General features: G+C 65.1%; 52 protein-coding genes (1 of these 52 running past the window's edge). 20 read left to right on the plus strand and 32 right to left on the minus strand.

Annotated elements, in window-relative coordinates; all coding sequences use genetic code 11:
- Positions 1–123 precede the first annotated feature (123 nt).
- Positions 124–546, minus strand: coding sequence for a homoprotocatechuate degradation operon regulator HpaR (hpaR, locus tag ACIOVF_RS01555; RefSeq protein WP_093381688.1), 423 nt, complete (start codon positions 544–546; stop codon positions 124–126).
- A gap of 164 nt (positions 547–710) precedes the next feature.
- Between hpaR and ACIOVF_RS01560 the strand changes: the two genes are divergently transcribed.
- Together ACIOVF_RS01560 and ACIOVF_RS01565 are read left to right on the plus strand one after the other, a co-directional pair.
- Positions 711–2009: an FAD-binding oxidoreductase gene (locus ACIOVF_RS01560; protein ID WP_093381685.1), complete on the plus strand. Its 1299-nt coding sequence runs from the start codon at positions 711–713 to the stop codon at positions 2007–2009.
- 34 nt (positions 2010–2043) lie between these two features.
- Complete coding sequence (locus tag ACIOVF_RS01565) at positions 2044–2409, plus strand: cupin domain-containing protein (protein ID WP_045194047.1); 366 nt, start codon at positions 2044–2046, stop codon at positions 2407–2409.
- A gap of 83 nt (positions 2410–2492) precedes the next feature.
- Here ACIOVF_RS01565 and ACIOVF_RS01570 read toward each other — a convergent pair whose 3' ends face one another.
- The 6 genes from ACIOVF_RS01570 to ACIOVF_RS01595 all read right to left on the minus strand — a co-directional run bounded on the left by ACIOVF_RS01570 (position 2493) and on the right by ACIOVF_RS01595 (position 8123).
- Positions 2493–3077 (minus strand): TetR/AcrR family transcriptional regulator, encoded by a 585-nt coding sequence (locus ACIOVF_RS01570; protein WP_093381681.1) that lies wholly within the window; start codon positions 3075–3077, stop codon positions 2493–2495.
- Between the two features lie 27 nt (positions 3078–3104).
- A complete protein-coding gene (locus ACIOVF_RS01575; protein ID WP_401286915.1) occupies positions 3105–4328 on the minus strand; it encodes a multidrug effflux MFS transporter in 1224 nt (407 codons plus the stop codon).
- A gap of 131 nt (positions 4329–4459) precedes the next feature.
- Positions 4460–5404, minus strand: a complete 945-nt coding sequence (gene feaR / locus ACIOVF_RS01580; RefSeq protein ID WP_195884416.1) for a transcriptional regulator FeaR — start codon at positions 5402–5404, stop codon at positions 4460–4462.
- Positions 5405–5521: 117 nt separating this feature from the next.
- Positions 5522–6106 (minus strand): DUF3156 family protein, encoded by a 585-nt coding sequence (locus ACIOVF_RS01585; protein ID WP_401286918.1) that lies wholly within the window; start codon positions 6104–6106, stop codon positions 5522–5524.
- Complete coding sequence (locus tag ACIOVF_RS01590; protein WP_045194052.1) at positions 6066–7568, minus strand: APC family permease; 1503 nt, start codon at positions 7566–7568, stop codon at positions 6066–6068. The genes ACIOVF_RS01585 and ACIOVF_RS01590 overlap by 41 nt, the downstream gene beginning before the upstream one ends.
- 105 nt (positions 7569–7673) lie before the next feature.
- Complete coding sequence (locus ACIOVF_RS01595; protein ID WP_213604068.1) at positions 7674–8123, minus strand: helix-turn-helix domain-containing protein; 450 nt, start codon at positions 8121–8123, stop codon at positions 7674–7676.
- Positions 8124–8214: 91 nt separating this feature from the next.
- Here ACIOVF_RS01595 and ACIOVF_RS01600 point away from each other — a divergent pair, with 91 nt between their 5' ends.
- Positions 8215–9423 carry an MFS transporter gene (locus tag ACIOVF_RS01600; protein WP_401286922.1) on the plus strand — a complete coding sequence of 403 codons (1209 nt, stop codon included), beginning with the start codon at positions 8215–8217 and terminating at the stop codon, positions 9421–9423.
- Here the strand turns inward: ACIOVF_RS01600 and ACIOVF_RS01605 are convergent.
- From ACIOVF_RS01605 to ACIOVF_RS01635, 7 genes are all read right to left on the minus strand, one after another.
- Positions 9387–10352, minus strand: coding sequence for a spore coat protein U domain-containing protein (locus ACIOVF_RS01605; RefSeq protein WP_401286925.1), 966 nt, complete (start codon positions 10350–10352; stop codon positions 9387–9389). The genes ACIOVF_RS01600 and ACIOVF_RS01605 overlap by 37 nt on opposite strands.
- A complete protein-coding gene (locus ACIOVF_RS01610) occupies positions 10349–12676 on the minus strand; it encodes a fimbria/pilus outer membrane usher protein (protein ID WP_401287570.1) in 2328 nt (775 codons plus the stop codon). The genes ACIOVF_RS01605 and ACIOVF_RS01610 overlap by 4 nt, the downstream gene beginning before the upstream one ends.
- A gap of 65 nt (positions 12677–12741) precedes the next feature.
- Entirely contained in the window at positions 12742–13533 is a 792-nt protein-coding gene (locus ACIOVF_RS01615) for a molecular chaperone (protein ID WP_401286928.1), read from the minus strand.
- 40 nt (positions 13534–13573) lie between these two features.
- Entirely contained in the window at positions 13574–14047 is a 474-nt protein-coding gene (locus ACIOVF_RS01620; RefSeq protein ID WP_258717200.1) for a spore coat U domain-containing protein, read from the minus strand.
- A gap of 33 nt (positions 14048–14080) precedes the next feature.
- The gene (locus ACIOVF_RS01625) at positions 14081–14614 is read right to left on the minus strand and encodes a spore coat U domain-containing protein (protein ID WP_123566347.1); all 534 of its coding nucleotides are present in this window, start codon (positions 14612–14614) and stop codon (positions 14081–14083) included.
- 17 nt (positions 14615–14631) lie between these two features.
- Positions 14632–15159: a spore coat U domain-containing protein gene (locus ACIOVF_RS01630; protein ID WP_195884420.1), complete on the minus strand. Its 528-nt coding sequence runs from the start codon at positions 15157–15159 to the stop codon at positions 14632–14634.
- A gap of 32 nt (positions 15160–15191) precedes the next feature.
- Positions 15192–15719: a spore coat U domain-containing protein gene (locus ACIOVF_RS01635; protein WP_401286932.1), complete on the minus strand. Its 528-nt coding sequence runs from the start codon at positions 15717–15719 to the stop codon at positions 15192–15194.
- 242 nt (positions 15720–15961) lie between these two features.
- Between ACIOVF_RS01635 and zapE the strand changes: the two genes are divergently transcribed.
- Positions 15962–17059, plus strand: a complete 1098-nt coding sequence (gene zapE / locus ACIOVF_RS01640) for a cell division protein ZapE (protein WP_401286935.1) — start codon at positions 15962–15964, stop codon at positions 17057–17059.
- Between the two features lie 36 nt (positions 17060–17095).
- Here the strand turns inward: zapE and ACIOVF_RS01645 are convergent, their stop codons facing one another.
- On the minus strand, positions 17096–18985 hold the full coding sequence (locus ACIOVF_RS01645) for a propionyl-CoA synthetase (protein WP_195884421.1): 1890 nt from the start codon (positions 18983–18985) through the stop codon (positions 17096–17098).
- 142 nt (positions 18986–19127) lie between these two features.
- Between ACIOVF_RS01645 and ACIOVF_RS01650 the strand changes: the two genes are divergently transcribed.
- Positions 19128–20420 (plus strand): leucine-rich repeat-containing protein kinase family protein, encoded by a 1293-nt coding sequence (locus tag ACIOVF_RS01650; protein ID WP_401286940.1) that lies wholly within the window; start codon positions 19128–19130, stop codon positions 20418–20420.
- A 65-nt stretch (positions 20421–20485) separates the two neighbouring features.
- Here ACIOVF_RS01650 and ACIOVF_RS01655 read toward each other — a convergent pair whose 3' ends face one another.
- The 3 genes from ACIOVF_RS01655 to ACIOVF_RS01665 all read right to left on the minus strand — a co-directional run bounded on the left by ACIOVF_RS01655 (position 20486) and on the right by ACIOVF_RS01665 (position 24020).
- Positions 20486–21199 (minus strand): YebC/PmpR family DNA-binding transcriptional regulator, encoded by a 714-nt coding sequence (locus ACIOVF_RS01655; RefSeq protein WP_401286943.1) that lies wholly within the window; start codon positions 21197–21199, stop codon positions 20486–20488.
- Between the two features lie 94 nt (positions 21200–21293).
- Positions 21294–22685 (minus strand): FAD-dependent oxidoreductase, encoded by a 1392-nt coding sequence (locus ACIOVF_RS01660; RefSeq protein ID WP_401286946.1) that lies wholly within the window; start codon positions 22683–22685, stop codon positions 21294–21296.
- Between the two features lie 18 nt (positions 22686–22703).
- Positions 22704–24020: an MFS transporter gene (locus tag ACIOVF_RS01665; RefSeq protein ID WP_093381636.1), complete on the minus strand. Its 1317-nt coding sequence runs from the start codon at positions 24018–24020 to the stop codon at positions 22704–22706.
- 191 nt (positions 24021–24211) lie between these two features.
- Between ACIOVF_RS01665 and ACIOVF_RS01670 the strand changes: the two genes are divergently transcribed.
- Positions 24212–25081 carry a LysR family transcriptional regulator gene (locus tag ACIOVF_RS01670; protein ID WP_045194066.1) on the plus strand — a complete coding sequence of 290 codons (870 nt, stop codon included), beginning with the start codon at positions 24212–24214 and terminating at the stop codon, positions 25079–25081.
- Positions 25082–25406: 325 nt separating this feature from the next.
- Here ACIOVF_RS01670 and ACIOVF_RS01675 read toward each other — a convergent pair whose 3' ends face one another.
- The 3 genes from ACIOVF_RS01675 to ACIOVF_RS01685 all read right to left on the minus strand — a co-directional run bounded on the left by ACIOVF_RS01675 (position 25407) and on the right by ACIOVF_RS01685 (position 28861).
- Positions 25407–25628: a cold-shock protein gene (locus tag ACIOVF_RS01675; RefSeq protein ID WP_401286951.1), complete on the minus strand. Its 222-nt coding sequence runs from the start codon at positions 25626–25628 to the stop codon at positions 25407–25409.
- A gap of 417 nt (positions 25629–26045) precedes the next feature.
- Entirely contained in the window at positions 26046–27329 is a 1284-nt protein-coding gene (locus ACIOVF_RS01680; protein ID WP_401286954.1) for a Zn-dependent hydrolase, read from the minus strand.
- A gap of 44 nt (positions 27330–27373) precedes the next feature.
- Positions 27374–28861: an NCS1 family nucleobase:cation symporter-1 gene (locus ACIOVF_RS01685; protein WP_195884425.1), complete on the minus strand. Its 1488-nt coding sequence runs from the start codon at positions 28859–28861 to the stop codon at positions 27374–27376.
- 331 nt (positions 28862–29192) lie between these two features.
- Between ACIOVF_RS01685 and hydA the strand changes: the two genes are divergently transcribed.
- The 4 genes from hydA (at position 29193) to ACIOVF_RS01705 (ending at position 33882) form a co-directional block, all read left to right on the plus strand.
- Positions 29193–30638, plus strand: a complete 1446-nt coding sequence (gene hydA, locus ACIOVF_RS01690; RefSeq protein WP_258593854.1) for a dihydropyrimidinase — start codon at positions 29193–29195, stop codon at positions 30636–30638.
- Positions 30639–30734: 96 nt separating this feature from the next.
- A complete protein-coding gene (locus ACIOVF_RS01695; RefSeq protein WP_258593856.1) occupies positions 30735–32102 on the plus strand; it encodes an NAD(P)-dependent oxidoreductase in 1368 nt (455 codons plus the stop codon).
- Entirely contained in the window at positions 32099–33376 is a 1278-nt protein-coding gene (gene preA / locus ACIOVF_RS01700; protein ID WP_401287574.1) for an NAD-dependent dihydropyrimidine dehydrogenase subunit PreA, read from the plus strand. The genes ACIOVF_RS01695 and preA overlap by 4 nt, the downstream gene beginning before the upstream one ends.
- Positions 33377–33498: 122 nt before the next feature.
- Entirely contained in the window at positions 33499–33882 is a 384-nt protein-coding gene (locus tag ACIOVF_RS01705; protein ID WP_093381611.1) for a DUF2784 domain-containing protein, read from the plus strand.
- On the opposite strand, the gene tam is transcribed toward ACIOVF_RS01705, so the two are convergent.
- Positions 33879–34643: a trans-aconitate 2-methyltransferase gene (gene tam / locus ACIOVF_RS01710; RefSeq protein WP_401286959.1), complete on the minus strand. Its 765-nt coding sequence runs from the start codon at positions 34641–34643 to the stop codon at positions 33879–33881. The two genes, ACIOVF_RS01705 and tam, sit on opposite strands and share 4 nt — an antisense overlap.
- A 204-nt stretch (positions 34644–34847) precedes the next feature.
- Positions 34848–36302 (minus strand): PLP-dependent aminotransferase family protein, encoded by a 1455-nt coding sequence (locus tag ACIOVF_RS01715; protein WP_401286962.1) that lies wholly within the window; start codon positions 36300–36302, stop codon positions 34848–34850.
- A 90-nt stretch (positions 36303–36392) separates the two neighbouring features.
- Between ACIOVF_RS01715 and ACIOVF_RS01720 the strand changes: the two genes are divergently transcribed.
- The 5 genes from ACIOVF_RS01720 (at position 36393) to ACIOVF_RS01740 (ending at position 42078) form a co-directional block, all read left to right on the plus strand.
- Entirely contained in the window at positions 36393–37604 is a 1212-nt protein-coding gene (locus tag ACIOVF_RS01720) for a multidrug effflux MFS transporter (RefSeq protein ID WP_401286965.1), read from the plus strand.
- Positions 37605–37638: 34 nt separating this feature from the next.
- Positions 37639–38118, plus strand: a complete 480-nt coding sequence (locus ACIOVF_RS01725; protein ID WP_401286968.1) for a GNAT family N-acetyltransferase — start codon at positions 37639–37641, stop codon at positions 38116–38118.
- A gap of 77 nt (positions 38119–38195) precedes the next feature.
- Positions 38196–39017 carry a WG repeat-containing protein gene (locus ACIOVF_RS01730; RefSeq protein WP_176794246.1) on the plus strand — a complete coding sequence of 274 codons (822 nt, stop codon included), beginning with the start codon at positions 38196–38198 and terminating at the stop codon, positions 39015–39017.
- Between the two features lie 44 nt (positions 39018–39061).
- Positions 39062–40795, plus strand: a complete 1734-nt coding sequence (locus tag ACIOVF_RS01735) for a hypothetical protein (protein ID WP_401286971.1) — start codon at positions 39062–39064, stop codon at positions 40793–40795.
- Positions 40792–42078 (plus strand): hypothetical protein, encoded by a 1287-nt coding sequence (locus tag ACIOVF_RS01740; RefSeq protein ID WP_401286974.1) that lies wholly within the window; start codon positions 40792–40794, stop codon positions 42076–42078. Before ACIOVF_RS01735 ends, ACIOVF_RS01740 begins: the two co-directional genes overlap by 4 nt.
- An 89-nt stretch (positions 42079–42167) precedes the next feature.
- Here the strand turns inward: ACIOVF_RS01740 and ACIOVF_RS01745 are convergent, their stop codons facing one another.
- Positions 42168–42788 (minus strand): TetR/AcrR family transcriptional regulator, encoded by a 621-nt coding sequence (locus ACIOVF_RS01745; RefSeq protein WP_045194080.1) that lies wholly within the window; start codon positions 42786–42788, stop codon positions 42168–42170.
- Positions 42789–42947: 159 nt separating this feature from the next.
- On the opposite strand from ACIOVF_RS01745, the gene dkgB reads away from it, so the two are divergent.
- A complete protein-coding gene (gene dkgB / locus ACIOVF_RS01750; protein WP_401286977.1) occupies positions 42948–43751 on the plus strand; it encodes a 2,5-didehydrogluconate reductase DkgB in 804 nt (267 codons plus the stop codon).
- Here the strand turns inward: dkgB and ACIOVF_RS01755 are convergent.
- Positions 43748–43990 carry a DUF2790 domain-containing protein gene (locus ACIOVF_RS01755; RefSeq protein ID WP_045194082.1) on the minus strand — a complete coding sequence of 81 codons (243 nt, stop codon included), beginning with the start codon at positions 43988–43990 and terminating at the stop codon, positions 43748–43750. The genes dkgB and ACIOVF_RS01755 overlap by 4 nt on opposite strands.
- A gap of 160 nt (positions 43991–44150) precedes the next feature.
- On the opposite strand from ACIOVF_RS01755, the gene ACIOVF_RS01760 reads away from it, so the two are divergent.
- Positions 44151–45581, plus strand: coding sequence for a PLP-dependent aminotransferase family protein (locus ACIOVF_RS01760; protein WP_401286982.1), 1431 nt, complete (start codon positions 44151–44153; stop codon positions 45579–45581).
- Between the two features lie 102 nt (positions 45582–45683).
- Positions 45684–46121: a carboxymuconolactone decarboxylase family protein gene (locus tag ACIOVF_RS01765; protein WP_045194084.1), complete on the plus strand. Its 438-nt coding sequence runs from the start codon at positions 45684–45686 to the stop codon at positions 46119–46121.
- Here ACIOVF_RS01765 and ACIOVF_RS01770 read toward each other — a convergent pair whose 3' ends face one another.
- From ACIOVF_RS01770 to ACIOVF_RS01780, 3 genes are all read right to left on the minus strand, one after another.
- Positions 46122–47552: a short-chain fatty acid transporter gene (locus ACIOVF_RS01770; protein ID WP_195884437.1), complete on the minus strand. Its 1431-nt coding sequence runs from the start codon at positions 47550–47552 to the stop codon at positions 46122–46124. It abuts the gene before it with no gap.
- A gap of 133 nt (positions 47553–47685) precedes the next feature.
- Positions 47686–48342, minus strand: a complete 657-nt coding sequence (locus ACIOVF_RS01775) for a CoA transferase subunit B (protein WP_045194086.1) — start codon at positions 48340–48342, stop codon at positions 47686–47688.
- 32 nt (positions 48343–48374) lie between these two features.
- Positions 48375–49073 carry a CoA transferase subunit A gene (locus tag ACIOVF_RS01780; RefSeq protein WP_038994784.1) on the minus strand — a complete coding sequence of 233 codons (699 nt, stop codon included), beginning with the start codon at positions 49071–49073 and terminating at the stop codon, positions 48375–48377.
- A 137-nt stretch (positions 49074–49210) separates the two neighbouring features.
- On the opposite strand from ACIOVF_RS01780, the gene ACIOVF_RS01785 reads away from it, so the two are divergent.
- Both ACIOVF_RS01785 and ACIOVF_RS01790 read left to right on the plus strand, forming a co-directional pair.
- Positions 49211–50116 (plus strand): LysR family transcriptional regulator, encoded by a 906-nt coding sequence (locus ACIOVF_RS01785; protein WP_123566324.1) that lies wholly within the window; start codon positions 49211–49213, stop codon positions 50114–50116.
- Positions 50104–50931 carry an aldo/keto reductase gene (locus tag ACIOVF_RS01790; protein ID WP_401286989.1) on the plus strand — a complete coding sequence of 276 codons (828 nt, stop codon included), beginning with the start codon at positions 50104–50106 and terminating at the stop codon, positions 50929–50931. The genes ACIOVF_RS01785 and ACIOVF_RS01790 overlap by 13 nt, the downstream gene beginning before the upstream one ends.
- 95 nt (positions 50932–51026) lie before the next feature.
- Here the strand turns inward: ACIOVF_RS01790 and ACIOVF_RS01795 are convergent, their stop codons facing one another.
- The 4 genes in view from ACIOVF_RS01795 to lexA are tightly spaced (at most 6 nt apart) and all read right to left on the minus strand, a layout consistent with a single transcriptional unit that may run on beyond the window.
- Positions 51027–54131, minus strand: a complete 3105-nt coding sequence (locus ACIOVF_RS01795) for an error-prone DNA polymerase (RefSeq protein WP_401286992.1) — start codon at positions 54129–54131, stop codon at positions 51027–51029.
- The gene (locus ACIOVF_RS01800) at positions 54107–55522 is read right to left on the minus strand and encodes a DNA polymerase Y family protein (protein WP_045194091.1); all 1416 of its coding nucleotides are present in this window, start codon (positions 55520–55522) and stop codon (positions 54107–54109) included. The genes ACIOVF_RS01795 and ACIOVF_RS01800 overlap by 25 nt, the downstream gene beginning before the upstream one ends.
- 6 nt (positions 55523–55528) lie before the next feature.
- On the minus strand, positions 55529–56146 hold the full coding sequence (imuA, locus tag ACIOVF_RS01805; protein WP_093381566.1) for a translesion DNA synthesis-associated protein ImuA: 618 nt from the start codon (positions 56144–56146) through the stop codon (positions 55529–55531).
- Positions 56146–56251, minus strand: partial view of a transcriptional repressor LexA gene (lexA, locus tag ACIOVF_RS01810; RefSeq protein WP_401286996.1) — the 3' end only. It continues 512 nt past the right edge of the window; the window shows 106 of its 618 coding nt (coding positions 513–618); its start codon lies off the right edge, out of view; its stop codon occupies positions 56146–56148. The genes imuA and lexA overlap by 1 nt, the downstream gene beginning before the upstream one ends.

Genomic DNA, 56251 nt, shown 5'->3' on the forward strand with positions numbered 1-56251 from the left:
ATGTTCATGGGGTTTGTGGTTGTGGGGTCGTGTGGGCCTTCGGTTTTTTGACTTTCCGGGCCTCAGCGGGGGTCAAGCCCGCTCCTGCACATCCCGTAGGAGCGGGCTTGACCCGCGATGCAGTCACCGCCCCACCTGCTTCAACTCCTCCAGCAAGCCCAGCAACGCCTGCAGCTTCTGCTCGCCGAACTGCTCCTGAATGCGCCGGTAATTGCTCTCCATGCACTGGCTCATCGAAGCAAAAATCTCCTCGCCCTTTTGCGCCAGGTTGACCAGCACCCGGCGCTGGTCCTGTTCGGCCTTGCGCCGGCTGACCAGGCCGGCCGCCTCCATGCGTACCAGCACGCCGGTCATGCTCGGCTTGAGGATGCAGGCCAGTTCCGCCAGGCGGTAGATCTCCATTTCGCCCTGTTGGCGCAGGATACGGATCACCCGCCACTGCTGCTCGGTGAGCCCGTGCTGGTTGAGCGAGGGGCGAAAAAAACGCATGGCCGCTTCGCGGGCTTGCAACAAGGTCAGGGTCAACGACGGGCGCGGCTGGGGCATGGGAAGGCTAATCATCAGGCTACTTTGTTAACACTTTAACAAAATCAACGCCTTGCCACAGCCCTGGCACCGGCAGTCAAGGCCGGCGGCACGCAGGGTCAAGACGCAGGCGCCGGGCAAGGCCTTAATAGAGCCCATCAGTACTTCACTTTTCAGGCTGCGCCATGATCAACATCGAAACGCCGACCTACTACACCGCCACCAAAAAATACAACCTGAGCTTCCCGACCCTGGAACAGGACGTGGACGCCGACGTGGTCATCATCGGCGGCGGCTTTTCCGGGATCAACACGGCCCTGGAGCTGGCGGAAAAAGGCATCACCAACATCGTCGTGCTCGAAGCCCGCTACCTGGGCTTTGGTGGCACCGGGCGCAATGGCGGGCAGATCATGGCCGGCATCGGCCATGACCTGGAGAAGATCAAGCAGCACGTCGGCGACGATGGCCTGCGGCAGATCTTCGAGATCAGCGACCTGGGCGCCGACATCATCAAGAACCGCATCGCCAAGTACGCCATCGACGCCGACTTCTGCCACGGCTATGGCTACATGGGCTTCAACGCCCGCCAGGAAAAAACCCTGCGCGCCTGGGAAAAGGACTTCAAGTCGGTCAACTCCCAGCATGAGATCCGATTTCTCGGTGGCAGCGAGGTCAAGCAGATCATCGGCTCCGACGCCTACAGCAGCGCCTTGCTGCACATGGGCGGTGGCCATGTGCACTCGCTGAACCTGTTGCTCGGTGAAGCCAAGGCGCTCAGCGAACACGGCGTGCGCATTTTCGAGAACAGCCCGGCGCTGCAGGTGCAGTACGGCGAGCGCATCCGCGTGCGCACCGGGCGCGGTTCGGTGACCGCCAGCAAGCTGCTGTGGGCTTGCGACAGTTTCCTCAACAAGCTGGAGCCGGAGCTGCACCGCTCGACCATCAACACCTACGCCTTCCAGATGATGACCGAGCCATTGCCGGACGAGCTGATCCAGCGCATCAGCCCGATTCGCGGGGCCTACAGCGACATCCGCCCGGTGATCGATTACTACCGGGTGACCAACGAGAACCGCCTGCTGTTTGGTGCCGCCACGCCGCTGGTCGAACACATCCCGGGCGATCTCAAGGCCTGGAACCGCAACCTGATGCTGAAGATTTTCCCCTACCTCAAGGACGTCAAGATCGACCTGGCCTGGGGCGGGCCGATGGCCTGCAGCCCCAACCTGTTCCCGCAGATCGGCACCCTGCCCGGTCGGCGCAACGCTTTCTACGTGCAAGGTTATTCCGGTTTTGGCGTCACCCCCAGCCACATCATCTGCAAGGTCCTGGCCGAAGGCATGAGCGAAGGCTCGGCGCGCTATGACCTGATCAGCTCGGTGCCACGCCCGACCATCCCGGCCAAAGATCAACTGCGCTCGGTGCTGCTGACCGCCGGCAAATCCTGGCACCAGCTGTCCGGCTACTGGAATGGCCGGCGCTAAGCCCCAACTCTTTCAACCCTCAAGGAACACTGCCATGACCCTGACTGCCGTCACCCCGAACCTCCAGCTCAGCCAACTCGACGCCTGGGGCACCGTTGCCGACCTGGGCTCGGAGATACTCGAAGGCGAAGTACGCGCCTTCGGCAAAATGACCTTCGGCGCACCGACCGACCCGGTCAGCAGCGCCTACTTTGGCACCACCACCGGCAAGTTCCGCATGGTCTACCCGTTCAACGAACAAGCCGTGGTAGTCACCGGCCAGGTGCGCCTGACCGACGAAGCCACGGGTGTGAGCCGCACCTACAACGTGGGTGACAGCTGGTTCGTGACCAAGGGCACGCCGGTGCTCTGGGAGATTCTCAGCGAGAGCTTTGTGAAGCATTACTTTGCGGTGGTCTGACTGAAAGCATCGCTGGCAAGCCAGCTCCCACAAGTACTGCATGCACCGAACCTGTGGGAGCGGGCTTGCCCCGCGATGAGGCCCTAAAGCTTTGCCAACGACATCCCGAACATCCACCAAAGCGCCGCCAACCGCCGCTCGAACGCCTCCGCCCCCGCATAGATCAACTCGACATTCAAACTGTCGACGATCCCCAGGTAGGCATCGCCATACAAGCGCTGCTGCCCCTCCTCCAGCCCCGGCGCGAACGTGCGCAACGCCTGGGCAAACAACTCGCCCAACCTTGCCAGGTAGGCCTCGAAGCCGGCACAGATCACCGGCCGCAGTTCACTGGGCGGGAAGAACGCCGTGCGCAGCATGAAGCGCAAATGCGCCGAGGCCTGGTAGCGCGCGTTCAAGCGCTCGGCAAAACGTTGCCCCGGCAGCTCGCCGGTCGGCACCTGCTCGGCAAAGCACGCCTCCAGGTACTCGTGCTCGGCGTGCAGGGCCCGGGCATAGACCACCTGGAACAGGTCGTCCTTGCCGGCAAAATGCGCATACAACGACGGCTTGCGCATGCCCGCCGCGGCGGCGATATCGTTGAGCGACGAGGCGTCATAACCCAGCTCGGCAAACTGCTCGACGGCAATCGCGCAGATCTTTTCCGCCGACGGCGTCAGGCTTCTCATAGCGGTGTCTCCCACAACAAATACGGATCAATGCCCAGCCAGGCCCTGCACATGCGGCTCGGCATGGCGGGTGCTGATGTGCACCAGCAGCGCCACGCACAGCGCCGAAAGGCCGAGCAGCAACGCCCAGTGCGCCGCGCCCAAAGGCGCCATGATGCCCGACAATGGCGTGGCGAACGACGAAATGATCAACTGGAAGGCACCGAGCAACGCCGCAGTCGAGCCCAGCGCGGTGCTCTGCGAAGACATCACCAGCGACATCAGCGTGGCCTCGGCAATGCCCAGGCCGAACATGGCAACCGCCATGCCGGCAACGATACCCACCAGCCCCGCCGCACTCAGCGCCCCGGCCAGCACCAGCACGGCGCCGACCAGCATGCACGCCGCGCCCCAGCGGGCCAGGCGCACCAGGCCCTTGCGCGCCACCAGGCGGCCCGCGGTGATGGCGCCGAGCAGAATGGCCACGCCGGTGGCGCCGAACAGGGTGCCGAACGCCTCGACCGACAGCCCGAAGTGATGCTGGTAAACGAAAGCGGCCCCGCCGATGTAGGCAAACAGGAAGAAGAACACCGCCGACAAGGCCAGGGCCGGGCGCAGGAACTGGCGGTCGCGGGCGATCCGTACGTAGGTGCGCAAGAACTCCCGAGGCTGCCAGGCCATGCGTTTGTCCTCGGGTAAGGTTTCCTTGAGCATCAGCGCCGAGTTGATCAGCACCAGCACGCCCAATGCCGCCAGCACCAGCATGATCGCCCGCCAGCCAAAGTGCGCACCGACAAAGCCGCCCAATGCCGGGGCGATCACCGGCGCCAGGCCTTCGATGGTCATCAGCAAGGCGAAGATCTGCGCCGCCCGCGCGCCTTCGGCAACGTCGCGGACCATGCTCATGATCACCACCAGGGTCAGGGCGCTACCCAGGCCCTGGATGAAACGCGCCAGCAGCAGGCTGTTGAGGTCGGGCGCGGCAGCGGCGGCCAGCGAGCTCAAGACGAATACCAGCAAACCGGCAAGCAACGGCCGGCGCCGACCGAGGGTGTCAACCAACGGCCCGAACAACAACTGCCCGGCGCCCATGGCCAGGAGGAACACGGTCAGGGTCAGTTGCACCCCGGCATAAGAGGTGGCGAACTCGCTGGCGATGCTTGGCATGCTGGCCAGGTACATGTCGACCGCCGAGGGCCCGAGGGCGCCGATCAGGGCCAGGGAAATGGCGAAGCCGACCCGGGCGGTCGGCGTGGAGGCTGCACTGTGCATAGGCTTGATTCCAGATAAAAACGGGACCTGGCTGGCGCTTGGCGCTCTACCTACCTATCGGTAGGTAGCTAGGTCGGACGAGCCTATACAGACCGCATCCTGCGGTCAAGCCAGCAACGATCAAACGCTGATCAGGCCAGGCTGCTGGCGCGGTAGTCCTTGGGCGACTGCTCGAACTGCTTCTTGAACGAGCGGCTGAAGTGCGCCGAGTCGGTGAAGCCCCATTTGTAGGCAATGGTGGTGATCGACTCGCGCTTGAGCACCGGGTTGGCGAGGTCGGCGGCGCTGCGTTTGAGGCGCGCGCGCTGGATGTAGCGGCAGACGCTGTCGCCCTGCTCTTCGAACAGGCGGTAGAGGTGGCGCACGGAAATGTTCAGGCGGTTGGCGAGGTTGACCGGGGTCAGGTTGGCCTGGCCGAGGGAGTCATCGATGACTTTTTGCACATAACTGCGCAGGTTGGCGCCCTGTATTGAGGCCGGCAACGCGCAGAGGTCGTCGCTGCCTTCAAGGGCCGAACCGAGCAGCGACAGGAAGGCGCTGTGCAGCGCCTGACCTTCGCCCTGCTCGTCTTCGCCGGCGCTTTGCTCTTTGCACAGCTGGTCCATCAGCAGGTGCAGCATGCGCCCGCAGGCGCGGGTCTGGGAGATCTTGCCGAAGGTGCGGCTGTCGCTGCCCAGCTGCTTGCACACCTCGGCTCGCGACAGCGACAGCGAAGCGTGCTCGATCAGGCCGAAGGGCATGATTTCGCAGGCACCGGCGGCGTCCATCAGGAGCATTTCGCCGGGCGCCAGCTGGATGCTGACGCCGTTCTGGGTGATCTGCGAGAAGCCGGTGCGCTGGCTGACCAGAAAGCAATGCTGGTCGTTGTCGCGGTCGCTGTTCAGGCCCTTGCGGCGGATCAGCCCGGCGTTGGTACGCAGGTTGGCCAGGGCCAGGCCGCCGCGCGACCAGGTGGAAATCTCGCCGATGAACAGCGAGGGGTTGAACGCCAGTTCCGTCTCGTACACCCCGCAGATGTTCTGCATCGTTGCGTTCCAGCGTTCCAGCGCAGGGCTGCTGGCGTGATGGATACTCATGGGTACCTCCACAATGGCATCTTGTTTTTGTTGGGCAATAGTTAACATGTTATCTATGTGCGCGCAACTTGCGTGAAGCAGCCAGAGTGAAAGCAGGTTTGATGCCAGATGGCCGGGTCAGAGCCCGGCCAATAGCGCCGGCACGCCTTGCAGGGTGGCCAGCAGGTGCTGGCGTTGCTCGGGGCTCAGGCGAATGTAGCGACGAAAGGCCGGCAGGCGGTTGACCACCTCGCTGGCGCCGATGTGTTCGAGGGTCAGGGTCCATTGGCCGTCGCTTCTGTGCAGGCGCAGGCGCTTGAAGTCCAGCGGCATCAGCGCCTGCAGCAACGCGCTATCCGCCAGCAGGCGCCGTTGCAGTTCGGCCTGCAACGCCGGCTCGCCCTGACGCAGCTGAACCCGCAGGCCGCTGCGGCGCAACGACCCGCTGTGGTGCAGTTCAAGGTGGGCGCTGCCCTGCCCTGTGGCAGGCAGGCTCAGGCTGAATTCGCTCAGCACCAGGTGCATGAGCAACTGCGCTTCGCAGCGCTCGCGCACCTGCACCGCCTGCCCGGCCCAGTTGAAGCGACCAAAGCCCGGGCCGAGCACCTCGAAGCTGTCCAGACCGAGGTTGCGTTGCAGCTTTTCAAGGGTCAGCCCCGGCCGATAGCCGGCCGGCGCCCGATCAGACAGCCTTTGCCACAGTTGGCGCAGGGCAGTAGCCATGTGCAGTCCCCGGTTGATGAGCGAATTCGCGCGCCAGCACCTCTTCCACCGAAGCCGGCTTGAACGGGTTGACCTTCTGCACCAGTAGCGTCCAGAACAGCGCATACACCGCGGTGCCGGCCAGCATCAGGCCAAAGGGCACGTAGATGTCGGCCGGGTCCATGCCCGGCGGGGTGATGAACCACATGCCCAGGACAATACCGACGCTCGAGAGGATTTGCGGCAGCGGGAACCATGGCGAGCGATAGGCCCGTGGCAGGTCCGGGCGACGGATGCGCAGGATCACCACCGACAGGGTCACCAGCAGGTACGCGGTGCTCCAGGCGCACACCGCCGCCAGCACCAGGTGCATGATGCGGTCGGTGTTGCCGCCCAGCCACAGGGCGTGCAGGCATGGAATCAAGGCGGCGACGAGGATACACAGCAGCGGCGTTTTAAAGCGCGGGTGCAGGTAGGTGAAGACCTTGGGCAAGGCGCCGTCCACGGCCATGCCGTAGAGGATCCGCGGCACCCCGGCCATCAGCGTGTTGATGGTCGCCGCACCGGCGAACAGAAAGCCGATGCCCAGCCACAGCGGGCCGATATCGCCCATCACCTGTTCGGCAAAGCGCGGGATGGCCATGGGCGTGTCGAGCAAGTGCACGCCGCTGGCGGCATCGAGCAGCACGTTGTCGACCTGGCGCTTCATCGCCGCGCCATAGATGAACATGCACGTCGCCACCCCCAGCAGACCCAGGGCCATGGCCCGCGGCATGCTTTTCGCCGACTGGCGCAAATCCGGCGCCAGCGGCGTAACGAACTCGCAGCCGACGAACATGAACATGGCCATGCCCACCAGCGAGAGAATGGTCACCAGGTCCGTGCCGACCAGCGACACGCCGAACCAGCCCTCCAGCTCCACCGCCGGCGCGGCCATCAGGCCGAGCACGCCGAAGACCATCAGCGTGGTCCACATGCCGAAGGTAAGGATGATCTCGGCCTTGCCGAAGGCGCTGACGCCAAAGGCATTGAGGATGGCGAAGATGATCACGAAGCCGACACCCAGCAGCCACGAACCACCGGCCGATTCGGCCAGGGTGTTGAGGTGCTCGAAGTTCACCAGGGCCATGACCCCGGCCAGCATGGTCTCGGCGGTGCCGGCAAAGACGTGGACGATCAGGTAGGCCGAGAGCGTGCCGGTGATGGCGAAAAAGCGCCCCATGCCGCAGTTGATGTAGTCGTACACCGCGCCGGTGGTCGGCAGGATCGACGCCGCCTCGGCAAAGGTGGTCGCCTGCGCCAGCATCATCACCACAGCGATCAGCATGGCCACGGCGAAGGCACTGCCGCCGATACCGAAGCCCATGGTCGCGGTGAGGATCACCGGGCTTGCCATGATCAGGCCGATGGTACTGGCAAGGGCGGTGGGAAAGCCGACCGTGCCGCGATTCAGGTGCGCACTGAGCGTGTCGTTGAGCGACATGGCAAAAGACCTCGAGCAGAAGGATGACAGTGGTCCTACTCTGCGCGCGCTGGCAATGGCCGTCTTGCCCGTGGCTGCCGTGAAGGTTGTAGCTGGCTGCCAGGCTCAGCCCCGGGCCGGCAGGCGCACGCAGTCGTGCGGGCCGAGCAGGCGGCCGTCGGCGGCGCGCAACTGCAGGGCCTTGACCGGTTTGCCGTGCTCGCGGTCGACCAGTTGCGAATGGGCCTCGCCCTCGGCGAAGTAGAACGCCTCGCCCCATTGGCGCAAGCCGACGATCAACGGGAACAGTCCCAGGCCTTTCTCGGTGAGCACGTATTCCTGGTAGGCGCTGCCCTCGGACACCGGCACCAGCTCGAAGATCTGGTGCTCGACCAGTTGCCGCAGGCGGGTGCTGAGGATGTTCTTGGCCATGCCCAGGTTGCGCTGGAACTCACTGAAGCGCTTCAGGCCATCGAAGGCGTCACGCACGATCAGCAGCGACCACCAGTCACCAATGGCATCGAGGGAACGCGCCACCGGGCATTCGGCGTCTTGCAGGCGGGTACGTTGGACCATGGGAAATCTCGCCAGTGAAAGTGGTTGCAATATAAAACCAGTTTCTCTAGCGTACAACTGGTTTCATTATGCAACCAGAAGGATCGAGCCCATGCAGCCCCAACACCGAATGTCATCCGCCGTCATCTTGCTGTTCTCCGTGGCCTGCGCCCTGGCGGTGGGCAATGTCTACTACGCGCAACCCTTGCTCGAAGCCATGGCCCGGGAATTTGCCATCGACCCCGGCCTGGTCGGCCTGGTGGTGACCCTGACCCAGGTCGGCTATGGCCTGGGCCTGTTGTTGCTGGTGCCGTTGGGCGATCGCCTCAACCGCCGGCGACTGATCGTCGGCCAGTCGCTGCTCTCGGCCCTGGCCCTGGTGCTGATCGCCTGGGCGCCGAGCACGCCCTGGCTGCTGCTGGGCATGGGCCTGACCGGCCTGCTGGCGGTGGTCACCCAGGTGCTGGTGGCCTATGCCGCGACGCTGTCGGCGGCCAGCGAGCGCGGTCATGTGGTGGGGGTGATTACCAGCGGCATCGTCATCGGCATCCTGCTGGCGCGTACCTTGTCCGGGGCCATGGCTGACCTCGCCGGCTGGCGCTCGATCTACTGGCTGTCGGCGGCCTTGACCCTGGTGATTGCCGCCTTGCTCTGGCGCGTGCTGCCTCGGCAACAACCGGTGCAAGCGGCGGGCAGTTACCGCGAGCTGCTGCATTCACTGGCGTTGCTGCTGCGCGATGAACCGCTGCTGCGCCGGCGCTCAGTGCTGGCCCTGCTCAGCTTCGCCTCGGCGATGGTGCTGTGGACGCCGCTGGTGTTGCCCCTGAGCGCCCCGCCGCTGTCGTTGTCGACCAGCGAAGTGGGCCTGTTCGGCCTGGCGGGCGCGGCAGGCGCGCTGGCGGCGGCGCGGGCCGGGGCGCTGGTGGATCGCGGCCTGGGCCAGTGGGTCAGTGGTGGCTCGCTGGTGTTGATGCTGGCGTCCTGGGCGGCCATCGCCCTGACTGAATATTCGCTGTGGGCGCTGCTGCTCGGCGTGGTGGTCTTCGACCTGGGCCTACAGGCCGTGCACGTCGCCAGCCAGAGCCTGATCTACCGCCTGCCTGAAGCCACCCACAGCCGGCTGACCGCTGCCTACATGCTGTTCTACTCGGTGGGCAGTGCCTTCGGCGCGCTGACCTCGACCCTGGCCTATGCCTGGGGCGGCTGGCTGCTGGTGTGTGCCTATGGCGCGCTGCTCAATGCCGTGGCCCTGGGTTACTGGTGGCTGAGCGAAGGCGCGCGGGCTCAGAACTGCACGTCGAGTATCACGTTGTCCAGGTAGGTACCGGCGGGCGGTGTGCTCTGGTCGGTGTAGACCTTGGCGTTGTAGTTGAAGATCTGGCTGCCGGTGCCGGTGCCCACACCGGGGTTGATATCGGCGTCGCTGCTGGCCCGCCGGGCCGTGGTGACGCTGCCCCAGCGCACGCTGCCGGCGCTCTTGAAGATGTCATAGGCCATATAGTTGTTGGCCGCCGACTTCATCCGCCGGCGCCCGGCGGAGACATTCTGGCCATCGTCCAGGCCCACGGTGTAGTTGCTGCCCTTGGTGCAGGAGACATTGACGTTGCTGTTGACCGTGCTGAAGCCGCCGACCACCGGCGCGCTGCCGAAGCTGATGTTGGGGCTGGTGATCTGGCAGTCATTGGTGACCGTCAGGCTCACGGTCAGGCTGGTGGTGCCGGTGAGGTTCTGCCGGCCCAGGCAGATGCTGCCGATGCCGATGCCCCAGCAGTAGCTGATGTTCCAGTACACCGTCAGGACTTCCTGATAAAGGCCGGCGGCGACGTTGCTGCCGCTCAGGCTCTTGAGGTAGAGCGGCACCGACTTGGGCGTGGTGCCGTTGAGCAGGCCCAAGGCATCGAGGATGCCGTTGCGGGCAAAGTCGTAAGGCAGGCTGCGGGCGATCGGGTAGTTGGTGGTGTTGTTGGCGTACAGGGTGTAGCCGATCACATCGCCCGTGGGGCCGAGCAGGCCGGTACTGCCGGCCGGTGGGGTGAAAGTGGCGTAGAAGTGATCGTCGCTGGCCAGCAGGCTGACCAGCGAGCCGGTGCATTGCAGCCCGCCATTGAGGGTCGAGGCCGACTGCACGGTGGTGCGCACCAGGGTCGAGCTGACACTGCCAAAGCTTGCCGGCGCGGTATCGATCACCGAGCACAACGCGTGCACCTGGGGGCTGGCGAGCAAGGCCAGGAGCATCAGCAGGCGCTTCATTGGCACACCAGCGGGCCGATCAGCGGCACCTGGTCCTGCTCGGGCGCCAGCTTGAACTGCACCCGGCAACTGCCGCCGTTGGCGATCTGCACCTGCAGGCTGTTGTCCGCGGCCAGCCCTTCCAGGTACACCAGCCCGTCCCAGCCGACCACCGCCAGCGCCCCGCTCTGCTCATGGCGCACCTGGCTACCCAGGGGCAGTTCCTTATGGTTGCCATCGACCAGGACGATGCTCGCCGCCACCACCCGTTGCAGCGGGAATTCCAGCAGGTAGCCGCTGCCCCGGCGCACCGCCACCCGTTGCTCGACCTGCGGGCTCTGGACGTTGGCCGGCAGCTCCATGGGGTCGATCTCGTACTTGGCGCGGTAGTAGGCGCTGCTCCAGGGCACCAGCAGGTGGCCGTTCTTGTCGGTGCGCCCAACCAGCTGGTTTTCGTAGCGTACCGGCACCTCGGCAAATCCCTCGGTACTGACCACCACGAAGGCATCGTCGATGCGGTTGGCGGCGAACACCCCGGCGTCCATCCACACCAGTGAACCGCTGGCATCGGCCCAGCGGGTCATGCTGTCGCTGCTGCCATAGGCGCCGGCCTGCAGTTGCACCGACTGCAGGCGCCAGGTGACGTCGGCCTGGCGGTAAGCCTCACGGTCGCCGTCGGCGTAACCGAGGTTGAAGCCCAAACCACCTTCGCTGGGCACCGCGCGGCTGTAGTTGACCCGTTGCTGGTTCTGGCCTTCCTTGTTGCGCTCGACGCTAAAACTCAGGGTGCCGCGCAGGTCGAACGGAATCACCAGTTGCGCCTGCACCGCCCACTGGCTGTCGCCGATTTCGCGGTTGGCCGACAGGTACAGGCTGCTGTTGCGCCAAAGCGGCTTGCTCCAGCTGAGGTTGAGCAAACGGGTGCGCGAGTTGTCGCCGGCGCGCACATCGAAGTAACCGGCGCCGAGGCTGCCGTAGCGTTCGAGGTTGACGCTCATGGTCACCTGTTCGCTGCGCTGGCTCAGGCGCGTGTAGGGGCTGTCGACCAGCGACAGGTCGGCGTAGTCGCCGCGCCGTTGCAGGCGCTGGTAGTTGAAGCCCAGGCGCTGGCTGTTGTACTGGTAGCCGACGCTCAGTTGCTGGCCGCTGCGGCTGTCGAAGCTGCTCTGGCTCAGCGCCGCATTGACCACGCCCCAGTTGCCCACCTGCCAGTTGCCGCCCAGCCCGCCGAGGGCCAGGGACTCGGCCGCCTCGGCGTGGCTTTCGAGGGTGAAACTGTCGCTCAGGCCGTAGCGCAGGCTGGCGGCGGCCACCCCCGGGCCATAGGCAAAGTCGCGAAGCGCGTAGTCCCGGCGCAGGCTGCCGGCGGCCAGCGAGAAATCCGCCAGGCCCTTCTGCAACAAGCTGCTGGTGACGTAGAACGGCAAGGTGGTCGACACCTGCCGGCCGAGGGCATCGGTGGTCACCACCACCGCCTCGCCGGCGCCGTTGATGAACGGCACGTTGGTCAAGGTGTAGGGGCCCGGCTGCAAATCGGCGCTGGAGCTCTTGTAGCCGTTGATGAACAGGTCTACCGAGGACGGCACCGCCGCTTCCCCGGCGAAGGCCGGCAATGGGTAGGTGACCAGGTCCGGGCGCACGGCAAAGTCGCGCGACAGTTGCAGGCCGCCCAGGCGCACCGAACTGGTCCAGGGCAAGGCGCCGCTGAGCACGTCGCCGACTTCCAGGGTCAGCAGGCGCGCTTCGTCGGTGTAGCGCCAGGTGGTGTCGTAGCGGCGAAAGCCCTCCTGGCTGTCGGCGTAGTCGTTGCCGCCCAAGGACTGACGCCACTGGCCGGTGGTCGACAGCGTGCCCCAGCTGTCGAACAGGCGCAGCTCGTTCCAGGCCGCCAGGTAGCGGCCACCGTCGTCGGTATCGTTGAAGTACAGGTCATAGTTGAGCAAGGCGCCAAAACTGCTGCGCGCTTCGCTGGCCGGGTACAACTGGCGGCTGCCGATGCGCTGGGTCGGCAACCAGGCCGGTGGTACCTGCAGCATCAGGCGCTGACCCTGGCTGTCGTAGTCGCTGTGCAGGCCGGGAATGCTGTCCAGCGCCACTTCGTCGCCATACTCGCCGGGCAGCTCGATGCCAGCCGCCTGCAGGTCGGCGGTGGCCATGTACAGGCGCCCGGCGCGCTGCTGCACCGCCACCAGTTCAGGGCTGCTCATCTGGTTGACCAGCAGTTCCAGGAACAACGGCGCATCGGCGACCGCCTCGAGGCTGGCCGGGGGCGGCGGCAGCTCGCCAGCCAGCAGCGAACCACAGCCCAGCACGGTCAGGCCACAGGCCCGCAGCGCCGAAGAGATGCTCACACACAGTATCCGACCATTACCGGGTCCTCCCTGGCCCCTGTAGTGCTGCTAGCTGTTGTTCATTGCCCCTGGCTCAGGGTTTGCGCAGGCTCCTGGCCATTGACCCGGCCCTTGAGCACTGAAGCGGCGCCCAATGGCTGCGGCGCCGGCCAGCGCATGCTGGCGCCGGGCAGCACATAGCCGAGCAAACCCTCCACCAGCGGCCGGCTCTGGCTGCCCTGCTGCAGCACCACGTCAGTCAGGCGCGCGTGCACCGGGCCGCTGTTGCGGATTTCCACATAGGGCTTGCCTTGTACAGAGACCTGGCGCCAGCTCAGCAACGGCTTGCCCACCGCACTGTCACCGCGCTGGCCACTGGGGTCAGGCTTGCCCCACAAGCCTTCGCCATAGACGAACAGCGGCACCGAATAGCGCATCTGGAAGCGGATCGCCGCCTGGGCCTTGTCGGCGCTGGCCGCACTCGGCAAGGCCGGGGGAATTTCATCGATGATGATCCGGTAGGCCTGCTCCTGGCCCACCGGCGAGCTGCCGGTGCGGGTCAGGCGAATCAGCTGCTTTTGCCCCGGGGCGATATTGGCCACTGGCGGGCTGCCGATAATCTCGCGCTGGGCCTGGTACTGGTCGTCGAACTCGCCCTGGCGCCAGGCGAACACCCGCACCTGCAGGTTGGCCGGCGCATCGCCACGGTTCTCCAGCCACAGCGCGCCGGCTTTCTGATTGGCCTCCAGCACCGGATCGATCGGCCAGATCAGTACCGAGGTGGCGGCCTGCAACGGCGCACTGCACAACAGCGCCAGGGCGCAGCTCAACAGGGTGTAGCTCAAGCGCGAACTGCCGGCGCCTACTTCCATGCACACTCTCCTTATTGTCATATTCATCCGGCGGCGCCGTTCAAAAGGTCAGCACCACCTGCACCACATCGGTGTAACTGCCGGCCGGCAGGTTGCCGGTCAACTGGGCCCGGGCGTAAACCGGCAACTTGATCGTGCTCGGATCGCTGTAGCTCACCGCCACGCTCTGGTTGATGCCCAGGCTCTGACTGAAGCCGGCGTCGCGAAACAATTGGTAGGCCACCAGCGAGGTGCCGCTGCTGCGCTTGAGGTTGCGCGTGCCGCTGGCGCTGTTCAGCCCGGCATCGACGCTCATGCTCAAGCTCACTCCTGGCGTGCATTGCAGGGTCACCGTGGTGCCGCCCAGGGCGGTGGTGACGCTGCTGGTCGACAGCGCCGAATAGCTGCCGAAATTGAGGTTGCCGTAGTTGCTCACGCCGCCCACCACCAGGCAGCCGGCCGCCACCGTGGCGCTGACCTGGAAAGTGCTGGTGGTGACCGCCGCCAACGGCAGCGGCAGGCAGCAGGCAACCATGGCCAGCAGCGCGGGCAAGGCGCGGCTCACGGTTCAGAAGCTCAGCTCGACCGCCACCGTGTCGGTGTACACCCCGGCTGGCAGGCCCGCCTTGCCCTTGGCCTGGCCATACAGGTTGACCGTCTGGGCCACGCCGGTACTGGTCGGCAAGGTGATGGTGCCGTCGATGGCCAGCAGCTGGGTGTGCCCTGAATCGGTGTAGAAATCATAGGGCACGTAATTCGCCACGCCGTCGTAGAGCGCACGGCTGCCGCCGGGCGACTGGCTGTCGTGGGCGCCGGCACGCACCTTGATCACCGGCACTGTGCCGCTGGAACAGAGGATGCTCATGGCGCCACCGCCGCCGCCCAGCACCTGCCCGCCGGCAGTGGTGAACAACGCTTCCTGGGTACCGAAGTTCAGCGTACCGAAGTTCAGGCCGCTGGCACCGCCGCCCCCGTTGACCTGGCAACTGGCGATCAGCGTCAGGGTGGCGGTGATGTTGCCGGTTACCGTGGCCGCCTGGGCCTGGGTGGCGAGCGCCAGGCCTAGGCCTGCGAAAATCAAGCGTGAGAGGTTCGGGTGCATGAGTCACTCCTTGCGTGTTACCAGTCCAGGGTCACCATCAGGGTGTCGCGGTAAATGCCGGCCGGTAGCGCCTTGGGATGGGCGACTACTGCACCGTAGATTGGAATCGGAATCTGCGCGGCGCTGCTGACCGAAAAGTTGCGGGTCTGGCCGATGTTGTAACGGGCCCGGCCCGACGGGTCGGCGGACAGCTCATAGGGGATCAGCTCGCGGCCATTGCTCAGGCGCCGGGTGGCGCCATCACCGTTGGCGCCGCCGTTGATGCTCACGGTAAAGGCGCGCACCGCCGGGTTGCAGCGCACCTGCAGGCTGCCGTCACCGGTGGCCTCTTCGATGCCGGAACGCAGCGGGTTGGTCCAGCTCGGGCCCTGGCTGCCAAAATCCAGCACACCGCCGCCGGGGGTTTCCAGGGTGCCCGGCCCGCCGCTGATCTGGCAGGCGCTGCTGATCACCAGGCGCGCCTGGATATGCCCGCTCATGGCCGCGAAAGCATCGGGGCTGAGCAACAGCAGCGGGCCAAGCGTCAACAGCATTATCCCTTTCATACTGCCAGTTCCTTTAGCAGGCGCCACCCCGGTTACCAGGTGACGGTGACTTTGAGCAGGTCCGAATAACGCCCTACCGCCGGCACCTCGGCCAGGCGCTCGATACGCGCATACAATGGCAGCGCCACCGAGCCCGAATCGGGCACCCGCGCATACTGGGCAACATTGACCGGCAGCGGCAGGCGCCAGGCCGGGTCCTGGTACAAACGGTAGGGTATGGGTTTCGCCGCAGGCTGGTTGCTGGCCAGGTAACGCACCTCGCCGATACCGCCGTGCTGGCCGCCATCGACCTGCACCTGGTAAGCGGTGTCTGGGTTGCATTCCAGGCGTGGCGGGCGTAGCGCGAGCAACTGGCTGCTGAGCGGGCCGGCCGGGTCGTCCAGCCGCGCCGTGCGGCCGAAATCGAGCACGCCCAAGGCCTGGGCGCCGGCATCGCGGGGCTGGTGGATAAGCAGGCAGCCGCGCTCCACTTGCACTTTGACTTCAACCATGAAATCGGCGGCGCCTGCCGTGCTGGCCATGCTCAGCCCGAGCAGCGTCGCCAAAGAGCGTCCCTTCACCTTGTCATCCTTCAACGCAGGAGTGATCTGACCTTGAGGGTAGCAGTGAAGGAAAAACCTGCCAGTTTGCAGGGAAATGTATAAGCCCCGTACAAGATCTATCTGTAGGATCGGGCTTGCCCCGCGATAGAAGCCATCACTTATCCCGTTCAGAGATCGCTGGCCGGCCTTATTCACATTGGTTAAATTAGCCGCCCTCGCTCAAGCTGGCCCTTGAGTGCCGTTGCCCCGAGGAGCCCGGTTTGCCTGCCCTGCCCCCTTCCTGGATACGTTCGCCGTTGCGCGCCTGGCGTCGCTTACGCACGCCGGTGGCCGAAGACAACAGCGTGGCGGCGACCGTTCGTCAGCATTTTGCCGCCAAGGCCCAAGCCCGCGGCTACACCCTGAGCGCCGGCCAGTTACACGTCATCGAACATATGGCGGCCCAGGCAGCGCAAATTGAGAGCGGCCAGGCGCGCAGCCTATACCTGTACGGCGCGGTCGGGCGCGGCAAAAGCTGGCTGCTCGACGGTTTCTTCCAGGCCCTGCCCCAGGCGCGCAAGCGCCGCCTGCACTTTCATGACTTTTTCGCCCGCCTGCACCAGGGCATGTTTGATCATTGCCAGCAGGACGACGCCCTGGCCTGCACCCTGGATGAGTTGCTCGACGACTGCCAGGTGCTGTGTTTCGACGAGTTCCACGTGCATGACATCGGCGATGCCATGCTCATCACCCGGTTATTTCAGGCCTTGTTCGAGCGGCGGATTTTTCTCCTGGTAACCTCCAACTACGCGCCGCAAGGCTTGCTGCCCAACCCGTTGTATCACCAGCGTTTCGAGCCGGTGATCCGCCTGATCAACAGCCGGATGCAGGTGCTGGAAGTCGGCGGCGAGCAAGACTTTCGCAGCCTGCCCAGCGCGGCTGGCCAGCAGCGCTTTACCCAGGGCCATTACCTGTGGCCGGGCAGCCGCGAACAGCGCCAGGCCCTGCAGTTGCCCGAGCCGGGTGACGCACCGGTTTTACTGGAGGTAGGCAAGCGCACACTGCGCGCCCGCCTGAGCGAGCAGCGCACGGTGGGGTTTGATTTTGTCGAGCTGTGCGAGCAACCCACGGCGGTGATCGACTACCTGGAGCTGGCGCGGCGTTTTGACCACTGGATCATCGACTGCCTGCCGAACCTTGAAGACTGCTCGATTGCCGCCCAGCAGCGCTTCGTCAACCTGGTGGACGTGCTCTACGACCAGGACAAGCACCTGGTGCTGATCGGCAGCCTGCCGCTGGCCGCAAGCCTGGGCGGCAGCGCCAGCGACCTGGCCCGCACCCGTAGCCGGTTGGGGCAGTTGCGCCAGGCTGGCGGCTGAGATCTGTGGGCGCTGGCTTGACCCGCGATGAAAGCCCTACCCAACCCGCGCCAGGCTCGCCAACACCGCTTCAATCTCCACCAACACCGCCGGATCATCCAGGGTCGAAGGCGGTGTATACGGCTGCTGATCGGCAATCTTGCGCAGCACTGCGCGCAGGATCTTGCCCGAGCGGGTCTTGGGCAGGCGCTTGACCACCCGCACCTGGTTGAAACAGGCCAGCGCACCAATCTGCTCGCGCACGCTGGCCACCAGCTCGCTCTGCAACTGCGCCTGGGCAATGTCCTGGCCGTCCTTGAGCACCACCAGCGCCAGCGGCACCTGGCCCTTGATCTCGTCGTGCACGCCGATCACCGCGCATTCGGCCACCGCCGGATGGCGGGCCACCAGGTCTTCCATCTCGCCGGTAGACAGGCGATGGCCGGAGACGTTGATGACGTCGTCTGTGCGGCCCATGATGTAGACGAAACCGTCTTCATCCAGATAGCCGCCGTCGCCGGTGTGGTAATAGCCGGGGTAGGTCTTCAGGTAGGCATCCAGGTAGCGCTGGTGGTCGCCCCACAAGGTCTGGCTGCAGCCAGGCGGCAGCGGCAAGGCAATGACGATCGAGCCTTGCTGGTTGGCGCCGAGCAGATGCCCGTCATCATCCAGCACCTGTACGTTGTAGCCCGGCACCGCCCGGTTGCTCGAGCCCGGCCGCGCTGCACTGCCCTCCATACCCACGCACGGTGCGGTCACCGGCCAGCCGGTTTCGGTCTGCCACCAGTGGTCGTGGACGGTCTTGCCGCTGGTGGCCTCCAGCCATTGATGGGTGCTGGAATCAAGCTTCTCGCCGGCCAGAAACAGCTGGCGCAGGGAGCTCAGGTCATAGCGGCGCAGCAATTCGCCGTCGGGGTCTTCCTTGCGGATCGCGCGCATGGCGGTGGGCGCGCAGAACAGGCCGTTGACCCGGTACTGCTCGACCACCCGCCAGTAGGCGCCGGCATCCGGGGTGCGGATCGGCTTGCCTTCGTAGAACACCGTGGTGCAGCCATTCATCAGCGGCCCGTAGACGATCAGCGAATGGCCAACCACCCAGCCAACGTCGGAAATCCCCCACCACACGTCGCCCGCCTGCATGCCATAGATGTGGCGCATGGCAAAACTCAGGGCCACGGCGTTGCCGCCGTTTTCGCGCACGATCCCCTTGGGTTTGCCGGTGGTGCCCGAGGTATACATGATGTACAGCGGGTCAGCGGCGGCCAGTTCCACCGGCGCCACTGCTCTGGCCGTGGCCACCGCTTCGAGCCAGTCGAGGTCGCGGCCTTCGACCAGGGTTGCGGTGGCTTGCGGGCGTTGCAGCACCAGCACCTGGCGCGGCTGGTGTTTGGCCAGCTGCAAGGCGCGGTCGACCAGCGGCTTGTAGTCGACGACCCGGTCGAATTCCAGCCCGCACGAAGCAGTCAGCAGCAGGGTGGGCCGGGCATCGTCGATGCGCAGCGCCAGCTCGTTGGCGGCAAAGCCGCCAAACACCACCGAATGCACCGCGCCGATACGCGCGCAGGCGAGCATGGCCATGGCCGCCTGGGGCACCATGGGCATGTAGATGATCACCCCGTCGCCCTTCTCGACCCCAAGCTCGCGCAGCAAGCCGGCCAGGCGCGCCACTTCATCGCGCAGCTGGTTGTAGCTGAACTGCTGCTGGCTGCCGGTTACCGGCGAGTCATAGATCAGCGCGGTCTGCTCGCCACGGCCCTGTTCGATCTGATGGTCGAGGGCCAGGTAGCAGCTGTTGAGACGGCCGTCGGCGAACCACTGGTGGCTGCCATCGGCATTTTCAACAAGGGTTTGCAGGGGCTTGCGGTACCAGGCCAGGTGATCGGCCTGTTCGGCCCAGAAGGCGGCAGGATCGGCGATGGAGCGGGCGTAGCTGTGCTGGTATGTCATCGAATGTAGAACCCTGAACTTGTTGTTATTAATAAAGGGCGAGCTTCGAGTATGGACCGCAGTTGTCAGTCTGCCATGGGACTTAAGTCGCATCTTGCCGGTATGATGACCGGCGTTTATTTACGAGCCTGCCGCCAACCCCATGCATACCCTTGAAGACCTCAAAGCCGGCCGTCTGGCGGGCATTACCCGCCTCGACCTGGCCTGCGGGCTGGAACACTTCCCCCGGGAAATTTTCGACCTGGCCGAGAGCCTGCAGGTACTCAACCTGACCGGTAACAACCTAAGCGACCTGCCCGAAGACTTGGGCCGGCTGCACCAGCTCAAGGTGCTGTTCTGCTCGCAGAACCGCTTTCGCCACCTGCCCGACGGCATCGGCCAGTGCCCGATGCTGGAAATGGTCGGGTTCAAGAGCAACCAGATCGAGCAGGTCAGCGGCGCCGCGTTGCCACCACGGCTGCGGGCCCTGGTGCTGACCGACAATCGCATCGAATACTTGCCCGAGGCATTGGGCGATTGCCCGCACCTGCAAAAGCTGATGCTTGCCGGCAACCGCCTGCGCGAACTGCCGGCGAGCCTTGCGCGCTGCACCAGGCTAGAACTGCTGCGCCTGTCGGCCAACCGGCTGCCGGCCCTGCCCGACTGGTTGCTGCAGATGCCGCGCCTGGCCTGGCTGGCCTACGCCGGCAACCCCATGGCGGCGGGCTACTGCACACCGCAAGATCCTGGCCATTGCCAGGTGATTGACTGGCAGCAGATCGACCTTGAACAGGTATTGGGCCAGGGCGCGTCAGGGGTCATTCACCAGGCGCGCTGGCAGCAGCAGAGCGCACCGGTGGCGGTCAAGCTGTACAAGGGCGAGATCACCAGCGACGGCTTGCCGCTCAACGAAATGAGCGCCTGCATTGCCGCCGGCAATCACCCGCAACTGGTGCGCCTGGCCGGGCGCATCGACAACCACCCGCAGCAACTGCCGGCGCTGGTGATGCAGTTGATCGAGCCGAGCTGGTTCAACCTGGCCGGGCCGCCGAGCCTGGATTCATGCACCCGCGACTGTTATCCGCCCGAGCGGCGTTTGCGCCTGGCCAGCGTGCGGCGCCTGGCCGCTGCCATTGCAGCGGTAGGCGCGCATTTGCACGGGCACGGCATCACCCATGGCGACCTGTATGCGCACAACGTGCTGTGTGACGAGCATGGCGACTGCTTGCTGGGGGACTTTGGCGCGGCGTCGTTCCATCCGCTGGATGGCAGCGTGGCGACTGAAGCGCTGCAGCGGATCGAGGTGCTGGCGTTTGGGGTGTTGCTGGGGGAATTGCTGGCGTGTTGCGAGGGCGATTGCGAGGTGTTGAAGGCACTGCAGCGGGATTGTGTGCAGCCTGAGGTGATGCGCCGGCCAAGCTTCGACGAGGTCTGTCAGCAACTTCGCGGCGTTTGAATCGCTGGCAAGCCAGCTCCCACAGGTCCGGTGCATGCTGTACCTGTGGGAGCCGAAGGCTTACATCAACCCGCCAGACCTACATAGACGTTCTGCACGTCATCGTTATCGTCGATGGCTTCCAGGAAGGCTTCAACCTCTGCCATCTGCTCATCGCTCAGGGTGCTGGTGCTGACCGGGTTTTTCGGGGTGTAGCCGATTTTTGCCGAGACCACGGTGAAGCCTTGACCCGGCAGGGCTTTCTGCACGGCGTCGAGGTCGGTGGTGTCGGTGATGAACAGGGTCGCGCCCTCTTCTTCACCTTCGGCAAAATCCTGGGCGCCAGCTTCGATGGCGGCCATTTCCGGGTCAGCGTCAGGGCTGGCCGGCGTGGCTTCGATCAGGCCGACGTGGTTGAAGTCCCAGGCCACCGAACCCGAAGCGCCCAGCTGGCCCTTGCGGAACAGTACGCGGATTTGCGCCACGGTGCGGTTGACGTTGTCGGTCAGGCACTCGACGATCAGCGGCACCTGGTGCGGGGCAAAACCTTCGTAGGTGACGGCGGTGTACTGCACCGCGTCGCCGTCCAGGCCGGCACCCTTGCGGATGGCACGCTCAAGGGTCTCGCGGGTCATCGAAGCCTTTTTGGCTTGCTCGATGGCCAGGCGCAGGCGCGGGTTCATGTCCGGGTCGGCGCCGGACTTGGCCGCGATCTGGATCTCTTTGGACAGCTTGCCCATGATCTTGCCTTTGGCGTTGGCTGCGACTTCTCTATGCTTGGCTTTCCACTGTGCGCCCATCTCGACTCTCTTGTTTCAGGTGCCGGTTCAGGTAGCGACCGGCCAAAGTGGCAAGCAGTTTATACGCTCCGCAGGCCATCGACAAAAAAACCCTTCAGCCCTTGTCGGCCTTGCCCGCAGCAGCGGCAAAACGCGCCAGGCGCACGTCAAGGTGGCGCGGGCGGCGGCCGTTGTCTTCGGCCTGCTCCTTGCGACGGATGGCATTGCGCACCATCAGCGAGCCCAGGTAGCGGATCGGCTCCGGCGGGAAATAGCCCAGCGGGCCGTTGACCAGCGGCGAGCGGGTCCATTGGTTGTCCAGGCCCAGGGCCAGCGACGAAAGGATCTGCCCGCCCATGTGGCAGGGGCCGACGCCGCTGCCCGAGTAGCCAAAGCCGTAAAACACGTTGCCCTGGCCATTGAGCCGGCCAAAAAACGGCAAGCCGGTCACCGAACGGTCCGACGGCCCGTTCCAGGTCGCGGCAATCGGCACCTGGGCCAGGGCCGGGAAGAACTCGCCAAGGCTGCGGCGCAGCGACGGCTCATAGGGCGATGGCTGGTCGAACACCGGCAGCATCCGCCCGCCATAGGCGAAGGTATTGCCGCCCTTGCCGAGCATCAGCCGGCCATCGCTGGTGTTGTGGTAGTAATGCACGAAGATCCGCGAATCGAGCACGCTGATGCCGCTGGTCAGGCCGATCTGCTCGAGCAACTGCGGTTGCGGCTCGGTGATGATCATGTCGCTGGAGACGATCGCCACGCTGCGCTCGAACTGCGGGAAGGCCCGCGCCATCCAGGCGTTGAGGGCCAGCACCACGCGACCGGCGCGGATGTTGCCACGGGCGGTTTCGACCAGCGCCTGCGGCCCTTGCTGCAAACCGCTCATGGCCGTGCCCTCATAAATGCGCACGCCCTTTTGCAAAGCGATCCGGCGCAGCCCGCGCACCAGCTTGCCCGGTTGTACCGTGGCAGCGGCCGGCGAGAACCAGCCTTCCAGGTGCTTGGCCGAGCCTGCCAGACGCTGCACCTGCGCAACCGCCAGGCGCCGGAACGAGTTGATGCCCTGGCGCTCAAGCGCTGCAATCACGCCATCGGTGGCGCCGACCTGGGCGCGATTGGTGGCCGTGTACAAGGTGCCGTCCAGGCGGTAGTCGGCGTTGATGCCATGGGCCTGGCAGAACTCGCCGATGGCGTAGATGCTCTGCTCCGAAGCCTTGACCAGGCGCACCGCCTCCTGCGCCCCGAACAGCCGTTGGAGGGTGAAGTACTTGGCCGACCACGACAGCGCGCAGCCGCCGTTGCGCCCGCTGGCGCCGGCGCCGCAGATGTCGGCCTCGATCAGCACCACATCCAGCGCCGGGTTGTGCTCCTTGAGCATGAGCGCCGTCCACAGGCCGGTGTAGCCGCCCCCGACGATGCACACCTGGCAGTCGGTATCAGCCGCCAGCGGCGGGCACGCGGGTGCAACTTCCTGGTCCAGCGCCTGTTGCAGCCAGAACGGTCTCATGTCGGTTTCCTTATAGGTTCAAGTACGCAGCGGTTTGATCGCCATGGCCGTGTTGGGGGCAACGGCCGGGGTGTGCTCGGGGCTGGCCGGGCGGCTGTTCCAGTGCGGCAGCAGCACCAGGGCGGAAAACAGCGCACAACCGGCAAAGACAATGAACACCGTGACGCTGTCGAAGTAACCCGGCAGCAGGCCGCCGAGAATCGCCCCGACCGAACCGCAGCCGTTGACGAAGCCTGCGGCAGTGGCGCCGGCCTTGGCGGTGCCGAAGTCGATGGCGGCAGCGCCGCTGATCATCGAGTCTGGCCCGTACAGGGTCAGGCCCATGACAAACAGCAAAGCCACCACCAGCAATACGCTGCCGGTATGCAGGGCGGCCATGAACAGCCCGAGCACCACGGTCAGCACCACCAGGCTGATCACGCAGGCCGGCATGCGCCGGGCGCCGAAGAGTTTGTCCGAGGCCAGGCCAATCATGATCGGGCCGAGCAAGCCGGCCAGCTCGAAGGCGGTGGGGATGATTGCCGCGCCAACCTTGCCCACCGACGGCATCTGTTCGAAGACGATCACCGGGCCCCAGAGCAGAATCGCGTAGCGCGCAGGTTTTAACAGAAAGTACGCCAGCCCCAGGGTCAGCACCGTGCGGTTGCGCAGGATCTCGCGCAACGGCGCCCAGATGCTGCAAATCGTCGAGCCCGGCACCATGCTCTCAGGCTCCGGCTCCACCGCCGGCAAACCGACGTCTTCAGGCTTGTTGCGCTGGAAGATGAAGAACAGCACCGCTACCAGCGCCACCACCGCCGCGCTGGAGATGAACGCCGCATGCCAGCTGCCGATCAGGGTGTAGGCCCACCAGCCGGCGAACGGCGAGGCCACCAGGCCGCCAAAGGCATAGCATGAACTCCACAGCCCCAGTACCCGCCCGCGCTGGGACGAGGGGAAGAAGCTGCCGATGTTCTTGCACAGCCCGGCCCAGCCGGTCGATTGCGCCAGGCCCTGGACCAGCATGCAGGTAGCAAAGATCGGGAAGGTCGCGTAACTGCCCATCACCACGGCAGCGGCGGCAGAAATCACCAGGCCGCCGAGCACCACCACCCGCGGGCCGAAGCGGTCGGCGAGCATGCCCCAGGTAAATTGCCCGAATGCGTAGGCGGTCAGGTAGATGGCGTCGAGGTTGGCCATGGCCATTTTGTCGAGAGTAAAGCTTGGGTCTTCGGCGATGCCGAGCTTGGCCACCGAAAAGGCTTTGCGGGTGAAGTAGAACGCGGCGTAGGCCAGCCAGGTGATGGCAAAAATCTGCACGCGCCAACGTTTGATATCTGCAACGTGTTTGTTCATGGTGGGATCTGACCTCGAGAGCTGAGTGTGCCGGCAGAATTTGAAAAAAACGCCTGTCTTGTTGTTGTGTTGCGCACTGCGTGACGGCCGGTCGAACCCGTCACCTGCTCAGATAGAAACAATTACTGACTGATAAATAAAATCGATTTATCGTATTTCACAAATAAGCTCAGCTTGTAACAGGTGCTGCGATGTCGGTGTCCCACGCTCAGTTAAAGGCTTTTCACGCAGTTGCCCTGCACGGCAGCTTCACCCGCGCCGCCGAGCGGTTGTTCCTGACCCAGCCGGCGATCTCCGACCAGGTGCGTAAACTCGAAGAACGTTTCGGGGTTTTGCTGTTTCACCGCAACAAGCGTTCGGTGCAACTGACCGATCTGGGCGAGCGTTTACTGGCGATCACCCAGCGCTTGTTCGTCTGCGAGGCCGAAGCCCATGAGCTGCTGCAGGATTCGCGCGCCTTGCAGACCGGCACCCTGGTGCTGGCGGTGGATGCGCCGGTGCACGTGCTGCCGCAGATTGCGCGCTTCTGCCAGCAGTACCCGGGGATCAGCGTCAAGGTCGAGACCGGCAATACCGACGAGTCGCTGCTGCGGCTGTTCAACTACCAGGCCGACCTGGCCCTGCTCGGTCGCGACGTTGATGATGACCGGCTGCTGTGCGTGCCGCTGCGCAGCGACCCGATGGTGGCCTTCGTCTCGCACAACCACCCCTGGGCCAGCCGTGGTTCGATCAGCCTGGCCGACCTTGACGACACGCCAATCGTGCTGCGTGAACCGGGTTCGGTCACCCGCCAGACCCTGGAAGAAGAAATGGCCCGCGCCGGCCTGCGCATCCGCGCGGCGATCCAGGTCGAAGGCCGCGAAGCGGCGCGCGAGGCGGTGGTGGTGGGGATTGGCGTGGGCGTGGTGTCGGCCGCCGAGTTCGGCGCCGATGCGCGGGTGTGTGCGTTGCCGATTGTCGATTGCCAGCGGCGTTTGACCGAGACCCTGGTGTGCTTGCGCGAGCAGAGCTCACGGCGGCTGGTGGCGACGTTTTTGCAGATGGTGCAGGACAGCCTCTGAAACCACGGCGCGGCTATCGCCGGCAAGGCCAGCTCCCACAGGTCCTGGTGTGCACCGATTCATTTGACTGCCCCCAAAGATTGGCTTGGTGATCCACTTCTTGGATAAAGTCCACCATTCGATCGCTGGCTTAACCAGCGATCGAATGGTGAGAAGCGCCCAACACATGAAAATCGTGAAGTCATTTGGCTTCGCGATCAGCGGCACCAAAATTAAAAAGCTTATCAACTTACCACGCCACTGCGGCAAGTTGATCGGCGATTATTCAGAGCGGTAAAATAAGTCGCCCCCTCTTCCTTTTCATCTTGAAGGTGGCCTGGGGCGCTTACAGTGGCGTGACATTTTTTGCTACCCGCCCTTTAGGTCCAGCCTCGATGGTGTAAGTAACTACCTGGCCTTCGCGCAGGTCCTCAATTCTAACAGAGACTACGTCCGCGCTTGAGAAATAAATATCGCCATCAACGTCTTGAATAAATCCAAAGCCTTTATCTGTTAAGCGTCGGATACGTCCGTTATACCTTTCAGTATCAGCAGAATCCTCGTTCATTTTGAAACCTCCTGATTACCTCACGTAGTGCCCGCCCAGAACGGATACCTTCACTGGCAACACTAGTGCCTCATGGCGCGCAGGCACAACTAACAAAAATGTCAGCTCTCAAGAACAAGAGGAAATATTGCTTATTTGAAAACAGCTAAACTTTATATATCTCGACTACTTAATCGGCACTGAAGCGGTGTAAAGGTATTGCCGCCTGCCAACCAAATCCAAAGGCCTTTTATTCGATACTCGCAAACTCGCTTAGGGCACCTACAAATGCGAGCGGGAGCCGTTCAACCCGGCACCCGTTCGCATATTCATGCACAAAACCACCGGCAAGGCTCCCACAATGGATCGGTGTACACCAAACCCTGTGGGAGCCGGTGTTGCCGGCGATGAGGCCAGCAAAAGCGCCTGCAGTTCAGCTCAAGCCGCCTCCCTGCCCCGCGCCAGCGCCTGGGCCGCCGCTAACATCGAGCGCAACAGCACCGCGCAGCCATCGGCCAGGTCTTGCGGCGCGGCATTCTCGATTTCGTTGTGGCTGATGCCGCCCTCGCAGGGGACGAAGATCATCCCCGCCGGGCCCAGTTCGGCGACGAAGATCGCATCATGCCCGGCGCCACTGACGATATCCATGTGCGACAACCCCAGGCCCTGGGCTGCGCTGCGCACCGCCTGCACGCAACCCTCATCGAAGTACAGCGGTGGAAAGTCTGCGGTCGGCGTCAGGCTGTAGGTCAGCCCATGCTGCTGGCAGGTGCTGCTGATCACATCCTTGACCTGGGCGATCATCGAGTCGAGCCGCGCCGGCTCCAGATGCCGGAAATCCAGGGTCATGCGCACCTCGCCAGGAATGACGTTGCGCGAACCGGGATAAGCCTGCAGGCAACCGACCGTGCCGCAGGCATGGGGCTGGTGCTCCAGGGCCACGCGGTTGACCGCCGCCACCACCGCGCTAGCGCCGACCAGGGCGTCCTTGCGCAGGTGCATCGGCGTTGGCCCGGCGTGGGCCTCGACGCCGCGCAGGGTCAGGTCGAACCACTTCTGCCCGAGCGCGCCAAGCACCACACCGATGGTCTTGTGCTGGTCTTCAAGAATCGGCCCCTGCTCGATATGCGCTTCGAAATAGGCGCCCACCGGATGACCACTGACCGGCCGCGGCCCGGCATAACCAATGGCGTTGAGCGCCTCGCCGACGCTGATGCCTTCGGCGTCGGTCTTGGCCAGGGTCTGGGCCAGGGTGAATTTTTCGGCAAACACCCCCGAACCCATCATGCACGGAGCAAAGCGCGAGCCCTCTTCGTTGGTCCACACCACCACTTCCAGCGGCGCTTCGGTTTCGACCTTGAGGTCGTTGAGGGTGCGCAGCACTTCCAGCCCGGCCAGCACGCCAAAGCAGCCATCGAACTTGCCACCGGTGGGCTGGGTATCGATATGGCTGCCGGTCATCACCGGCGGCAATTGCGGGTTGCGCCCCGGGCGGCGGGCGAAGATGTTGCCGACGCCATCAATGCTGACGGTGCAGCCGGCCTCTTCGGTCCATTTGACGAACAGGTCGCGGGCCTGGCGATCGAGGTCGGTCAAAGCCAGCCGGCAAACGCCACCCTTGACCGTGGCGCCAAGCCGGGCCAGCTCCATCAGCGACTGCCACAGGCGTTCGCCGTTGATATGCCGTTGGGTCGATTGCAGAACATCCTGAGCGGTTTGCATGTGCGTCTCCTGCATCACGTGCCTGGCCTCTGCGGGCCATGGGCTTACACGGTGGGTTTGAGGTTGGCCGTGCGGGCGGCCCTGAAGCTACCGAGGGCGTAGTAGATCAGCCCGCCCAGGGCAGAACCGGTGAACCAGCCAAAGTCGTAGAACCAGCTGAAGGCGCTGCTGTGCAGCGACAGCAGGGTCAGCGCCACCGGCACGCCGAAGGCAATGAAGCCAGCGGCGTTCCAGGCCGGGTAGACGTCGTCGCGGTACAGGCCGGCGAGGTCCAGGGTCTGTTTGCGGGTGATGAAGTAGTCGACCACCATAATCCCGGCTATCGGCCCGAGCAGGCTCGAATAGCCCAGCAGCCAGTTGGAATAGACGCTCTCCAGGCTGACGTCGCTGACGATCCAGCCGAGCTTTTTCAGCAGCTCGTGGCCCATCAGCAGCAAGCCCACCAAGCCGGTGAGCAGCACAGCGGTGGTGCGGCCGATCCATTTGGGCGCCAGGTTCTGGAAGTCATTGGTCGGCGAGACGATATTGGCCGCGGTGTTGGTCGACAGCGTGGCGATGATGATCAGGGCCATGGCCAGCGCCACCCACATCGGGCTCTGGATATGGCCAATGAGGCTGACCGGGTCGGACACGGTTTCGCCCACCAGCGAGGCAGAGGCTGCGGTCAGCACCACGCCGAGGGCGGCGAACAGGAACATGGTCAGCGGCAGGCCGAAGATCTGCCCGAGGATCTGGTCCTTCTGGCTTTTGGCGTAGCGGCTGAAATCGGGGATGTTCAGCGACAGGGTGGCCCAGAAACCGACCATCGCAGTCAGCCCGGCAAAGAAGTAGCCGTAGACGCTGGCGCCCTCGGGGCGCTTGGGCGGCTGGGCCATCAACTCGCTGATCGAGACGTTGGGCAAGGCCCACACCAGCAGCCCCGCTCCCACCAGCACCAGCAGCGGCGCCGACAGGGTTTCCAGCCATTTGATCGACTCGGCGCCGCGCAGCACCACCCACAGGTTCAGGCACCAGAACAGCATGAAGCCGATCACCTCGCCGGTGCCGCCGAGGGCTTTCCAGTCCGCCGACAGCGAGCCGAGAAACAGGTGAATGGCCAGGCCGCCGAACATCGTCTGGATGCCGAACCAGCCGCAAGCCACCAGGGCGCGGATCAGGCACGGTACGTTGGAGCCGATGATGCCGAAGGACGAACGCAGCAGCACCGGAAAGGGAATGCCGTACTTGGTACCGGGAAAAGCGTTCAAGGTCAGCGGGATCAATACCACGGTGTTGGCCAGCAAAATCGCCAGCAGCGCCTCGCCCACGGTCAGGCCAAAATAGGCGGTGAGCACGCCGCCCAGGGTATAGGTCGGCACGCAGATCGACATGCCGACCCACAGCGCGGTGATGTGCCATTTGTTCCAGGTGCGCTCGTGCACCTTGGTCGGGGCGATGTCGTGGTTGTACCTGGGGCTGTCGAGGACGTCGCTGCCGGCGTCGAGTTCGAACAAGCCGTCGCGTTCGCTCACCTGCGATCTGGTCTGCTGCATGGCCGCTCCACTGTTGTTGTGTTTTTGGGAGTTGGTTGCATTGCACGGGCATGTGGGCAATCACGGTTGCCCATGAGAAATCTTGACCATTTCTACAACCTGTCAAGAACGACAGGACCACTGGTCGTTTTCCCTCAGCACCGCTCAAATCATATAACTCTTATAAATCAGTAAGTTAACCTTGTTATATGCATATAAATTAAATATTTGCCCTATCTGAAATCGCCGACTAGATTCATTTCCTGACAGCGATGACAGGTTTTCGCCTACGCTGAAAAAAGTACAAAACCTAGAACCGGTCACAACCGGTCAAGCCTGCGAGGAGCATCTGATGACGCTTATGATTCGTGGCGCCACCCTGATTACCCATGAAGAAAGCTACCGCGCCGATGTCTTGTGTGCCGACGGCGTGATCAAGGCCATCGGCCCTGACCTTGAAGTGCCGGCCGGCTGTGAAGTGCTCGACGGCAGCGGCCAGTACCTGATGCCCGGCGGCATCGACCCGCACACCCACATGCAACTGCCCTTCATGGGCACCGTGGCCAGCGAAGACTTCTACAGCGGCACCGCCGCGGGCCTGGCCGGCGGCACCACCTCGATCATCGACTTCGTGATTCCCAACCCGCAGCAATCCTTGCTCGAAGCCTTTCACCAGTGGCGCGGCTGGGCCGAGAAGTCGGCCAGCGACTACGGTTTTCACGTCGCCGTGACCTGGTGGAGCGAGCAGGTGCGCGAGGAGATGGGCGAGCTGGTGCGCCTGCACGGGGTCAACAGCTTCAAGCACTTCATGGCCTACAAGAACGCGATCATGGCCGCCGACGACACCCTGGTCGCCAGCTTCGAGCGCTGCCTGGAGCTCGGCGCGGTGCCGACCGTGCATGCCGAGAACGGCGAACTGGTCTATCACCTGCAACGCAAGCTGATGGCCCAGGGCATTACCGGGCCGGAAGCGCACCCGCTATCAAGGCCCTCGCAGGTCGAAGGCGAAGCCGCCAGCCGCGCCATTCGCATCGCCGAAACCCTCGGCACGCCGCTGTACCTGGTGCATGTTTCGACCCGCGAAGCCCTGGATGAAATCACCTACGCGCGCAACAAGGGCCTGCAGGTCTACGGCGAAGTGCTGGCCGGGCACCTGCTGCTGGATGACAGCGTCTACCGCCACCCCGACTGGCAAACCGCCGCCGGTTACGTCATGAGCCCGCCGTTCCGCCCGCGCCAGGACGGCCACCAGGAGGCGCTGTGGCACGGCCTGCAATCGGGCAACCTGCACACCACCGCCACCGACCATTGCTGCTTCTGCGCCGAACAGAAAGCCGCCGGGCGCGACGACTTCAGCCGCATCCCCAACGGTACTGCCGGCATTGAGGACCGCATGGCAGTGCTGTGGGACGAAGGGGTCAACAGCGGCAAGTTGTCGATGCAGGACTTTGTCGCCCTGACTTCGACCAACACCGCGAAGATCTTCAACCTGTTCCCGCGCAAGGGCGCCCTGCGCGTCGGTGCCGACGCCGACCTGGTGCTCTGGGACCCGCAAGGCACACGGACCATCTCGGCGGCCACGCACCATCAGCAGGTGGACTTCAACATCTTCGAAGGCAAGACCGTGCGCGGCATCCCCAGCCACACCATCAGCCAGGGCAAGCTGGTCTGGGCCAACGGCGACCTGCGCGCCGAGCGCGGCGCCGGGCGCTACATCGAACGGCCGGCGTACCCGGCGGTGTTCGACCTGCTCAGCAAGCGGGCCGAGCATTCCCGGCCGGTCGCCGTTAAGCGCTGAAGAGCATCGCGGGTCAAGTCGGGTCGCCGCACCGACTTGACCCGCGATGGAAGGCAAAGCCTTCCCCAAAAAAAATAAAAAAATGAGGAACCCACCGTGATCGATTCCCTCAACCACCTCCCCCGACCGTCCGAGAACAACGCCACCCTCGCCGAACACTTCAGCGACCTGGCGCCAGCGTTGAACGCCCGCCAGGCCGCGCTTGAAGCCTCACGCTGCCTGTATTGCTACGACGCGCCTTGCGTCAACGCCTGCCCCAGCGAGATCGACATCCCCTCGTTCATCCGCAACATCCACCAGGAGAACGTCCAGGGCGCGGCGCAGAAAATTCTCTCGGCCAACATCCTCGGCGGCAGTTGCGCGCGGGTGTGCCCCACCGAGATCCTCTGCCAGCAGGCCTGCGTGCGCAACAACCACCAAGAGTGCGCGCCGGTGCTGATCGGCCTGTTGCAGCGCTATGCCGTGGACCATGCCGAGTTTGCCCAGCACCCGTTCCAGCGCGCCGCCAGCACCGGCAAACGCATTGCCGTGGTCGGCGCCGGCCCGGCGGGGCTGTCGTGCGCCCACCGCCTGGCCTGGCACGGCCATGACGTGGTGATCTTCGAAGCCCGGGACAAAGCCGGCGGCCTCAATGAATACGGGATCGCCAAGTACAAGCTGGTCGACGATTTCGCCCAGCGCGAGCTGGACTTTGTCCTGCAGATCGGCGGCATCGAAATCCGCCACGGCCAGGTACTGGGCGACAACCTCAGCCTGGCCGAGCTGCAACAGCAGTTCGACGCGGTGTTCCTCGGCCTGGGCCTGAATGCCGTGCGCCAGCTGGGCCTGGCCAACGAGGCAGCGCCGGGCATGCTCGCCGCCACCGAGTTCATCCGCGAACTGCGCCAGGCCGATGACCTCACCTCCCTGCCGGTGGCCGACCGTTGCATCGTCCTCGGCGCCGGCAATACCGCCATCGACATGGCCGTGCAAATGGCCCGCCTCGGTGCCCGCGACGTCAACCTGGTGTATCGCCGTGGCGTCGAGGACATGGGCGCCACCGCGCACGAGCAACACATCGCCAAGGACAACCAGGTACGCCTGCTGACCTGGGCCCAGCCAGAGCAGGTGCTGCTCGACGATCAGGGCCGGGTGCGCGGCATGCGCTTTGCCCGCACGCAGTTAAGCGATGGCCGCCTGCAGCCAACCGGCGAGACCTTCGAACTGGCTGCCGACGCGATCTTCAAAGCCATCGGCCAGGCCTTCGATGCCAGCGCCTTGAGCGACAGCAGCGGCCAGCAGCTGGCCCGCGAGGGCGAGCGCATTCGCGTCGACGAGCAGCTGCGCACCAGCCTGCCCGGCGTGTATGCCGGCGGCGACTGCACCCAGCTCGGCCAGGACCTTACCGTCCAGGCAGTGCAGCACGGCAAGCTGGCCGCCGAGGCCATGCATGCGCACCTGATGCTCAATGTGGAGGCTGCATAATGGCTGACCTGTCGATCGAATTCGCTGGCATCAAGGCGCCCAACCCGTTCTGGCTGGCCTCCGCACCGCCCACCGACAAGGCTTACAACGTGGTCCGTGCCTACCAGGCCGGCTGGGGTGGCGTGGTCTGGAAAACCCTGGGCGAAGACCCCGCCGCAGTCAACGTCTCGTCGCGTTACTCGGCGCATTACGGGGCCAACCGCGAGGTCATGGGCATCAACAACATCGAGCTGATCACCGACCGTTCGCTGGAAATCAACCTGCGCGAAATCACCCAGGTGAAGAAGGACTGGCCAGACCGCGCACTGATCGTCTCGCTGATGGTGCCCTGCGTCGAAGAATCCTGGAAAGCCATTTTGCCGCTGGTCGAAGCCACTGGCGCCGACGGCATCGAGCTCAACTTCGGCTGCCCCCACGGCATGCCCGAACGCGGCATGGGCGCGGCGGTCGGCCAGGTGCCGGAGTACGTCGAACAGGTCACCCGCTGGTGCAAGACGTACTGCTCGCTGCCGGTGATCGTCAAGCTGACACCGAACATCACCGACATCCGCCAGTCGGCCCGCGCCGCCCATCGTGGGGGCGCCGACGCGGTGTCGCTGATCAACACCATCAACTCGATCACCAGCGTCGACCTCGAACGCATGGTTGCCCACCCCATTGTCGGCGACATGAGCACCCATGGCGGCTACTGCGGCTCGGCGGTCAAGCCGATCGCCCTGAACATGGTTGCCGAAATCGCCCGCGACCCGGCCACCCACGGCCTGCCGATCTGCGGTATTGGCGGCATCGGCAGCTGGCGTGACGCCGCCGAGTTCGTCGCCCTCGGCTGCGGCGTGGTGCAGGTGTGCACGGCGGCGATGCTGCATGGCTTTCGCATCGTCGACGAGATGAAGGACGGCCTCTCGCGCTGGATGGACAGCCAGGGCTACCGCAGCCTCAAGGAGTTCCAGGGCCGCGCCGTGGGCCACACCACCGACTGGAAGTACCTGGACATCAACTACCAGGTGGTGGCCAGGATCGACCAGGCGGCGTGCATCGGATGCGGGCGCTGCCACATCGCCTGCGAAGACACCTCGCACCAGGCCATCGCCAACCTCAAGCAGACCGACGGCAGCCACCGCTACGAGGTGATCGACGCCGAATGCGTGGGCTGCAACCTGTGCCAGATCACCTGCCCGGTACAGGACTGCATCGAGATGGTCCCGCAGGACACTGGCAAGCCGTTCCTCGACTGGCTGCATGACCCACGCAACCCCTATCGCGAAGCGTCCTGAGGCAGGCAGCAAAAACAGCGAGGGAGGCCTGGCGGCTCTCCCTCGCTGAAGGCAATCGTAGCGCTGCACGAATGCCTATATCATGACGGTTACAGGAATATCCCCACGAGGAAGGAATCGTCATGCTTTACCGCCTGGGCGCCGATGGTCTGGTGCTGTTTCACTTGTTGTTCATTGTCTTCGTGCTGTTTGGCGGTTTGCTGGTGCTCAAATGGCGCGGTGCGATGTGGTGGCATCTGCCGGCGATGAGCTGGGGCATGGCCGTGGAGTTCTTGCACCTCACCTGCCCGCTCACCGAGTGGGAAAACCGCCTGCGCCAGGCCTCGGGCCTGGCCGGTTATGAAGGCGGTTTCATCGAGCACTACATTTGGCCGATCATCTACCCGGCGGGGCTGACGCCGGGCATCCAGCTGGTGCTCGGCTCGGTGGTGGTGCTGGTCAACGGCCTGGTCTACCTGCGCGTAATGCGCCAGTGGCAGGCGCGACGTCAGCAGCGCATTGCCTAACGTGTAGCAACGATAAACAGGCGCGGAAACGGCAACAGCACCGTGCCATCGGCGGCAGGCGGATACGCCTGCTCCATCGCCTGCAGGTAATACTGCAGAAAAGCTGCCTGCTCCTGGGCATCCAGCGCCGCCAGATACGGCCGCAATGCCGAGCCCTTGAACCACTCCACTACCGCCGGCGCGCCGCCTGCCAGCGGGTGGTAATAAGTGGTGCGCCAGACGTCCACGCGCCGGCAATGGGGGCTGAGCACATCGTAGTAATAGGCCGCAGTGTGCCGTGGCGGCAGTTTCAGGTCACCGACCTTGCCGGCCCAGCTACCCAGTTTGGCGATCTCGCGAAGCTGGCGGTGGGCCGGTTCGTCGAGGTTGTCCGGGGTCTGGATCGCCAGGCTGCCACCGGCCGTCAGTTGACGTACCAGCTGCGGGTACAACAGCGCGTGGTCGGGCAGCCATTGCAGCGAGGCGTTGGCGAGGATCACATCGACACCCTCATCGACGCTCCAGCTAGCGATATCAGCCACTTCGAAGGCCAGCTGCGGCAAACGCTGGCGGGCGGCGGCGATCATGTCTTCGCTGCTGTCCAGGCCGGTCACCTGCGCCTCGGGATAGCGGCTGGCGAGCACTTGCGTGGAGTTGCCCGGGCCGCAGCCCAGGTCCACCGCGCTGGCGACTGTGTGGTTGGGCAGCGCCGCCACCAGGTCGCGCACCGGGCGCGTGCGTTCGTTCTCGAAGGTGCTGTATTGCGCAGCTGACCAGGTCATCGCAGGTTCCTTTAGTGGCCTTGGGAATAGCGTGGCCCTAGGGTTTGTACGAAAAGTCGCCGAGCGGCGATCAGGCAAGGCGAAAACAGGCGAGGAAGCGGAGTTTACGAGTTGTAAATGAGCATTCCGAGCCTGTTTTCAACGCAGCATGATCGTCGCGCAGGCACTTTTCGTACAAAGCCTAGCATGCCGGTTACCCGCCGATTAAGAAACCTCGTACAGCAATGCCGCCAGTTTGCGCCCGGCAAAACGCAGCTGCGCATCGCTCAGGGCGGTGAAGCCGATCATCACCGCAGGCCGCAGTTGCACCTGCTCGCAGAAGCTGCCGATCGGTTGCAGTTGCAGGCCCTGGTCGGCGGCGCGCTGGCAAAAATCCTGCTCATCCGCCCCTGCCGGCAACCACAGGACAAAGTGCAAACCGGCTTGCTGGCCGCTGACCTCATAACAGCCCGGCGCATGCTCGGCCAGGCAGGCGAGCAGCAGGTCGCGGCGCTGCTGATAAGCCTGGCGCGCCTGCCTCAGGTAGCGTACGAAGCTGCCATTGGCCAGGTACTCGGCCAGGCCCAGTTGCTCGGTAACCCCGACCGCGCCGCCGGTGCCCTGCAGGGTCGCCAGCAACGGTGCGCGCAGGCTCGCCGGCACCAGCATGAAACCCACGCGCAGACCGGCGAACAGGGTCTTGTTGAAACTGCCGCAGTAGATCACCCGGTCGCCGTGATCCAGCGCCTTGAGCGCCGGCAGCGGTGCGTTGTTGTAGTTGAATTCACTGTCGTAGTCGTCTTCGACGATCCACGCCTCGGCACGCTTGGCCCAGTCCAGCAGCATCAGCCGCCGCGACACCGACAGGGTCACGCCCAACGGCGACTGGTGCGCCGGGGTCACGCAGGCCAGGCGGGCATCCAGGTGACGCTCAAGCGCTTGCGCGTCGATGCCCTCGGCGGTTACCGGCACCGCCACCACCTGCGCCCCGGCCCGCGCAAACAGCGACCTGGCGGTGCGGTAGCCGGGGTCTTCGACACAGGCCTTGTCGCCCGGGCGGATCACACTGCGCGCCAACAGGTCGATGCACTGACGGATGCCGCTGGTGACGATCAGGTCCTGGGCAGTGCAGCGGATGCCGCGATAGCGGCGCAGGTAGTCGGCGATCTGCTCGCGCAGGGCCGGCAGCCCGGCCGCATCCGGCGAGCTGAGCAAGGCTGCCGGCGCTGTCGCCAGGGCCTTGGCCAGCGCCTGGGACCAGGCCTTGAGCGGAAACAGCGCCGGGTCGGCCAGGCGCGCGACAAACGGCACACCCACCTGCACACCGGCGCCGCTGGCCGTGCTCGGTGCGCTGAGCGGCTGGCACGCCGGCGCCGCTGCCGGCTCACTGCCAGCAGCGATAAAGGCGTCAGGCACCACCGCACACACCCGGGTACCGGAGCCGGCCACCCGGTTGACATAGCCCTCATCGCGCAGACGCTCGAACACCAGCTCCAGGGTGCCCCGCGACAACTGCCAACGCTCGGCCAGGGTGCGCGTCGAGGGCAAGCGGCTGCCGGCCGCCAGGCGCTTGTCGAGGATCGCATCGCGCAGGGCGGCATAGGCGCCTTGCTGCTTGCCCTGGGCCAATGCCGTGGGCAGCGGGAGATCGAGGGCGATGGCGGCTTTGCCTGTGCGCATAGTGGTCCAATCAGGTTTGTTCTTAATGGCGCTGCCGATTAAACCACATTGGCCGTTAAGGTCTGCGCGTCGATCACAAGGAACCGTTCAATGCGCACCCCCTCCTCGCCCGGCCCGCGAACCTGGCTTCTATTGCTGCTGATGATTGTCTGCCTGCCGCGGGTGGCCCTGGACATCTGCCTGCCCGCCCTGCCCGACATCGCCATCGCCCTGCACGCCAGTGATGCCCAGTTGCACCTGACCCTGACCCTGTACATGCTCGGCTACGCCCTGAGCATGCTGATCAGCGGCCCGCTGTGCGACCGTTTTGGCCGCCGTCCGCTGTTGCTGCTCGGCGGCACGATTTACCTGCTGGCAAGCCTTGCCTGCAGCCTGGCCAGCAGTGTCGAGGTGATGATTGCCGCGCGCCTGTTCCAGGCCCTGGGCGGTTGCTGCGGGGCGGTGATTGGCCGGGTGATGGTGCGTGATCACTTCGACCGCCAGCAGCAGGGCCAGTTGCTCGGCTACCTGTCGATGGGTATGGCGCTGTCGCCGATGATCGCGCCCGTGCTGGGCAGCCTGATCGAAACCGGCCTGGGCTGGCGCTGGATCTTCCTGCTGCTGACCTTGAGCGCTGCCCTGAGCCTGCTGCTGATCGCCCTGCGCCTGCCGGAAACCCGCCCGCCGCAAGTGGACGGGCTGCGTCAGCAACCGGTGCTGAAGGTCTACCTGCGCCTGCTCGGTGACGGCTACTTCATGCGCTATTCACTGGCGATTGCCTGCGTTTACTGCACCTACTTCCCGTTCATCGCCGAGTCCTCGACCCTGCTGCAACGCCGCCTGGGCCTGAGTTCGGCGCAGTACGCCGCGGTGTTCGCCGTCACCGTCGGTGGCTACCTGGTAGGCTCGCAGCTGTTTCGCCGGCGCAGTGGCCGCTACAGCGCCGATGCCTTGCTCGGCCAGGCCCTGGTGCTCAACCTGGCTGGCGCGCTGCTGCTGATGCTCGCCACCCGGCTGTGGCCCGACGCGCTGCTGGCGATCGTCCTGCCGATGCTGCTGATCATGCTCTCGGTGGGCCTGGCCATTCCGGCCTGCCAGTGGGCGGTGCTGCAGCCTTATGCGGCCATCGCCGGCAGCGCCTCGGGGTTGTTCTTTTTCATCCAGATGGCCTTCACTGCGCTCTGCAGCCTGGTCATCGGCCAGCTCTCCGATGGCAGCGCCGGGCCCCTGGCCGGCATGACTGCGCTGGCCAGCCTGGCCTTTGCCCTGGTGCTCAAATGGCTGCGCAGCGAAGCGATGACGCTCAAGGCCGGTTCCGGCTAACATGGGCGATTACCTCACCCGCCGGAAGCCTGCCATGAGCCTGACCATCCGCCCCGCGCGGCGCGACGACGCCGCCCAGATCCTCGCCTTCATCACCGAGCTTGCCGACTACGAGCGCGCCGTCCACGAAGTAATCGCCTCCCGGGCCGACATCGAACGCACCTTGTTCGACGACGGCGCCAAGGCCCTGAGCCTGATTTGCGAGCGCGACGGCCAGGCCATTGGCTATGCGGTGTACTTCTACAGCTACTCGACCTGGCTGGGGCGCAACGGCATTTACCTCGAAGACCTGTACATCACCCCCGAGCAACGCGGTGGCGGTGCCGGCAAGCAGTTGCTGCGTCATATCGCCGTCGAAGCCCTGGCCAACGGCTGCGGGCGCCTGGAGTGGAGCGTGCTCGACTGGAACGAGCCGGCCATCCAGTTCTATAAATCCCTGGGCGCCCTGCCCCAGGATGAATGGGTGCGCTACCGCCTCGAAGGCGCCGGCCTTGAGGCTTTCGCCCGCGGTTGAATGGCTGGGCAAGTGCGGCGCGATCGGCTAAGGTGCGCGCCTTGCCCTTACCTCGCCTTGCCAAGGAATGCACTGAATTGAAGGCCCTCTTTCGCTCCCTCCCGTTACTGTGCCTGGGCGCTGCCCTGGCGGCCTGCAGCGCCACCCCCGCCGACCCGGTGAGTTTCAAGGAAAATGACCTGTATGGCCTTAAAGACCCCAGCGGCAAGGTCATCGTTGCGCCGTCCATCGAGCTGCAACCGGTTTACCACGAAGGCATGGCAGCCGTTCGCATCAACAACAAATGGGGCTACATGGACCGCAAGGGGCAGTTGCTCATCCCGACCCTCTACAAGCGCCCCGGGCCGTTCAGCGATGGCCTGGCAGGCGTCTGCCTGACGTATTCCGAGTGTGGCTACATCGATACCCGGGGCCGCACCGTGGTGCCATTCGAGTATGACTGGGTAGAGGGTTTCGACGACGCCAAGGATGGCCTGGCGGTAGTCGCCAAAGGCAACCTGTTCGGCATGATCAACCGCAAGGGCGAGCAGGTGATCCCCCTGCGCTTCAGCTCGCGGCCCATTACCGAGAAGGGCTATGTGCTGCTGAACGACAGCGCCAGCAAAAAAAGCGGCCTGATGAACACATCCGGCAAAGTGGTGCTGCCTTTCGAATACGACGGCTTCGCCTACAATACCTGGGGCGGACGGCTGATCAACGACAATCTGCTGAGCGCGGCAAAAGAAGGTAAATGGGGCTTTATCGACCTTAAGGGCAAGGTGGTCCTGCCCTATATCTATGACAGACCCGGTTTTTTTCGCGACGGCCAGGCCATCGTACAACGCGATGGTAAGCACTACCGGATCGACCGCAAGGGCAACGAAACGCCCTTGGAATACGAGCCATTGAAGCTACCCTGAGAGTATTTCCAATGATGTAAGCCTGGTGCACAGGAGTGCTGCCCATGGTCGTCAAAGCCAATAGCCAGACCTTCACCATCCTCGCCCAGGACCCGGCGGTGCGTGATGCCCGCGGCCAATTGCTGTTCGCCCGGGTCAGCGTGCCGCTGGAAACCCTCGGCCTGGGCCCCACCGGCTACCGCCTGAAGGTGGTCGACTTCGACGCCTCGCGCAACCAGCTGTACCACGCCCACGCCTACCAGCAGGACGCCACCAGCGGCGCGATGATCGACCCCTTCGATCAGCCCGGCGAGGCGCTGCTGGGCAATCCGGCGTTCCACTGCCAGCACGTCTACGCGGTGGTCATGCGCACCCTGGCGCGCTTCGAGATGGCCCTGGGGCGCCGGGTCGGCTGGGGCTTCGAGGGCCACCAGTTGCATGTGGTGCCGCATGCTTTCGTCGAGGCCAATGCCTTTTACTCGCGGGCCGACCGCGCCTTGATGTTCGGTTATTTCAAGGGCCTCGACGGCCAGCACGTGTTCACCTGCCTGTCCCACGACATCGTCGCCCACGAGGCCACCCACGCGATTCTCGACGGCCTGCGCGGCGGCTTCATGAATGCCTCGGGGCCCGATCAGGCAGCCTTCCACGAAGGCTTTGCCGACGTGGTGGCGCTGCTGTCGGTGTTTTCCCTGCGCGAAATCATCGAGTACGCCCTGACCAATGGCGGGCGTATCGAGCTCACCGTACAGGGCGATCGCCGGCTGCTCAACGGCGACCAGCTGAGCCCGCAGAACCTTGCCGAGTCGCTGCTGTTCGGTATCGGCGAAGAGTTCGGCCAGCAACTCGAAGGCCTGCGCGCCAATGCCCTGCGCCGCTCGGTGATGCTGCCGCCGTCGGCGGATTACCTGAGCGACGAGCAGTTCGCCGAAGCCCACAACCGTGGCGAAGTTTTCGCCGCCGCCATGCTTCGCAGCATGCTCGCCCTGTGGGTGGCGCGCCTGGGCGAGCTGGGCAATTTTGGCGACAACCTGTACAACCTGCGCGAAGTGGTTGAAGAAGGCGCCAAGGCCGCCGACCAGTTGCTGACCATCGCCATCCGCGCCCTGGACTACTGCCCGCCGCTGGACCTGGAGTTCGGCGACTACCTGGCCGCCCTGCTCACCGTCGATGCTCAGGTGGCCCCGGACGATTCGCGCTACGACTACCGGTTGATCATCCGCACCACCTTCGAAGCCTTCGGCATCAATCCCCCGCCGACGCGCACCGACAGCGACGGCTGCTGGCACGGCTTTGCCGACAACGGCCAGGTGCAATACCGCAACAGCCACTTCGACTCGATGCTGCGCGACGACGAAGAGGTGTTCCGTTTTCTCTGGGAGAACCGTGCGGTGCTGGGCATCGACGAGCGCGCCTACACCGAGGTGGTGTCGGTGCGCCCGAGCATCCGCCTGGGCACCGACGGCCTGCTGCTGCGCGAGAGCGTGTGCGAATACATCATGAAGGCCAACATCTTTGGCGCCGAGCTCAAGAGCGTGTGCAACATCAGCCCGCGCCCGGCCTGGATCAAGACCACCGACGCGCTCACCGTCTACGGCGCCGGCACGCTGATTTTCGACCAGTACGGGCGCATCAAGTATCACGTCCAGCGCCCGCTCAACGACGGCCAGTGGCAATTGCGGCGCTTGAGCTACCTGGCAGGCCTGGATACCAGCGAGCTGGACCTGCGCAACCCGTTGGCGCAACTGCACCGCCAGCGCGCCTGGCAGGTGGGCCCATTGCGCGAGGAGCAAGCATGAACCCGACCAGCCTGACCCTCTATGCCTACCAGGTCGGTTTTGGCGACTGCTTTTTGCTGCGTTTCAACTACCCCGGTGACGTACGCCGCCATGTGCTGATCGACTTCGGCTCCATGGGCATGCCCAAGGGCGTTGCCCAGGGCCAGCGCCTTTTAGCGATCGCCGAAGACATCAAGGCCAAGTGTGCGGGCAAGCTCGATGCGGTGGTCGCCACCCACCGGCACGCCGACCATATCAGCGGCTTTGCCAGCAATCGCGCCGGCACCGCCAGTGGCGATGTTATTCGCAGCCTGGCACCTGAGCTGGTGCTGCAACCCTGGACCGAACAGCTGGAGCTGGCCGAAGACGCCATTGCCCCCGAGCAACCGAGCCTGCGCGGCGCGCGCAGCATGGCCCAGACCCTGAAGAGCATGAATGCCCTGGCCAGCGCCGTAGTCAAGCTGCTCGACCAGGGCAAGCATGGGTTGTCCGCAGAGCTGGCCAGGCACCTGGGGTTTATCGGCGAAGACAACATCTCCAACGCCAGCGCGGTAAACAACCTGGCGAGTATGGGCAAACGCAACGCCTATGCCTTTTTCGGCAGCGACGATGCCCTGGCCGAGCTGTTGCCCGGTGTGCGTACCCATGTTCTCGGCCCGCCCACGGTCGAGCAGAGCGCCTCGATCCGCAAGCAGCGCAGCCGTGACCCGGCCGAGTTCTGGCACCTGCACCGGCAACTGGTCGATGCCCAGGTCACTGCGCCGGACGACGACCCCGGGCCCTTTGCCGACTACCCGGCGACCCGTGGCAGCAAGCTGCCGATGAGCACCCGCTGGATCGCCCGGCGGGTGCGCGAAGCCCGTGGCGAGCAGTTGCTGCAGATCGTCACCGCGCTGGATAAGGCAATGAACAACACCAGCCTGATCCTGCTGTTTGAAGTGGCGGGCAAGAAGCTGCTGTTCCCGGGCGATGCGCAGATCGAGAACTGGAGTTACGCACTGAGCCAGCCGGACATTCGCGCGTTGCTGGCAGACGTCGACCTGTACAAGGTCGGCCACCACGGCAGCCTCAATGCCACGCCAAAAAGCCTCTGGGGCGGCTTCAACAAACGCGGCAAGGCCGGCACGCCACAACGCTTGACCAGCGTGCTGTCGACCATGCCCGGCAAGCACGGCAACCCCGAGGCCGGCACCGAAGTGCCAAGGCGGCCGTTGCTGGAGGCGCTGGGCAAGGAGAGCGAGTTGCACAGCACCGATGGCTTGGAGCCGGGAAGCTTGTACGAGGAGATCGAGTTCAGCTTTTGACGATCAGGGCCCTATCGCTGGCAAGCCAGCTCCCACAAGATCAGCATCCACAGTACCTGTGGGAGCTGGCTTGCCAGCGATGCTTTTGATCAGGGTTCAAGCCCGATCCCCCTGAGGATCACACTGGTCACCGTCTGCACCGCCCGTTCGAACTGCAGCTCCGACAGCGGTTGGTGATCGTTGAGCAGCCCGACCTGGTGGCTGAAGTCGGCGTAGTGCTGGGTCGAGGCCCAGATCATGTACAGCAGGCCCGAGGGCTCCACCGCCAGGATCCGCCCGTCTTCGATCCACTGGCGGATCTTCGCTTCTTTCATTTTCGCCCAGTCATACAGCGGGTCGTCCAGCGCCGCGCCGAGGTTCGGCGCACCATGGATGATCTCGTTGGCCCAGACTTTGGAGCCATGGGGCCGGGTGCGCGAATGGTTCATCTTGGCTCGGATGTAGCTGCTCAGCACGATGCGCGGATCGTCATACAGTTCAAAACACAGTGCATCCTGCTTCCACACATCGAGCAGGCCGAACAGCACCGCCTGGTACAGCTCGGCCTTGGTGCTGAAGTAATAGTGCACGTTGCTGCGTGGAAGCTGCGCGGCCTCGGCGATGTCGGCCATGGCGGTGCCGGCGAAGCCTTTTTCGGCAAAGACCTTTTCCGCCGCCAGAAGGATGTTGTCAACGTTGCGTTGACGAATGCTGAGCTTGTGCTGGGCCATGGCCGAATCCGTTGCGACTGACCCTGCAAGGCTACCACTGCCGGAGCATTCGTGCGCTGCAAGCAAAAAGCTTGTGCGGCAACGGGCATTTTTCTGCGCGGGCACAGTCGCAATACTGCACGTCTTGTTTATCAACGCTCGCACCGGAGGAACCCGCTCATGACTATTCCCGCCCTTGGCCTTGGCACCTTCCGCCTCAAGGATCAGGTCGTGATCGATTCGGTGGCCACCGCCCTCGAACTCGGTTACCGCGCCATCGACACCGCGCAGATCTACGGCAACGAAGTCGAGGTCGGCCAGGCCGTGGCCGCCAGCGGCATCGACCGTGACGAGCTGTTCATCACCAGCAAGATCTGGACCGAGAACCTGGCCGCCGACAAGCTGATCCCCAGCCTCAAGGACAGCCTGCACAAGCTGCGCAGCGACTACCTCGACCTGACCCTGATCCACTGGCCATCGCCCCAGGGCGCAGTGCCGGTCAGCGAGTTCATGGGCGCCCTGGCCGAAGCGCAAAAGCAGGGCCTGACCCGGCAGATCGGCGTGTCCAACTTCACCATCGACCTGCTGCGCCAAGCCATTGAGGTGGTCGGCAAGGACGCCATCGCCACCAACCAGATCGAGCTGCACCCGTACCTGCAGAACCGCACGCTGGTGGACTTCATGCACCGCCAGGGGATTGCCGTGACCTCGTACATGACCCTGGGCTACGGCAAGGTCCTGCACGACCCGGTGATCAAGCAGATCGCCGCGCAGCACGGCGCCACCCCGGCGCAGGTGACCCTGGCCTGGGCCCTGCAGCTGGGTTATGCGGTGATCCCGTCCTCGACCCGGCGCGAGAACCTGGCCGGCAACCTCAAGGCCCGCGAACTCAAGCTCAGCGCTGACGACATGGGCAGGATCGCCGCCCTCGACAGCGGCCTGCGCCTGACCAGCCCCGAGAGCCTGGCGCCAGCCTGGGACTAACCGCGGTCGGTGCAGACCCGGGCCAGTTTCAGGTACTGCAGGCTGTGTTGCCGGCCCGCGGAGTCGACATAGACCATGCTGGCCAGCACCACCTCGCAGGTGTCGCTGGCCGGTTCGCTCAGCTGCAGCACCCGGGCGACATCCACGGGCATGCCATAGTGATAGACCGGCACCGGTGTGGCGGCCTGGGCCGTCGCCGCCAGCAACAGGCTCAAACCCGGCAGATAACGCAGGCTCATGGTGATTCTCCTGTGCACGCAAGCGGTTCGCCGCAGTGCCGGCGAACCTCGACCTGTTGAGTGTGGCGCGCTGCGGGCATAGGCGTTGCACCAGGGGATCAACGGCAGCGAATCAGGTAACCTGAACGCCAGACAAACGCCTGCGGATACGCCCCTCACCATGGAACTCCACATCAGCCTGCAGGGCCGCAAGGGCCTGGCCGAGCAGCTTTACCAGCAGTTGCGCGACGGCATTGACAGCGGCCGCCTAGCGGCCGGCACGCAACTGCCCCCCAGCCGCCTGCTGGCCGAGCAACTGGGGGTGTCGCGCAAGACCGTGGCCGAAGCCTATTCGCGCCTGACCTACGACAACCTGCTCAGCGGCCAGGTCGGCAAAGGCAGCTTTATCACCCCTGCCGCCACCCGCAACCCACCACCCAGTACCAGCATCCCCCTGGCCAGCGCCGCCACCCTGGCCAAATGGCAGGCCCGGGCCAACCCGCTGGCTGACCTCAAACTGCCGATGTTGCGCTACGACTTTATCGGCGGCGCCTCAAGCAAGGTGCAGTTCCCCTTCGATGACTGGCGCCGCTGCAGCCAATACGCCCTGCGCCAGATCCGCCACAGCAGCGCTCGCTACAGCGCCCACCAGGGCCTGCCGGAATTGCGCGAGGCGATCGCCCGGCATATCGCCTTCGCCCGCGGCGTGCGTTGCAGCAGCCAGGACGTGGTGGTCTGCAACGGCGCCCAGCAAGCCCTGGACCTGATCACCCGGGTGCTGGTCGAACCCGGTTGCCAGGTGGCCATGGAAGACCCCGGCTACACCCCGGCGCGCCAGTTGTTCCTGGCCCAGGGCGCCGAGCTGCAATGCGTGCCGGTCGACGCCGAGGGCATGTGCGTCGAGCAGATCGCCGAGGGTACGCGGCTGATCTACGTCACCCCGTCGCACCAGTTCCCGCTGGGCATGCCGATGAGCCCGGCGCGCCGCCAGGCCTTGCTCGAACGTGCCGCAGCGCTGGGCGCGATCATCATCGAGGACGACTACGACAGCGAGTTCCGCTATGAAGGGCGGCCCACCGACTCGTTGCAAAGCCTCGACCGCCACGGCCTGGTGGCCTATGTCGGGACCTTCTCCAAAACACTGTTGCCGGAGCTGCGCCTGGGTTACTGCATCGTCCCCGAAGCGCTGCGCGAGGCGATCTGCATCGCCAAGCAACTGACCGACTGGCACACCCCGACCCTCAACCAGTGGGCGCTGGCGCAGTTCATCAGCGAAGGCTCGCTGCAAAAGCACATCCGCCGCGTGCACGAGGTCTATGCCGCGCGCCGCGAATGCATCCTGGCCCGCCTGCAGGGTGATCTTGCGCCCTGGTTCGAAGTGGTGCCGGCCACTGCCGGTTATCACTTGAGCGCCCTGGCCCGGAGCGATCTGGACGTCGAATTTCTGATCAGCATGGCGCGCAAGGTCGAGGTCGGCCTGTATTCACTGGCGCCCTTCCATGCCCGCGTGCCGGTGCGCCAGGGCCTGCTGCTGGGCTTTGGCGCCATCGAACGGCTGGACATCGACCCGGCCCTGGACCGCCTGCGCGACGTGCTCCAGGCCCTTGACTGATTGGCCTCCTGACAAAGGGCAAAATTGGCTATTCGAGTACGCCGTACCTGGCGCTAAGGTAGCGCCATCGCCGCCTGTGGCGGACCTTAGCGGAGAGCAGCAATGAGCAATCGTATCGAATGGGCCAAACACTCGCCTGAAGCCTACAAAGCCATGGTCGGCCTGGAAATGGCCCTGGGTAAATCGGGGCTTGAGAATTCGCTGCTGGAGCTGGTGCGCCTGCGTGCTTCGCAAATCAATGGCTGCGCCTACTGCGTCAACCTGCACGCCAACGATGCACGCAAAAGCGGCGAAAGCGAAGCGCGCCTGCAGACCCTGAGCGTCTGGGACGAAACCGAATTCTTCAGCCCGCGCGAGCGGGCGGCGCTGGCCTGGGTCGAAAGCCTGACCCGCCTGCCCGACCAGCGCGCCCCGGAGCACCAGTACCGCGCGCTGCTCGAGCACTTCAGCGAAGCCGAAGTGGTCAACCTGACCCTGGCCATCGCCACCATCAACGCCTGGAACCGCTTCGGCGTCGGCTTTGCGATGATTCCTGGCTGATCAACCCGCCGGGGTCGGCATCACCGGCGGCGTGTACTGCAAGGTGGTGCCGAGGATCCACAGCAGGAACAGCACCAGCGGCACGTGCACCAGCAATTGCACGAACGAGAAGCCGATCAGGTCGCGCGCCTTCAGGCCCAGCACGCCCAGCAGCGGCAGCATGTAGAACGGGTTGATCAGGTTCGGCAGCGCCTCGGCGGCGTTGTAGATCTGCACCGCCCAGCCCAGGTGGTACTGCAGGTCGTTGGCCACCAGCATCACGTACGGCGCTTCGATGATCCACTTGCCGCCGCCCGAAGGGATGAAGAAGCCCAGCACCGCCGAGTACACGCCCATCAGCAAGGCATAGGTGTCGTGGGTGGCGATCTGTACGAAGAAGGTCGAGATGTGGTGCGCCAGGCTCTGCGCATCGGCGCCCTGGACCTGGGTCAGGATCGCCGCGATCGAGCCGTACAGCGGGAACTGGATCAGCACCCCGGTGGTGGTCGGTACCGCACGGGCCACGGCATCGAGGAAGCTGCGCGGGCGCCAGTGCAGCAAGGCACCGGCCATGATGAACAGCAGGTTGTAGGTGTTCAGCCCGGAAATCGCGGTGATCGCAGGTTTGGTCGAAAACTCGTTGTACAGCCAGCCAGCGGCCAGGGCCACCAGCAGCAGGATCAGGATCGGGCTGTACTCCAGCCACTCGCCCGGGCGGGTGCGCTGCGGTGTTGGCGGTGCCGAGAAGCTTGGGTCGACGCCGCAGGCTTCGGCGCTGCGGGCGCTGTTGGGGCCCGGCGCAGTGGCATAGGCCACGACCAGCGAAACCACCACCAGCGCGGCGAGCATCACCCCCGACTGCCAGAGGAAGATGGTCTCGGTGAACGGGATCACCCCGGTGATCGCCAGGATCGACGGCGGCAGGCTGGCCGGGTTGGCCTGCAGTTGCGCGGCCGAAGACGACAGGCCCAGGGCCCACACCGCACCCAGGCCCAGGTAGGCGGCGGCACCGGCGGCGCGGTAGTCCATTTTAAGGTCGGTGCGCCGGGCCAGGGCGCGCACCAGCAAACCGCCGAACACCAGCGACAGGCCCCAGTTGAGCAACGAGGCGACCATCGAGATCAACGCCACCCAGCACACCGCCGAACGACCGTTGTTGGGGAGGCGCGCCAGGCGGTCGATCAACTTGACCGCAGGTGGCGAGCTGGCCACCACGTAACCGCCGATGACCACAAAAGCCATCTGCATGGTGAACGGGATCAGGCTCCAGAAACCGTCACCGAAGGCCTTGGCGGTATCGGTGGGCTTGCCGCCCATGGCGAGGGCAGCGACCGACACCAGCACCACGGCCAGGGCGGCGAACACCCAGGAGTCGGGGAACCAGCGTTCGGCCCAGTTCGAGCAACGCAGGGCAAAACGGGCGGAGCGGCTGTCTTGGATATCAGCGGCCACGGGATTTTCCTTTTATTGGTTTTATTGGAACGGCACAAGGCCCCATCGCGGGTCAAGCCCGCTCCCACAAGGTCCACTCTGTGGGAGCTGGCTTGCCAGCGATGAGGCCAGCAAGAACTACGAAAAACTCAGATCAGAAGGTCATTTCTTTAACATCATCCGCCACAATCAGCTTGCCCGCGGTCTTCTCGATGATCTCTTCAACCGTCACCCCCGGCGCAGTCTCGCGCAGGATGAAGGCGCCGTTCTCGATCTCAAGGTATGCCAGGTCGGTGAGCACCTTGCGGATGCAGCCGGCGCCGGTCAGCGGCAGGCTGCAACGCGGCAGCAGCTTGGACTCGCCGTCCTTCGAGGCGTGGGTCATGGTGACGATGATGTTGTCGGCACCGGCCACCAGGTCCATCGCCCCGCCCATGCCCTTGACCAGCTTGCCGGGGATCATCCACGAGGCGATGTTGCCTTGCACGTCCACTTCAAAGGCGCCGAGCACGGTGAGGTCGACGTGACCGCCGCGGATCATGGCGAAGGATTCGGCCGAGTTGAAGATCGAGGCGCCGGTGCGGGCGGTGACGGTCTGCTTGCCGGCGTTGATCATGTCGGCGTCCAGCTGCGCTTCGGTGGGGAATTCACCCATGCCCAGCAGGCCGTTTTCCGATTGCAGCATTACGTCCATATCGGCCGGGACGTAGTTGGCCACCAGGGTCGGGATGCCGATGCCGAGGTTGACGTAGTAGCCGTCCTTGAGTTCACGGGCTACACGTTGGGCCATTTGTTCGCGGGTAAGTGCCATGGTCAGGATCTCTTTATTGTTCTGGGGTCGGGTCAGGCTTTGACGGTGCGTTTTTCGATACGCTTCTCGAAGGTGCCGACGATGACCCGGTCGACATAGATGCCCGGGGTATGGATTTCGGTCGGCAGCAGCACGCCCGGCTCGACGATCTCTTCGACCTCGACCACGGTGATCTTGCCGGCGGTGGCGGCCAGCGGGTTGAAGTTCTGCGCGGTGTTGCGGTACACCACGTTGCCGTAGTGGTCGGCCTTCCAGCCCTTGACGATGGCGAAGTCGCCGGTGATGGACTCTTCAAGGATGTACTTGCGGCCGTTGAATTCGCGCACCTCTTTGCCTTCGGCGACCGGGGTGCCGTAGCCGGTGGCGGTGAAGAAGGCCGGGATGCCGGCGCCGCCAGCGCGCATTTTCTCGGCCAGGGTGCCTTGCGGGGTGAGTTCCACTTCAAGTTCGCCGCTGAGCAGCTGGCGCTCGAACTCGGCGTTTTCGCCCACGTAGGAGGCAACCATCTTGCGGATCTGGTGCTCTTCAAGCAGCACGCCCAGGCCAAAGCCGTCGACGCCGCAGTTGTTGGAAACCACGGTCAGGCCCTTGACGCCACGGCGCTTGATTTCGGCAATGAGGTTTTCCGGAATGCCGCACAGGCCGAAACCACCGGCCAGTACCGTCATGTTGTCGGTCAGGCCTTCAAGGGCCTGTTCATAGGTTGCTACGCGCTTGTCCAGTCCGGCCATGCTGATCCGCCTTTTGTAGTTGTTGATCCGACAGGGGTGTCGGCGAGCGTTTGAACCATCTTCACCCCTGAGCACTTATTTGTTAATTTTGTTTTTATGATCAATTGATTAACTTTTCAAAAGAATAGCCTAGCCCGATGAACGTCAAACAGCTGCGCGCCTTCGTCACCGTCGCCAAATACCAGAGCTTTGCCCAGGCTGGTGAACACCTGCACCTGTCGCAGCCTGCCCTGAGCCTGACCATCAAGGCCCTGGAGGACAACCTCGGCGGCGCCCTGCTCAGCCGCACCACCCGCAGCGTCAGCCTGACGCCGGAGGGCGAGGTGCTGCTACCGCTGGCCCGGCAACTGCTGGCCGACTGGGACAACACCGAAGAATTGCTGCGCCAGCGCTTTACCCTGCAGCTTGGGCGGGTGTCGATCGCCGCCATGCCGGCCTTTGCCGGCAATCTGCTGCCGGCGGCGCTGAAGGTGTTCCGCCAGCGCTACCCGCGGGTCAACGTCACGGTGCACGACGTCATCAACGAACAGGTGCTGGAACTGGTGCGCCACCGCCGCGTCGAACTGGGCATCGGCTTCGAACCCGAAGCCAGCGAGCCGCTGCGTTTCACGCCGCTGTACCTGGACCGCTTCGTCGCCGTGGTGCCAGCCGACTCGCCGCTGGCGCAACAGCCGCAGGTGAGCTGGCGTGAACTGCTGGGCGAAGACTTCATTGCCCTGCAACGCCCTTCGGCGGTGCGCCTGCTGCTGGAGCAGCACCTGGCCGCCGAACACGGCAAGCTGGCGGTAGCCTTTGAAAGCCATCAGCTGTCGACCATCGGCCGCATGGTTGCCAACGGCCTGGGCGTCAGTGCCGTGCCGGCGCTGTGCATCGGCCAGATGCAGGAGCTGGGTGCGCGTTGCGTGCCGCTGGTAGAACCGAGTATAGAACGGCGTATTGGCGTGACCCTGCTGGCCGACCATAAACTCTCGGCAGCGGCGCAGGCGCTGCTCGATGTATTGCTTGAACATATCCGCCCACAGGAGGTGACATGCGTACCGTGAAACTTGCCGAACACAACATCCCGGCCATCGGCCAGGGCACCTGGTACATGGGCGAAGACCCGGCCCGCCAGCACGCCGAAGTCGCCGCCTTGCAGCACGGTATCGAGCTGGGCCTGAACCTCATCGATACGGCCGAAATGTACGCCGAAGGCGGCGCGGAAACCGTTGTAGGCAAGGCCATTGCCGGGCGTCGCGAGCAGGTGTTCCTGGTCAGCAAGGTGTACCCGCACAACGCCAGCCTCAACGGCATTCCCGCGGCCTGCGAACGTAGCCTCAAGCGCCTGGGCACCGAACACATCGACCTGTACCTGCTGCACTGGCGTGGCCAGTACCCGCTGGCGGAAACCGTCGAAGCCTTCGAGCGCTTGCGCGTCGAGGGCAAGATCGGCCGTTGGGGCGTGTCCAACTTCGATGTCGACGACCTGCGCGAGCTGTATCGGCTGAGCGGTGATTGCGCGGCCAACCAGGTGCTCTACAACCCCTCCCAGCGCGGCATCGAATACGACCTGCTGCCCTGGAGCCACAAGCGTAACCTGCCGACCATGGCCTACTGCCCGCTGGCCCAGGCCGGGCGCTTGCTCAAGCACCCGACCCTGGCCGAGATTGCCGAGCGCCATGGTGCGACGCCGGCGCAGGTGAGCCTGGCCTGGGTGATTCGCCAGGACGGCGTGATTGCCATTCCCAAGGCGGTGGACCTTGAGCATGTGCGCCTGAACGCGGCGGCGGCCAACCTGGTGCTCAGTAGTGAAGACCTGCGCGCAATCGACCGGGCCTTTGCACCGCCGACACGCAAGCAGCATCTGTCGATGGTTTGAGGCGTTTCGGAGGGCCTCATCGCTGGCAAGCCAGCTCCCCACCGATCCCCTGTGGGAGCTGGCGTTGCCGGCGATGGGCTGCGTAGCAGCCCCAATCAATGGAAATCCCGGCTCCGCACATCCAGCCCCTGCAACAGCGGGCTCAGATCCTCCAGGCGCTGGGCAATCAGGTGACGCACCCCGCTCTCGCACTCCAGCTTTCCGCTCACCCGCAGCAGTTGCGCGCCCACCAGCACCCGCCGCTGGCGCTCGGCCAGGTCGCGCCAGACCACCACGTTGACGTTGCCGAACTCGTCTTCAAGGGTGACGAAGGTCACCCCGCTGGCGGTCCCCGGTCGTTGGCGCCCCGTCACCAGCCCCGCCACGCTGACCCGATCGTTGTGTTCGGCCTGCTCCAGCGCTTGCGAACTGCGGCACCCCAGGGCATTGAGGCGGCGGCGCAGCAAGCTCAGCGGGTGCGGGCCGAGGGTGGTGCCGACACTGGCGTAGTCGGCAAACATGTCCTCGCTCAGCGACGGTTGCGGTAAATCCACCGGTGCTTCCACTGGCGCCTCGATACCAGCGAACAACGGCAGTTGCGCCTGCACCGCGGCCACGCTCCAGCGCGCCCGGTAACGGTCGCTGGCCAACCCGCGCAAGGCCCCGGCATCGGCCAGCAGCTCACGCGCACGGGCATCGAGCTGCGCCCGCAGGCACAGGTCACTGACATCGCGCCAGCCGCACTCGGCCCGCGCCTGTTCGATGCGCAAGGCGTCCTGCTGGCGAAAGCCGCGCACCTGGCGCAGGCCCAGGCGAATGGCCAGGGCGTCCCCTGCCCCCGGCTCCAGGCTGCAGTCCCAGTCGCTGTGGCAGACATCCACCGGGCGGATCTCGAGGTGATGACGGCGGGCGTCCTGCAGGATCTGGTCGGGGCTGTAGAAGCCCATGGGCCAGCTGTTGATCAGCGCACAGGCAAAGATTGCCGGCTCGTGGCACTTGAGCCAGCAACTGGCATAGGTCAGCAAGGCGAAGCTGGCGGCGTGGGACTCAGGGAAGCCATAGCTGCCAAAGCCCTTGATCTGCTCGAAGATGCGCTCGGCAAATTCTGCGCTGTAGCCGTTGTCGAGCATGCCCTGGGTCAGCCGTTGGCGGTGCGGTTCCAGGCCGCCGTGGCGCTTCCAGGCGGCCATGGCCCGGCGCAGCTGGTCGGCCTCGCCGGCCGAATAACCGCCGGCGACCATCGCCAGTTCCATCACCTGCTCCTGGAACAACGGCACGCCGAGGGTGCGCTCGAACACCTGCTTCAGCGCATCCGACGGATAGCTCACCGGCTCAAGCCCCTGGCGCCGGCGCAGGAACGGGTGAACCATGTCGCCCTGGATCGGCCCGGGGCGAACGATAGCCACCTCGATCACCAGGTCGTAGAAGTTCTTCGGCTTGAGCCGCGGCAGCATGGCCATTTGTGCCCGCGACTCGATCTGGAACACACCGACGGTGTCGGCGCGGCCGATCATCGCGTAGGTCGCCGCGCAGTCGGCCGGGATGCTCGCCAGGGTCAACCGGCGGCCACGGTGGCGATACAGCAGGTCGAAACAGCGGCGCAAGGCGCTGAGCATGCCCAGGGCAAGAATATCGACCTTGAGCAGGCCGACCAGGTCGAGGTCGTCCTTGTCCCACTGGATCACCGTGCGCTCGTCCATGGCGGCGTTTTCCACCGGCACCAGGCTGTCCAGCGGCTGCTCGGAAATCACGAAACCGCCCGGGTGCTGGGACAGGTGGCGGGGAAAGCCGATCAGCTCGCCGGTCAACGCCAGCACCCGGCGCAGCAACGGGCTGTCGGGGTCGAAACCGGCTTCGCGCAGTTGCTCGGGCGGCGGCAGGCGGTCGCTCCAGCGCCCGCAGCAATCGGCCAGGGCGTTGATCTGCTGCACCGGCAAGCCCAGCACCCGGGCGATATCGCGCACTGCACCGGCAGCGTGGTAGGTACTGGCCACGGCGGTGAGCGCCGCGCGATGACGACCGTAGCGGCGGAACACGTACTGCAGGACTTCTTCGCGGCGGTCGTGTTCGAAGTCGACGTCGATGTCCGGCGGCTCGTCGCGCTCGCGGGACAAAAAGCGCTCGAACAGCAGGTGGCTTTTCATCGGGTCGAGTTCGGTGATGCCGAGCACGAAACACACCACCGAGTTGGCCGCCGAGCCGCGCCCCTGGCAGAGAATGCCCTGGCCCCGGGCGAAGTTGACGATGTCGTGGACGGTAAGAAAGTAGCTTTCATAGTTGAGCTCGGCGATCAGCTGCAGCTCGTGCTCCAGGGACTGGCGCGCCTTGTCGCCAATGCCCCCGGGCCAGCGCTCACGGTGGCCGCGCTCGCACAGATGGCGCAGCCAGGCGCTGGCCGTCTGGCCTTCGGGCACCAGTTCGCGAGGGTATTGATAGCGCAACTGGCCCAGGTCGAACTGGCAACGCGCAGCAATGCGCAGGCTTTCTTCGAGCAATGCCGGCGGATACAGCTCGGCCAGTTGCGCCAGCGGGCGCAGGTGCCGTTCGCCATTGGCGAACAGGCGCTGGCCGGCCTCGGCCACGCTGCAGTGATGGCGGATGGCGGTCATGCTGTCCTGCAGGGCACGACGACCACGGGCATGCATGTGCACATCGCCGCTGGCCACGGCCGGAATATCGAGGCGCTCGGCCAGGGCCAGCAACTGTTGCAGGCGCCGCGGGTCATCGGCGCCACGGTGCAGCTCGACCGCCAGCCACAGCCGCTCGGCGAACACCTCGCGCAACCAGTGGCCGCTGGCCTGGTCAGCCTCACTGCCGTCCGGCACCCACAGCGCCAGCAGGCCGTCCAGGGGCGTGGCGAAGTCTTCGCGCAGCAGTTGGTACTCGCCCTTCTTCGCCCGTCGCCGGCCCAGGGTGATGAGCTTGCACAGGTGCTGGTAACCGCCGAGGTTCTCGGCCAGCAACACCAGCTTGGGGCCGTCGTGCAGGCGTACTTCGCTGCCGACGATCAGCGCCAGGCCCGCCGCCCTGGCTGCCTGCCAGGCGCGGACGATACCGGCCAGGGTGCACTCGTCGGTGATCGCCAGGGCCTGGTAGCCCTGCTGGCGGGCACGCTGGAACAGCTCCTGGGCACTGGAAGCGCCGCGCTGGAAGCTGAAGTTGGACAGGCAGTGCAGCTCGGCGTAGCCCGGGGTGTTCATGCGAACCAGCCCTGTAGCCACAAGCGGCCGTCTTCACCGAGGGTGCGGTAGGCCCAGCCGTACAGACCGCTGGCGGTACGCACCCGGTAGTAATCGCGGCGCACATCGCCGCCGTCCCACCAGCCGGACTCGATGCGCTCGGCGCCGGTCAGCAACTGCACGCCGACGCCGGGCAAGGCCTGGGGCTCGGCCAGCAGCCAGCCCGGGCGTGGCGCACCTGGTAGCGCCAGCGCCTGGCGCGGCCCGTCGCCCGCCTGCCAGGCGCACTCGGGGCGGTGATCGGCCTGGGCCGCAAGCCCCCGTACCGCTTCGTCGCCCAGCCGCGCGCGCAGGCGTTCGCGCAGTTGCTCCCAGGGCTGGTTCTGTTGCGGGCGCGGGTCGAACAGTTCGGCGCGCTGCGGCACGAAGGCCGGCAGGTCTTCGGCCAGCAGGCGCAGGTTGCGCACCGGCGCGGCAATCTGCAGTTGCTCAAGGCGGCCACGGGCCAGCTCGAACAGCAGCGACGGATCACGCTCGGCCGCCAGCAGGCCGACCGGCACGCAGGTGTCGGGCCCTTCGCCGTGCTCCAGCTGCAGGGCAAAGCGCTGCACGCCGCTGTCGCGCCCGGCGAGGAAGGCGGCAAGGTCGTTGATCAGCCGGCGCAGGGGGAACAGCAGGGCTTGATGGGATTCGACATCGAAGTTCAGCTCCAGGCGTGCATCGAAGCGGTCCGGCGGCAAATAGAATTCCAGGGCCATAGGCCGGCGCCCGAGCAGGCGGTCCAGGTGCAGTTGCACCGCTGCGGCAAAGCGCCGGGCCAGGGCGTCACGGGGCAAGGCCAGGACCTGGCCGAGCTGGCGCAGGCCCATGCGCGCCAAGGCGTTGGCGGCCTCGGCGGGCAGGCCGACGCGGTCGATGGGCATCTGCTCCAGCGCCGCGCGGGTTTGCTGCGGGCACTCAAGGGCCAGGCCGTCGTGGGCATTGGCGAGCATGCGCGCCGCCACCGGGTTGCTGGCCAGGACGATACGGTGACGAAAACCCAGCGCCTTGAGCTCTGCACGCAGCCGCGCTTCAAAGGCCGGCCAGGGCCCGAACAGGCCGAGGCTGGACTCGACTTCAAGCAACAGCACCCGTGGGTAATGCAGGCTGACCTGGGAGCTGAAGCGATAGGCCCAGGCGGCCAGAAACTGCTGCAATTGCTCGACGGCTGCCGGGTCGTGCTCGACGCAGGTAAAACTGCCGGCCAGGGCCTGGGCGGTGGTCAGCGCCTGCCCGGCGCGCAGGCCCAGGGCAGCGGCTGGCGGGTTGACCGCCTGCAAGACCCGGCGCTGGGCCGGGCCGCTAAGCAACACCAATGGCGTGTCGGCGTCGTCGCGGGCGCGCAGCACGGCGTCGAGTGCCAGCTGCGGCAGCAGGATACAGGCCCAGAGCATGATCCATCAGCCTCGCCCGGGGCAGGCAATGGGCGTGGCCGGAGCCAGGCCGCCGCGGCACTTGAGCACCCGCCACTGGGCCGGCTGGGCATCGACGGCAATGCGCAGCGCCGCCGGTGACGGGTTGAGCGCAGCCTGTTGCGGGCGACAGGCAAAGGCCAGGGTCTGGCCGCTTTCGGCGGCGACCTGCAAGCGGCGCAAGGCGCGATCATCGGCCTTGTGTGGCCAGCACAGCACGGCGCCGCAACTGCCCGAGCGCAAACACTGCTCGGCGGCCCAGAGTACTTCGCCGGCAGTGGCCTGGACCACTGCCAGCCACTGCAGGTCGACCCCGGCCGCCTGCCAGGCCGGTGGGTAGGGAATGAACGGCGGCGCAATCAGCACCACCCGCTCGCCAGCCTGGGTCAGGCGCGCCAGGCTCGGCCACAACAATTGCAGCTCGCCACAGCCTTCGGCCGCCAGCAGCAGCTCGGTCAGCGCCCCGGGCGGCCAGCCGCCACCGGGCAGTGCCGCATCCAGAGCGGCATGACCGCTGGGCTGCAGGCCCTGGGGCAAGGCCTGCGGGCGGCCCTTCCAGAGCCGTTGCTGGTCGAGCAGGCCGTCGAGGCTGACCACCGCGCCCATCAGCCGCGCCTCACCAGGCCGCAGAACACCCCTTCGATGACGAAGTCGTGCTCCGGGCCGACCTCAATGGGGGCATACGCCGGGTTGCGCGGCAGCAGCCGGTAA

This window comes from Pseudomonas sp. NPDC087612 (assembly GCF_044743505.1).
Taxonomy (GTDB): Bacteria; Pseudomonadota; Gammaproteobacteria; order Pseudomonadales; family Pseudomonadaceae; genus Aquipseudomonas.

Bases quoted from the DNA above. Each gene is read 5' to 3' on its own strand.
- hpaR (WP_093381688.1), bottom strand. From the start codon at position 546: ATGCCCCAGCCGCGCCCGTCGTTGACCCTGACCTTGTTGCAAGCCCGC.
- ACIOVF_RS01560 (WP_093381685.1), top strand. From the start codon at position 711: ATGATCAACATCGAAACGCCGACCTACTACACCGCCACCAAAAAATAC.
- ACIOVF_RS01565 (WP_045194047.1), top strand. From the start codon at position 2,044: ATGACCCTGACTGCCGTCACCCCGAACCTCCAGCTCAGCCAACTCGAC.
- ACIOVF_RS01570 (WP_093381681.1), bottom strand. From the start codon at position 3,077: ATGAGAAGCCTGACGCCGTCGGCGGAAAAGATCTGCGCGATTGCCGTC.
- ACIOVF_RS01575 (WP_401286915.1), bottom strand. From the start codon at position 4,328: ATGCACAGTGCAGCCTCCACGCCGACCGCCCGGGTCGGCTTCGCCATT.
- feaR (WP_195884416.1), bottom strand. From the start codon at position 5,404: ATGAGTATCCATCACGCCAGCAGCCCTGCGCTGGAACGCTGGAACGCA.
- ACIOVF_RS01585 (WP_401286918.1), bottom strand. From the start codon at position 6,106: ATGGCTACTGCCCTGCGCCAACTGTGGCAAAGGCTGTCTGATCGGGCG.
- ACIOVF_RS01590 (WP_045194052.1), bottom strand. From the start codon at position 7,568: ATGTCGCTCAACGACACGCTCAGTGCGCACCTGAATCGCGGCACGGTC.
- ACIOVF_RS01595 (WP_213604068.1), bottom strand. From the start codon at position 8,123: ATGGTCCAACGTACCCGCCTGCAAGACGCCGAATGCCCGGTGGCGCGT.
- ACIOVF_RS01600 (WP_401286922.1), top strand. From the start codon at position 8,215: ATGCAGCCCCAACACCGAATGTCATCCGCCGTCATCTTGCTGTTCTCC.
- ACIOVF_RS01605 (WP_401286925.1), bottom strand. From the start codon at position 10,352: ATGAAGCGCCTGCTGATGCTCCTGGCCTTGCTCGCCAGCCCCCAGGTG.
- ACIOVF_RS01615 (WP_401286928.1), bottom strand. From the start codon at position 13,533: ATGGAAGTAGGCGCCGGCAGTTCGCGCTTGAGCTACACCCTGTTGAGC.
- ACIOVF_RS01620 (WP_258717200.1), bottom strand. From the start codon at position 14,047: ATGGTTGCCTGCTGCCTGCCGCTGCCGTTGGCGGCGGTCACCACCAGC.
- ACIOVF_RS01625 (WP_123566347.1), bottom strand. From the start codon at position 14,614: ATGCACCCGAACCTCTCACGCTTGATTTTCGCAGGCCTAGGCCTGGCG.
- ACIOVF_RS01630 (WP_195884420.1), bottom strand. From the start codon at position 15,159: ATGAAAGGGATAATGCTGTTGACGCTTGGCCCGCTGCTGTTGCTCAGC.
- ACIOVF_RS01645 (WP_195884421.1), bottom strand. From the start codon at position 18,985: ATGACATACCAGCACAGCTACGCCCGCTCCATCGCCGATCCTGCCGCC.
- ACIOVF_RS01650 (WP_401286940.1), top strand. From the start codon at position 19,128: ATGCATACCCTTGAAGACCTCAAAGCCGGCCGTCTGGCGGGCATTACC.
- ACIOVF_RS01655 (WP_401286943.1), bottom strand. From the start codon at position 21,199: ATGGGCGCACAGTGGAAAGCCAAGCATAGAGAAGTCGCAGCCAACGCC.
- ACIOVF_RS01660 (WP_401286946.1), bottom strand. From the start codon at position 22,685: ATGAGACCGTTCTGGCTGCAACAGGCGCTGGACCAGGAAGTTGCACCC.
- ACIOVF_RS01665 (WP_093381636.1), bottom strand. From the start codon at position 24,020: ATGAACAAACACGTTGCAGATATCAAACGTTGGCGCGTGCAGATTTTT.
- ACIOVF_RS01670 (WP_045194066.1), top strand. From the start codon at position 24,212: ATGTCGGTGTCCCACGCTCAGTTAAAGGCTTTTCACGCAGTTGCCCTG.
- ACIOVF_RS01675 (WP_401286951.1), bottom strand. From the start codon at position 25,628: ATGAACGAGGATTCTGCTGATACTGAAAGGTATAACGGACGTATCCGA.
- ACIOVF_RS01680 (WP_401286954.1), bottom strand. From the start codon at position 27,329: ATGCAAACCGCTCAGGATGTTCTGCAATCGACCCAACGGCATATCAAC.
- ACIOVF_RS01685 (WP_195884425.1), bottom strand. From the start codon at position 28,861: ATGCAGCAGACCAGATCGCAGGTGAGCGAACGCGACGGCTTGTTCGAA.
- hydA (WP_258593854.1), top strand. From the start codon at position 29,193: ATGACGCTTATGATTCGTGGCGCCACCCTGATTACCCATGAAGAAAGC.
- ACIOVF_RS01705 (WP_093381611.1), top strand. From the start codon at position 33,499: ATGCTTTACCGCCTGGGCGCCGATGGTCTGGTGCTGTTTCACTTGTTG.
- tam (WP_401286959.1), bottom strand. From the start codon at position 34,643: ATGACCTGGTCAGCTGCGCAATACAGCACCTTCGAGAACGAACGCACG.
- ACIOVF_RS01715 (WP_401286962.1), bottom strand. From the start codon at position 36,302: ATGCGCACAGGCAAAGCCGCCATCGCCCTCGATCTCCCGCTGCCCACG.
- ACIOVF_RS01720 (WP_401286965.1), top strand. From the start codon at position 36,393: ATGCGCACCCCCTCCTCGCCCGGCCCGCGAACCTGGCTTCTATTGCTG.
- ACIOVF_RS01725 (WP_401286968.1), top strand. From the start codon at position 37,639: ATGAGCCTGACCATCCGCCCCGCGCGGCGCGACGACGCCGCCCAGATC.
- ACIOVF_RS01735 (WP_401286971.1), top strand. From the start codon at position 39,062: ATGGTCGTCAAAGCCAATAGCCAGACCTTCACCATCCTCGCCCAGGAC.
- ACIOVF_RS01740 (WP_401286974.1), top strand. From the start codon at position 40,792: ATGAACCCGACCAGCCTGACCCTCTATGCCTACCAGGTCGGTTTTGGC.
- ACIOVF_RS01745 (WP_045194080.1), bottom strand. From the start codon at position 42,788: ATGGCCCAGCACAAGCTCAGCATTCGTCAACGCAACGTTGACAACATC.
- dkgB (WP_401286977.1), top strand. From the start codon at position 42,948: ATGACTATTCCCGCCCTTGGCCTTGGCACCTTCCGCCTCAAGGATCAG.
- ACIOVF_RS01755 (WP_045194082.1), bottom strand. From the start codon at position 43,990: ATGAGCCTGCGTTATCTGCCGGGTTTGAGCCTGTTGCTGGCGGCGACG.
- ACIOVF_RS01760 (WP_401286982.1), top strand. From the start codon at position 44,151: ATGGAACTCCACATCAGCCTGCAGGGCCGCAAGGGCCTGGCCGAGCAG.
- ACIOVF_RS01765 (WP_045194084.1), top strand. From the start codon at position 45,684: ATGAGCAATCGTATCGAATGGGCCAAACACTCGCCTGAAGCCTACAAA.
- ACIOVF_RS01775 (WP_045194086.1), bottom strand. From the start codon at position 48,342: ATGGCACTTACCCGCGAACAAATGGCCCAACGTGTAGCCCGTGAACTC.
- ACIOVF_RS01780 (WP_038994784.1), bottom strand. From the start codon at position 49,073: ATGGCCGGACTGGACAAGCGCGTAGCAACCTATGAACAGGCCCTTGAA.
- ACIOVF_RS01785 (WP_123566324.1), top strand. From the start codon at position 49,211: ATGAACGTCAAACAGCTGCGCGCCTTCGTCACCGTCGCCAAATACCAG.
- ACIOVF_RS01790 (WP_401286989.1), top strand. From the start codon at position 50,104: ATGCGTACCGTGAAACTTGCCGAACACAACATCCCGGCCATCGGCCAG.
- ACIOVF_RS01800 (WP_045194091.1), bottom strand. From the start codon at position 55,522: ATGCTCTGGGCCTGTATCCTGCTGCCGCAGCTGGCACTCGACGCCGTG.
- imuA (WP_093381566.1), bottom strand. From the start codon at position 56,146: ATGGGCGCGGTGGTCAGCCTCGACGGCCTGCTCGACCAGCAACGGCTC.